Source organism: Nocardioides pelophilus (genome assembly GCF_014180685.1).
In the GTDB taxonomy this organism is placed as follows: domain Bacteria; phylum Actinomycetota; class Actinomycetes; order Propionibacteriales; family Nocardioidaceae; genus Nocardioides; species Nocardioides pelophilus.
In genome coordinates this window covers 56,803-113,562 of record NZ_JACEHF010000001.1, presented here as the reverse complement: position 1 = coordinate 113,562, position 56,760 = coordinate 56,803, and the positions used below count along the sequence as shown (strand labels likewise).

At 66.0% G+C, this 56,760-nt stretch carries 52 protein-coding genes and 2 pseudogenes (1 of these 54 only partly in view); 28 read left to right on the top strand and 26 right to left on the bottom strand.

All coding sequences use genetic code 11. From position 1 onward, the window contains the following. On the top strand, positions 1-672 hold the 3' portion of the coding sequence (locus tag H0488_RS00540) for a fumarylacetoacetate hydrolase family protein (RefSeq protein ID WP_183097359.1). Its footprint begins 267 nt before the window's first position; only the last 672 of its 939 coding nucleotides appear in the window; the start codon falls outside the window, past its left edge; its stop codon occupies positions 670-672. 71 nt (positions 673-743) lie between these two features. Here the strand turns inward: H0488_RS00540 and H0488_RS00535 are convergent, their stop codons facing one another. Genes H0488_RS00535 through H0488_RS00490 form a run of 10 tightly spaced genes read right to left on the bottom strand, consistent with a single transcriptional unit; the run spans position 744 to position 8,738 of the window. Beyond that, the gene (locus tag H0488_RS00535) at positions 744-1,316 is read right to left on the bottom strand and encodes a putative antibiotic biosynthesis monooxygenase (protein WP_183097358.1); all 573 of its coding nucleotides are present in this window, start codon (positions 1,314-1,316) and stop codon (positions 744-746) included. A 35-nt stretch (positions 1,317-1,351) separates the two neighbouring features. Next, a complete protein-coding gene (locus H0488_RS00530) occupies positions 1,352-1,852 on the bottom strand; it encodes an EthD domain-containing protein (RefSeq protein ID WP_183097357.1) in 501 nt (166 codons plus the stop codon). A gap of 20 nt (positions 1,853-1,872) precedes the next feature. Then, on the bottom strand, positions 1,873-3,144 hold the full coding sequence (locus H0488_RS00525; RefSeq protein ID WP_183097356.1) for an NADH:flavin oxidoreductase: 1,272 nt from the start codon (positions 3,142-3,144) through the stop codon (positions 1,873-1,875). Further along, a complete protein-coding gene (locus H0488_RS00520) occupies positions 3,141-3,986 on the bottom strand; it encodes a lysophospholipid acyltransferase family protein (protein ID WP_183097355.1) in 846 nt (281 codons plus the stop codon). Before H0488_RS00520 ends, H0488_RS00525 begins: the two co-directional genes overlap by 4 nt. Then, entirely contained in the window at positions 3,983-4,213 is a 231-nt protein-coding gene (locus H0488_RS23795) for a 4-hydroxy-2-oxovalerate aldolase family protein (protein WP_246371239.1), read from the bottom strand. The genes H0488_RS00520 and H0488_RS23795 overlap by 4 nt, the downstream gene beginning before the upstream one ends. Next, positions 4,210-4,980 carry a hypothetical protein gene (locus H0488_RS23790; RefSeq protein WP_183097354.1) on the bottom strand — a complete coding sequence of 257 codons (771 nt, stop codon included), beginning with the start codon at positions 4,978-4,980 and terminating at the stop codon, positions 4,210-4,212. Before H0488_RS23790 ends, H0488_RS23795 begins: the two co-directional genes overlap by 4 nt. Beyond that, positions 4,977-5,144, bottom strand: coding sequence for a hypothetical protein (locus H0488_RS00505; protein WP_183097353.1), 168 nt, complete (start codon positions 5,142-5,144; stop codon positions 4,977-4,979). Before H0488_RS00505 ends, H0488_RS23790 begins: the two co-directional genes overlap by 4 nt. Then, positions 5,141-6,829 (bottom strand): bifunctional 3-(3-hydroxy-phenyl)propionate/3-hydroxycinnamic acid hydroxylase MhpA, encoded by a 1,689-nt coding sequence (gene mhpA / locus H0488_RS00500; RefSeq protein ID WP_183097352.1) that lies wholly within the window; start codon positions 6,827-6,829, stop codon positions 5,141-5,143. The genes H0488_RS00505 and mhpA (H0488_RS00500) overlap by 4 nt, the downstream gene beginning before the upstream one ends. Further along, complete coding sequence (locus H0488_RS24845; RefSeq protein ID WP_183097351.1) at positions 6,826-7,863, bottom strand: VOC family protein; 1,038 nt, start codon at positions 7,861-7,863, stop codon at positions 6,826-6,828. Before H0488_RS24845 ends, mhpA (H0488_RS00500) begins: the two co-directional genes overlap by 4 nt. Further along, positions 7,860-8,738 carry an alpha/beta fold hydrolase gene (locus tag H0488_RS00490; RefSeq protein WP_183097350.1) on the bottom strand — a complete coding sequence of 293 codons (879 nt, stop codon included), beginning with the start codon at positions 8,736-8,738 and terminating at the stop codon, positions 7,860-7,862. The genes H0488_RS24845 and H0488_RS00490 overlap by 4 nt, the downstream gene beginning before the upstream one ends. Positions 8,739-8,740: 2 nt before the next feature. On the opposite strand from H0488_RS00490, the gene H0488_RS00485 reads away from it, so the two are divergent. Then, positions 8,741-9,475 (top strand): TetR/AcrR family transcriptional regulator, encoded by a 735-nt coding sequence (locus tag H0488_RS00485; RefSeq protein WP_312856156.1) that lies wholly within the window; start codon positions 8,741-8,743, stop codon positions 9,473-9,475. A 383-nt stretch (positions 9,476-9,858) separates the two neighbouring features. Here the strand turns inward: H0488_RS00485 and H0488_RS00480 are convergent, their stop codons facing one another. From H0488_RS00480 to H0488_RS00460, 5 genes are all read right to left on the bottom strand, one after another. Further along, positions 9,859-10,611, bottom strand: a complete 753-nt coding sequence (locus H0488_RS00480) for an SDR family NAD(P)-dependent oxidoreductase (protein ID WP_183097349.1) — start codon at positions 10,609-10,611, stop codon at positions 9,859-9,861. A gap of 26 nt (positions 10,612-10,637) precedes the next feature. Next, positions 10,638-11,534 (bottom strand): zinc-binding dehydrogenase, encoded by an 897-nt coding sequence (locus tag H0488_RS24840; protein WP_220794062.1) that lies wholly within the window; start codon positions 11,532-11,534, stop codon positions 10,638-10,640. 103 nt (positions 11,535-11,637) lie between these two features. Then, positions 11,638-12,060: a nuclear transport factor 2 family protein gene (locus tag H0488_RS00470; RefSeq protein WP_183097347.1), complete on the bottom strand. Its 423-nt coding sequence runs from the start codon at positions 12,058-12,060 to the stop codon at positions 11,638-11,640. A 75-nt stretch (positions 12,061-12,135) separates the two neighbouring features. Then, positions 12,136-13,770 carry an FAD-dependent oxidoreductase gene (locus H0488_RS00465; protein ID WP_183097346.1) on the bottom strand — a complete coding sequence of 545 codons (1,635 nt, stop codon included), beginning with the start codon at positions 13,768-13,770 and terminating at the stop codon, positions 12,136-12,138. Positions 13,771-14,149: 379 nt separating this feature from the next. Next, positions 14,150-14,881 carry an IclR family transcriptional regulator gene (locus tag H0488_RS00460; RefSeq protein WP_183097345.1) on the bottom strand — a complete coding sequence of 244 codons (732 nt, stop codon included), beginning with the start codon at positions 14,879-14,881 and terminating at the stop codon, positions 14,150-14,152. Positions 14,882-15,308: 427 nt separating this feature from the next. Here H0488_RS00460 and H0488_RS00455 point away from each other — a divergent pair, with 427 nt between their 5' ends. From H0488_RS00455 to H0488_RS00440, 4 genes are all read left to right on the top strand, one after another. Continuing rightward, positions 15,309-16,427, top strand: a complete 1,119-nt coding sequence (locus tag H0488_RS00455) for an ABC transporter substrate-binding protein (RefSeq protein ID WP_183097344.1) — start codon at positions 15,309-15,311, stop codon at positions 16,425-16,427. 92 nt (positions 16,428-16,519) lie between these two features. Further along, the gene (locus tag H0488_RS00450) at positions 16,520-17,449 is read left to right on the top strand and encodes a branched-chain amino acid ABC transporter permease (protein ID WP_183097343.1); all 930 of its coding nucleotides are present in this window, start codon (positions 16,520-16,522) and stop codon (positions 17,447-17,449) included. Between the two features lie 2 nt (positions 17,450-17,451). Then, entirely contained in the window at positions 17,452-19,185 is a 1,734-nt protein-coding gene (locus tag H0488_RS00445) for a branched-chain amino acid ABC transporter ATP-binding protein/permease (RefSeq protein WP_183097342.1), read from the top strand. Further along, entirely contained in the window at positions 19,130-19,927 is a 798-nt protein-coding gene (locus H0488_RS00440; RefSeq protein WP_183097341.1) for an ABC transporter ATP-binding protein, read from the top strand. Before H0488_RS00445 ends, H0488_RS00440 begins: the two co-directional genes overlap by 56 nt. 111 nt (positions 19,928-20,038) lie before the next feature. Here the strand turns inward: H0488_RS00440 and H0488_RS00435 are convergent, their stop codons facing one another. Next, complete coding sequence (locus tag H0488_RS00435) at positions 20,039-20,794, bottom strand: IclR family transcriptional regulator (protein WP_312856155.1); 756 nt, start codon at positions 20,792-20,794, stop codon at positions 20,039-20,041. A gap of 291 nt (positions 20,795-21,085) precedes the next feature. Here H0488_RS00435 and H0488_RS00430 point away from each other — a divergent pair, with 291 nt between their 5' ends. The 3 genes from H0488_RS00430 to dmpG are packed head-to-tail and all read left to right on the top strand — an operon-like array spanning position 21,086 to position 23,705. After that, complete coding sequence (locus H0488_RS00430; RefSeq protein ID WP_312856154.1) at positions 21,086-21,739, top strand: 2-keto-4-pentenoate hydratase; 654 nt, start codon at positions 21,086-21,088, stop codon at positions 21,737-21,739. Further along, complete coding sequence (locus tag H0488_RS00425; protein WP_183097339.1) at positions 21,736-22,698, top strand: acetaldehyde dehydrogenase (acetylating); 963 nt, start codon at positions 21,736-21,738, stop codon at positions 22,696-22,698. The genes H0488_RS00430 and H0488_RS00425 overlap by 4 nt, the downstream gene beginning before the upstream one ends. Continuing rightward, positions 22,695-23,705, top strand: a complete 1,011-nt coding sequence (gene dmpG / locus H0488_RS00420; protein WP_183097338.1) for a 4-hydroxy-2-oxovalerate aldolase — start codon at positions 22,695-22,697, stop codon at positions 23,703-23,705. Before H0488_RS00425 ends, dmpG begins: the two co-directional genes overlap by 4 nt. A 66-nt stretch (positions 23,706-23,771) precedes the next feature. Here the strand turns inward: dmpG and H0488_RS00415 are convergent, their stop codons facing one another. From H0488_RS00415 to H0488_RS00400, 4 genes are all read right to left on the bottom strand, one after another. Then, positions 23,772-24,719, bottom strand: coding sequence for a 3-carboxyethylcatechol 2,3-dioxygenase (locus H0488_RS00415; RefSeq protein WP_183097337.1), 948 nt, complete (start codon positions 24,717-24,719; stop codon positions 23,772-23,774). Next, positions 24,716-26,428 (bottom strand): bifunctional 3-(3-hydroxy-phenyl)propionate/3-hydroxycinnamic acid hydroxylase MhpA, encoded by a 1,713-nt coding sequence (mhpA, locus tag H0488_RS00410; RefSeq protein WP_183097336.1) that lies wholly within the window; start codon positions 26,426-26,428, stop codon positions 24,716-24,718. The genes H0488_RS00415 and mhpA (H0488_RS00410) overlap by 4 nt, the downstream gene beginning before the upstream one ends. A gap of 29 nt (positions 26,429-26,457) precedes the next feature. After that, positions 26,458-27,315: an alpha/beta fold hydrolase gene (locus H0488_RS00405; RefSeq protein WP_183097335.1), complete on the bottom strand. Its 858-nt coding sequence runs from the start codon at positions 27,313-27,315 to the stop codon at positions 26,458-26,460. 1,142 nt (positions 27,316-28,457) lie between these two features. Beyond that, the gene (locus H0488_RS00400) at positions 28,458-29,441 is read right to left on the bottom strand and encodes an MMPL family transporter (protein WP_246371238.1); all 984 of its coding nucleotides are present in this window, start codon (positions 29,439-29,441) and stop codon (positions 28,458-28,460) included. Between the two features lie 50 nt (positions 29,442-29,491). Here H0488_RS00400 and H0488_RS00395 point away from each other — a divergent pair. Then, positions 29,492-29,791, top strand: a pseudogene (locus H0488_RS00395) (DUF305 domain-containing protein); the annotation flags it as partial. Positions 29,792-29,929: 138 nt separating this feature from the next. Here the strand turns inward: H0488_RS00395 and H0488_RS00390 are convergent. The 3 genes from H0488_RS00390 to H0488_RS00380 form a co-directional block, all read right to left on the bottom strand. After that, positions 29,930-30,235, bottom strand: a complete 306-nt coding sequence (locus H0488_RS00390) for a transposase (protein WP_183097334.1) — start codon at positions 30,233-30,235, stop codon at positions 29,930-29,932. A 113-nt stretch (positions 30,236-30,348) separates the two neighbouring features. Further along, positions 30,349-31,563, bottom strand: a complete 1,215-nt coding sequence (locus H0488_RS00385; protein ID WP_220794060.1) for an IS110 family RNA-guided transposase — start codon at positions 31,561-31,563, stop codon at positions 30,349-30,351. A 319-nt stretch (positions 31,564-31,882) separates the two neighbouring features. After that, positions 31,883-33,016 carry an acyl-CoA dehydrogenase family protein gene (locus tag H0488_RS00380; RefSeq protein WP_246371235.1) on the bottom strand — a complete coding sequence of 378 codons (1,134 nt, stop codon included), beginning with the start codon at positions 33,014-33,016 and terminating at the stop codon, positions 31,883-31,885. Positions 33,017-33,135: 119 nt separating this feature from the next. Between H0488_RS00380 and H0488_RS00375 the strand changes: the two genes are divergently transcribed. Continuing rightward, on the top strand, positions 33,136-33,807 hold the full coding sequence (locus H0488_RS00375) for a TetR/AcrR family transcriptional regulator (protein WP_312856153.1): 672 nt from the start codon (positions 33,136-33,138) through the stop codon (positions 33,805-33,807). A 355-nt stretch (positions 33,808-34,162) separates the two neighbouring features. Here the strand turns inward: H0488_RS00375 and H0488_RS00370 are convergent, their stop codons facing one another. After that, a complete protein-coding gene (locus tag H0488_RS00370; RefSeq protein ID WP_183097332.1) occupies positions 34,163-35,188 on the bottom strand; it encodes an AraC family transcriptional regulator in 1,026 nt (341 codons plus the stop codon). Between the two features lie 112 nt (positions 35,189-35,300). On the opposite strand from H0488_RS00370, the gene H0488_RS00365 reads away from it, so the two are divergent. From H0488_RS00365 to H0488_RS00340, 6 genes and pseudogenes are all read left to right on the top strand, one after another. Continuing rightward, complete coding sequence (locus H0488_RS00365) at positions 35,301-35,621, top strand: 2Fe-2S iron-sulfur cluster-binding protein (RefSeq protein WP_183092419.1); 321 nt, start codon at positions 35,301-35,303, stop codon at positions 35,619-35,621. A 26-nt stretch (positions 35,622-35,647) separates the two neighbouring features. Then, positions 35,648-37,018 (top strand): annotated as a pseudogene (locus tag H0488_RS00360) (cytochrome P450); the annotation flags it as partial. 14 nt (positions 37,019-37,032) lie between these two features. Beyond that, positions 37,033-38,235, top strand: a complete 1,203-nt coding sequence (locus tag H0488_RS00355) for an NAD(P)/FAD-dependent oxidoreductase (protein WP_183097331.1) — start codon at positions 37,033-37,035, stop codon at positions 38,233-38,235. A 65-nt stretch (positions 38,236-38,300) separates the two neighbouring features. Further along, positions 38,301-39,929, top strand: coding sequence for a long-chain fatty acid--CoA ligase (locus tag H0488_RS00350; protein WP_183092417.1), 1,629 nt, complete (start codon positions 38,301-38,303; stop codon positions 39,927-39,929). A 63-nt stretch (positions 39,930-39,992) separates the two neighbouring features. Further along, positions 39,993-41,501 carry an aldehyde dehydrogenase family protein gene (locus tag H0488_RS00345; RefSeq protein ID WP_183097330.1) on the top strand — a complete coding sequence of 503 codons (1,509 nt, stop codon included), beginning with the start codon at positions 39,993-39,995 and terminating at the stop codon, positions 41,499-41,501. Between the two features lie 14 nt (positions 41,502-41,515). Next, positions 41,516-42,343: an SDR family oxidoreductase gene (locus tag H0488_RS00340; protein ID WP_183097329.1), complete on the top strand. Its 828-nt coding sequence runs from the start codon at positions 41,516-41,518 to the stop codon at positions 42,341-42,343. Between the two features lie 66 nt (positions 42,344-42,409). On the opposite strand, the gene H0488_RS00335 is transcribed toward H0488_RS00340, so the two are convergent. Together H0488_RS00335 and H0488_RS00330 are read right to left on the bottom strand one after the other, a co-directional pair. Then, complete coding sequence (locus H0488_RS00335; RefSeq protein WP_183097328.1) at positions 42,410-43,783, bottom strand: WS/DGAT/MGAT family O-acyltransferase; 1,374 nt, start codon at positions 43,781-43,783, stop codon at positions 42,410-42,412. A 226-nt stretch (positions 43,784-44,009) separates the two neighbouring features. Further along, a complete protein-coding gene (locus H0488_RS00330; RefSeq protein WP_183097327.1) occupies positions 44,010-45,233 on the bottom strand; it encodes a PucR family transcriptional regulator in 1,224 nt (407 codons plus the stop codon). A 169-nt stretch (positions 45,234-45,402) separates the two neighbouring features. Here H0488_RS00330 and H0488_RS00325 point away from each other — a divergent pair, with 169 nt between their 5' ends. The 11 genes from H0488_RS00325 (at position 45,403) to H0488_RS00275 (ending at position 56,747) form a co-directional block, all read left to right on the top strand. Next, positions 45,403-47,184 carry a GMC oxidoreductase gene (locus H0488_RS00325; protein ID WP_183097326.1) on the top strand — a complete coding sequence of 594 codons (1,782 nt, stop codon included), beginning with the start codon at positions 45,403-45,405 and terminating at the stop codon, positions 47,182-47,184. Positions 47,185-47,255: 71 nt separating this feature from the next. After that, the gene (locus H0488_RS00320; protein ID WP_220792973.1) at positions 47,256-48,041 is read left to right on the top strand and encodes an MlaE family ABC transporter permease; all 786 of its coding nucleotides are present in this window, start codon (positions 47,256-47,258) and stop codon (positions 48,039-48,041) included. Position 48,042: 1 nt separating this feature from the next. Continuing rightward, on the top strand, positions 48,043-48,867 hold the full coding sequence (locus H0488_RS00315) for an MlaE family ABC transporter permease (RefSeq protein WP_183092411.1): 825 nt from the start codon (positions 48,043-48,045) through the stop codon (positions 48,865-48,867). A 58-nt stretch (positions 48,868-48,925) separates the two neighbouring features. Next, a complete protein-coding gene (locus H0488_RS00310; protein WP_183097325.1) occupies positions 48,926-50,065 on the top strand; it encodes an MCE family protein in 1,140 nt (379 codons plus the stop codon). Continuing rightward, a complete protein-coding gene (locus H0488_RS00305; RefSeq protein WP_183097324.1) occupies positions 50,062-51,108 on the top strand; it encodes an MCE family protein in 1,047 nt (348 codons plus the stop codon). Before H0488_RS00310 ends, H0488_RS00305 begins: the two co-directional genes overlap by 4 nt. Then, positions 51,105-52,097 carry an MCE family protein gene (locus H0488_RS00300; RefSeq protein ID WP_183092408.1) on the top strand — a complete coding sequence of 331 codons (993 nt, stop codon included), beginning with the start codon at positions 51,105-51,107 and terminating at the stop codon, positions 52,095-52,097. The genes H0488_RS00305 and H0488_RS00300 overlap by 4 nt, the downstream gene beginning before the upstream one ends. Further along, the gene (locus H0488_RS00295) at positions 52,094-53,179 is read left to right on the top strand and encodes an MCE family protein (protein WP_183097323.1); all 1,086 of its coding nucleotides are present in this window, start codon (positions 52,094-52,096) and stop codon (positions 53,177-53,179) included. Before H0488_RS00300 ends, H0488_RS00295 begins: the two co-directional genes overlap by 4 nt. Further along, positions 53,179-54,369 (top strand): MCE family protein, encoded by a 1,191-nt coding sequence (locus H0488_RS00290; RefSeq protein WP_183097322.1) that lies wholly within the window; start codon positions 53,179-53,181, stop codon positions 54,367-54,369. The genes H0488_RS00295 and H0488_RS00290 overlap by 1 nt, the downstream gene beginning before the upstream one ends. A 10-nt stretch (positions 54,370-54,379) precedes the next feature. Then, positions 54,380-55,732, top strand: coding sequence for an MCE family protein (locus H0488_RS00285; RefSeq protein WP_183097321.1), 1,353 nt, complete (start codon positions 54,380-54,382; stop codon positions 55,730-55,732). Further along, complete coding sequence (locus H0488_RS00280) at positions 55,729-56,220, top strand: Rv1363c family protein (RefSeq protein WP_183097320.1); 492 nt, start codon at positions 55,729-55,731, stop codon at positions 56,218-56,220. Before H0488_RS00285 ends, H0488_RS00280 begins: the two co-directional genes overlap by 4 nt. After that, on the top strand, positions 56,217-56,747 hold the full coding sequence (locus tag H0488_RS00275; RefSeq protein WP_183097319.1) for a hypothetical protein: 531 nt from the start codon (positions 56,217-56,219) through the stop codon (positions 56,745-56,747). The genes H0488_RS00280 and H0488_RS00275 overlap by 4 nt, the downstream gene beginning before the upstream one ends. The last annotated feature ends 13 nt before the right edge of the window (positions 56,748-56,760 follow it).

Here is a 56,760-nt window from a genome sequence, read left to right as displayed (position 1 = left end):
TTGACGTTCTTCCGGAAGACGTCCGGCTCCATCTCCGGCCCGTACGACGAGATCGTCCGCCCTGCCCACGTGCGGTTCCTCGACTACGAGGTCGAGGTAGGCCTCGTGATCGGCCAGCCACTGACCGTGGGCACCGAGATCACCGCGGCCAACCTGGAGGAGTACGTCGTCGGGCTGGTGGTCACCAACGACGTCAGCGCGCGGGACCTGCAACTGCCCAAGACCCAGTTCTTCGAAGCGAAGTCCTACCCGACGTTCACGCCGGTCGGCCCGGTGCTGCTGCTGCTGGAACCCGGTGAGCTGGACCGCTTCGGCGACCTGCGCCTGCACCTGTCGGTCAACGGAGAAACCCGCCAGAACATGATCATCGCCGGCGACATGGTCTTCCCGCCGATCGAGGCGCTGCAGGCGCTGTCGCGCTTCCAGAGGCTCGACCCCGGCGACCTCGTCCTGACCGGCACACCGGTCGGCACCGCGCTGTCTGCTCCTCCGAAGGTCGTGCAGCTCATCGCCAACCTCCTACCGGCGCACGTGAAGTGGAAGGCGTTCTTTGACAAGCAGGCGAAGAATCCGAAGTACCTCCAGCACGGCGACCTGGTCACGGTCAGCGTTGCCACCGATGACGGCGCCCTGGACCTGGGGAGCCAGCGCACCCCGGTGACGCACGCATAACATCCGGTGGAGCCGCCCTGGTGGACCACAGTCGAAGGGTTGGGCCGCACGTGCGGCAGGAGCGCTGTTGGCTACAGGCCGCGAGCTCTGGGCGACTTCTCGAGCAGCCATCGCGCCAGGAGCCGGTGCAGCCCGGGCATCACGATCCACGTCAGGATGCAGACATTGGCGATGGCGTTGACGACGATGACAGCAGGCAGAGGCAGCTCGGGCGCCGTCAGCGTGCGGAGCTCCGTCACGACGTACGAAACCGGGATCAGCCCCGCGATCACCACCAGCGCCTGCTTCCAACGGACCGGGACGCGCCCACCCGCATCCGCGAACCAGCCGGGGAAGCCGTTGAGGACGTTGATGCTGCGCTCGGAAACTGCCAGGTCGTCCATGCCGCGGAGGACCTCGGCGCGCTCGGGTGAGGCAAGCCATTGGTCGAGATGTGCACGATCGATGAAGGTCAGCAATGCCACGGTCTCGACCTGAACGCCGGGCACCGAGGCTACAAGTTCGTCGCGCACGAGGCCTCCTTGCGCCCGCGCAGCGGCGACCCCGGTGTCGTGAAGGATCCGCTGTGCGTCCTCTGCGCCCGCCCGAAGCCGGACAGCGCTGACGAGTGTTACCTGCTCGCTCACGTCCTGGGCGGTGCTCATCGTTGTTCCTGTAGCTCGTGGGGCTGGGTCGCAGCTCAGCCGAGCATGACGTGTTCGGTGGTGAAGAAGTACGACGAGCGGCTGAGGTCGATGAAGTTCTTCTCGTCCTCGGCGAGCTTGTTGTTCGCCTGTGCTCCGGCAGGCGTAGCCAAGGCGGTGGCCAGCGCAAGTGCCGAGCGGAACCAGACCTCGGTCACTCCGTCGAATGGCGGCATGGTTCCGCGGCTCTCACGCAGCGTCAGGTTCAGGGCCGCCTCGGTGGTGTGGCTCTGGACGTACCTGTATGCGCCGAGCTGCTTCACCTGTTCGGTCGCGAACGGGCCGTGCTTGTAGAGCCAGTAGTCGTAGAACTCGCGCGGGGTGAGATCCGGTCGACGCTGGATCGCGCACACCAGCTTGATCGGTGTCGTGATGGCTGCTTCGGCGGGCTGGGGCACAAGCGTCGCGGCCAGGGCGCCGAGTCCGGCGGCAGTCGCTCCGGTGATCAGGGTGCGCCGCGTCGGGCTGGTGCCGTTGCGGCTGTCTTCGATCGACATGGATTCTTCCTGTGTTGTGGTCACTGGGCTGGGTGCTCGTGGAAGCGTTGGATCATGGCTTTTCGTTCGTCGCGGATGTCGTCGCTGTAGCAGTCGATGGGCATGCCTCCGAAGCGGGCGATGCACCCGTTGCAGTAGCCGCAGACGGGCCGGACAGAGATGTCGCCGACGGTGTTGCGGTAGAGGTGGGGGTCGGCGATCATCGCCCGAGCCGCTGAGACCGCGTCGACCTTCCCGCTTGTGATGGCGGCTTCGATGCCTGCCTTGGTGTGGAAGCCACCGACGCAGATGACGGGTACGTCGAGAGCGGCGGCGAACTGCTCGGCCTGCGAGAGGTTGAAGCCCTCCTGGGGCGGGCGTAGCAGCTGGGCGACGCGTTCAGCGATGGGCGCCAAGGCGAACTGGACGACCTTGCGGCGCCGTGTGTTGTAGCGGCCGGCGCCGACCGTGAGGCTGGTTTTCAGGAAGCCCCGGTAGTTGCCCTGGACCATCCCCGGCCACGACTCGTAGTGGCCGCGGGAGACCTCGACCGCGTCGATTCCCTCGTCCTGGAGCAACTGAGCGACCTGGACCAGCTCGCCGGTGGTCGCGCCCTTGCGGAAGGGAAGGTCGTCGGTGCCGTTCAGCTTGACCAGGATGGGGTAGTCCTCGCCGAGTCGTGATCGGAGCCCGCGCAGCACCTCGATCAACAGCCTGGCGCGGTTCTCGAGGCTTCCGCCGTAGGCGTCGTTGCGGCGGTTGGTGTGCGGGGTGAGGAACTGGCTGAGCAGGTAGCCGTGGGCGGCGTGGATCTGGACGCCGTCGAATCCGGCCTCGCGTGCCCGTTCACCTGCGGCGGCGAACGACTCGACCACGCCGGACATCTCGTCGAGCCGGAGAGGCGACGGCTTCGTGCCGTAGAGGGGCTCGCGGACCGAGGAGGCTGAGACGAGCCGATCGACGCCCGGTGCTGGGTGGCCGATCTGGCGGCCGCCGTGGTTGAGCTGGGCGACGAGCTTGACGTCGTGGCGGTGGGCGAGGTCGACCCAGCGGCGAAGGCCGGGGATCTTGTCGTCGGTGTCGATGCCGGCTTGGCGGTCGGCCGACTTTCCCTGGAGAGAGACGTAGAGGTTGCCGGTGATGATCATCGGCGTTCCGGCCTCGATCATCGGTTCGTAGAAGGCCAGCAGTTCGTCGGTCACGAATCCCTCGTCGGTGGCCCGAGTCTCGCTGGTGGCCGACTTGAACAGGCGGCCGCGAACGGTCATGGACCCGATGGCCAGTGGGGTCGCGAGCGTCGGGGCGCTTGTCATCGCCGTTCCTCCGCGAGTGCGGTCAAGGCTTGTTGCATCTCGGATTCGACGCGCGTCGCGAAGTCGGCAGCCGATTCCTCGGGCCCCGCGGTCATCGCCGGGAGCACGCGGGTGGCCAGCTTGGTGGGAAGTGGCAGATAGGGGAGCAGCCCGACACCACCGACGTTGAGGCCCCAGGGAAGCGAGACCGACACCGGCAGCGCCTTCACCCGCAGGGTCTTGTCGAGCCGGAGCGCTCGAGCCAGGCGCTGGCCGTCCGAGAGCACCATCAGGGACTCGCCAGCGCCTGCCGTGACGATGGGGACGATCGGGACGCCAGCGTCTATCGCGAGCCGGGCGAAACCGGAACGGCCGCCGAAGACGATCTTGTTGCGATCCTTGAAGCCCTTGAACGCGTCGAGGTCTCCGCCGGGCATGACGAACACGTGCCCGCCCTCCGCGAAGCCAGCCTCCGCCGCCTCCCGCGACGCGGGCCTGGCACCGAACGGCTCGAACAGCTTTCCGACCCGCATTGTCCAGGCGATCTGGTGGGTGAGGAAGGTGATCGGTCGGTCGATGCCGAGACTGTCGAAGGTCGCGAGCGCGGCGAAGACGTTGAGGTCGACGATGCCGCCGAAGCCGTGGTTGGCCACGAACAGCACCTGCTGATCGGGCTTGAGCAGTTCACCGGAGAGTTCCAGCCGGTGGTATCGGCGGACCCAGTCGATGCCCAGCTTCTTCAGGATGCTCAGCGTGGTCAGCACGGCATCGGGGACTCCGGAGTCCTCATGCGGCTGCAGATCCTCTTCGACCGCGTCTAGTACGGCGTCGGCCAGGGACTCCGCGTCTTCGCGCTCGCTCATCGAGCGCTCGCCAGATCGAGCGCGATGTCGACGATCATGTCTTCCTGGCCGCCGATCAGCTTGCGTTTGCCGGCTTCGGCCAGCAGCGTTCGGACATCGACGCCGTAGGTCGCCGATGCGGCCTGGGCATGCCGCAGGAAGCTGGAGTAGACGCCGGCGTAGCCGAGGGTCAGGGTCCCTCGGTCGACTTGGATCGGTTGTTCCATGAGCGGCCTTGGGGTGGTCATGCGATCTCTCCGATCACGGGGCCGATGACTGGGACGGTCCGGTCTACGCCGTACGCATGGACCGCGGTCAGATGGGTGGCCTGCTCGGTGATCACGGCCCGGATGGTCGGAGACTCGAGCAGTCCGTCGATGGCGGTGCGGTCGGGCAGGCCGAAGATGATCGCTCCGTGGTGCCGGTGGCTGGGCGGGTGGATGTGCGAGGTGCCTGGCGTGCGGTGGGCGACACCTGTGAAGGGCAGGAACGTGTAGGTCCGTACGTCGCGGGCGCCGGCCGCGTCGAGTGCCGGCCCGAACGTCGTATGGACGAAGGACCGGAACGCCCGGTAGCTGTGCCCTCGGCGACGTCGCAGCATCAGCACAGTGCGATGGCCGACCGTCGGGTCGTGGGTGGGGGTCCACCAGCGCGCACCGCCCGGTCCGCATACGTGGCCGAGGACGTTGTCGAAGACGTTCTGCTCGTCCCGGAAGATCGTGTCGAGCATGCCGTAGGCGGCTCGTGCCATCTCGGTGAAGCTCGCCAGTCGTACCTCGGTGACGCCGTCCCAGCGGAACGCCGGGTCCGGGGTCACCCCGACGGTTGGGGTCGCCGGCCAGTAGCCGACGTCGGTGCGGGAGAGGTGGTACTGGTTGTACTCCATGATGTGTCCACCGCGCTTGACCAGCTCGGCGTGAGGGCCGGCCCAGTAGGCGTCGGCCTCATCGTGGGGCAGGTCGGAGCGGAGCAGCACCGGATAGATGGCCGACAAGGTGTTGATGGGCCGACTCATGGCTGGTCACCCCGGTTGTGCGCGTCATCAAAGGTGGCCTCGACGGTGCCGAGCGGCCGCCCGTCGGTGGTGGTGAGGGACGCGGTGACCTGGCATCGGGCGAGGACTGTGTAGTCCTGTCGCACCAGATGGTGGTGGACATCGACCCGGGTGGCGGTCGTCATGAGGCCGTGACTGACACGCGCGTGGCCAGGCCCAGTTGGTCGGTGAGGGCAGTGGTGAGGGAAGCGCCGTCGCCGACGCCGAAGACGAACTTGTCCGGGCGCAGCACGACGAGACTGCCGTGCCGGATCCCGGCCTTCTTCAGCCACGCCGTCCAGGCTCCGGTGGTGTCCTCGAGGTCCACCAAGCCGGCCTTGCGCCGGCCGTCGCCGATCTCCCCCTGGGGCCGGGTGCCCGCGGCGAAGACGGTGGCGAAGGTGGCTTCCACCTGCTCCCAGTGGTGCAGGTGCTCACCAAGCGCCTCACGAGGGTCGATGCCCACACCGACCACCGTCCAGCCGAAGCCGACCGCGTCATCGAAGCGAGTTGGGCGGCCGTCGTACCGGCGCACCATCGGCTGCGGGGACAACGTGCCCTCGACCCCGCGCACGCCGCGCGGAAGCCCGAGATAGCAGCCCTTCTTGAGCCGCGGCTTCGGCTTCATGCCGGCCCGCTTGACCCACTTGCCCAGGCCGGGGGTGCGCAGTGAGGCGGCCATCGCGAGGTCCCTGCTCCGGGCGCGCATCGGGTTCTTGATCGAGACCAGGGACTTGTTGAACACCGACAGCTTGATCATCGCGGTCGCGTGCGGTCGGCGCTCGGTCTCGTAGGTGTCGAGGATGCTGTCGGCGGCGCCGTGCTTGAGGATCGCGGCGAGCTTCCATGAGAGGTTGTCGGCGTCACGGATCCCGGCGTTCATGCCCTGGCCGATGAACTGCGGCGTCATGTGCGCGGCGTCTCCGGCAAGCAGGACCCGGCCCTCGCGCCACTTGTCCGCAACGACGGCGTTGAATGTGTAGACCAGCTGCCGCTTGACCTCGACCTCGTCGGGGTTGACGTAGCGCGAGATCAGCTCGCGGACGGTCTCGTCGGACTCGAATCGCTCCTTGCTGTCCTGGTCCTTCAGTGCGAACTCGAACCGATGGTGCCCACCGGGCTGCGGGCAGGAGACGGTCGGCATCTCCGGGCTGCAGACGAAGTCGAAGTACGGCAGGTGCCGGAACGCGTCGACGCCTTCCTTCGCTTTGAGGTCGACGACAAGCCAGCGCTCCGGGTAGGACTTGCCGGTCATGTCGATGCCCAGGTTGAGGCGAACGACGCTGCGACCGCCGTCGGCGCCGACGAGGTACTTGGCCCGCACCGATTCGCGGCTCTTCTCGTCGACGACGTTCTCGTGCCGGCCGTAGCCGCTGCCGGTGCTGGCGGCGTGGAGGACGTCGACGCCGCCGGGGTCCTGGGCGAAGTCCACGACCTCGCGGCCACGCCGGATCTCAACGCCCGGGTAGCGGTCGAGTGCCTTCTCCAAGGTGGTCTCGAGGTAGGGCTGGTAGAGGAAGTTGGTGACCGGCCACCACAGGGGGCGCTGAGACTCCTGGAACTGGATGAGAACGTCGCCGTTGGCCTTGACCCACTGGACGATGGAGTCGACGTTCATGTCGGCGTGCAGTTCGTCGGCAACGCCGGCGGTCTGGAAGATCCGCAGTGCTTCGTCGTCGGTGTAGACGGCGCGGGCGTTGCCGTAGAACTGGGGCTCCCGCTCGAGCACCAGCACGCTCACGCCACGGCGACCGAGCAGCGTGGCCAAGGTGAGGCCGGTCGGCCCGAGGCCAGAGATGACGACGTCGTACTGCGTGCTCGTGCTGGTCATGCCGGGGCTCCTGTGAACGGGGTGCTGAGTTCGGGAACGTTGATCTCTGGACGACGGGCGTTGCGGGCGGCTTGCCGCAGCTGGCCGAGCTTGTCGAGGACCCCGTCGTGGACGGGGGTGTGGCCCCAGATGCTGATGCCCTGATGGGTGGCGACCTGCCAGGCGGCCTCGAGCTCGGGGGTGATAACGATCGGGTTCCAGCCGACCTCGAGCTCGAACCCGCTCGGCGTCACGCAGTAGAAGGAGAGCTCGCGGTCGTTGGTGTGCTGGCCGACCGACCAGGCCATCCGGAACCCAAGACGCCGGACCCGCTCATAGGAGCTGATCATGTCCTCGAGCGATGCTGCCTGGATGTTGACGTGCTGGGCTCGCGTGCGGATGGGGTCGATGTTGAGGCCCTGCACGTTGGCGACCGCAATCGAGTGGTGGCGCTCGTTGACCCGCAGGAACCGGATCTTCAACGTCAGGCCGCTGATGTTCTCGTCGATGAAGTCAGAGAGCCGGGAGTCGAAGACGGTGTTGTAGTAGCCGTGGATGCCACGCGGGTCGCGTGAGGTGATCGCGACGTGGCCCATGCCGCCCTCGCCGGTGACCCAGCCGCTGTTGATCATCCGCAGCGGCCTGCTGGTGGTGGTCGGGGTCGTGAAGATCTCCTGGACGATGCCCTTGGGGCCGGCGAACCGCCACAGCCGCTCGACACCGCGCAGGGCAGCCTCCTCGGGGGTGCCTTCGGCGAGGGGTACGCCGCGCTCGGTGACGCGCTTGACGATCCGGTCGAACGTCTCGTGGTCGTCGACGTGCCAGCCGACCGCCATCAGGTCCTCGGCTGGTCCGCGCTGGATCAGGAACCGGCACTCGCGGTCGTCGAGCCGGAAGCGCAGGACGTCCTCGGTGACCTCGTCGACGTGGAGGCCGATCGCGTCGGCGCCGAAGCGGCGCCAGTCGGTAAGCCTTTGCGACTCGACCACCAGGTAGCCGAGGTGGACGGCGCCGAAGACCGACCCGTCGGTGTTGGGCCGGAAGAAGTCGCTCACGGCTGCGCCTTGTCGCTGCCGAAGAAGTCGATCGCCATCGCGTTGAACAGCTCCGCCCGTTCCCACTGCACCCAGTGGCCGGTGTTGGCCACCTGGAAGAGGTCGCAGTTGGGCATGGTGTTGGCCAGGGTCACGCCGCCGGCGGGCCGGTTGACCTTGTCGTCTCGGCCCCAGATCACCAGGGTCGGTGCCTGCACGCTGGCCAGCCGCTTGTCGCGGGTGAAGTCCATCCTGATCAGCGTCTTGAGTGCGGTCGGCCCTGACGGGCGCCGAAGCGGGGGGTTCGCGACGACCTCGGGCTGGATGCTGGCCTGGTAGCGAAGTTCGATGAGGTCCTGCGGCACGCTCGCGCCGTCAAAGACGAGGTACTCCCGGATGAAGGTCTCCAGCTTCTCGCGGGTCGGCCCCTCGCCGCCGTAGTAGCTCAGCAGGCTGTTGAGGCCCTTGGTGGGCAGCCCGCGAGTGGTGCCGATGCCGCCCGGGCCCATCAGGATCAACTTGTCGACCTTGTCGGGCCGGTCCATCGCCAAGCGAAGGGCCGCGGCGCCGCCGTACGAGTTGCCCACGAAGTGGGCCTTGTCGATGCCGAGCTCGTCGAGCAGGCCGCGCATCGCGCTGGCCAGGTCGCCGAAGGGATCGCTGTGGTCGAGAGTCTTCGAGGACTGCCCGTAGCCCGGCATGTCGGGGACGATCACGCGGAAGTGGGCGGCCAGCGCCTCGATGTTGCGCGAGTAGTTCGAGCCCCCGGTTGCGCCTGCGCCGCCCCCGTGAAGCAGGACGACCGGGTCGCCCGTGCCGGCTTCGATCACGAAGATGTCGCGGTGGCCGACGCGGATGGAGTGCTCGGTGCGGGGGAGCTCGTTCGTGGTGGTCATCAGTGGCCCTCTCTTGGCTAACTGATGAAAGCATCACTAACGATGAGACCCTCTGTCAAGTGTTTCTGATGAAGTCATCAGGTATGATATGGGTCATGACAGAGACCGCTGCCGCCCCGACACGGGTCGATCGCCGCCGCGAGCGGACCCGGAACGCACTCATCACGGCGGCCCAGGAACTGCTGGCCGAAGGACGGTCGAACGCGAGCATCCAGGAGATCACCGACGCCGCAGACGTCGGGTTCGGCACCTTCTACAACCACTTCGAGTCGAAGGAAGCGCTCTTCACCGAGGCCGTCGAATCCGCCCTGGACGTCTGGGGCGCCTTCCGCGACGAGATCGTCGCCGGCCTCGAGGACCCAGCCGAGATCTTCGCGACCAGCTTCCGAATGTCGGGTCGCCTGCAACGCCAGCTACCCGAGCTCGTGCGCGTCATCCTCAACGCTGGCGCCTCGATCCTGCTGACCGACCGAGGGCTACGGCCGCGAGCGATGGCCGACCTCCGGCGCGGGATCGAGACGGGCCGGTTCACCATGCCCGATCCAGAGTCAGCGCTCATGGCCGTCGGCGGCGCGCTGCTCGGGCTGCTGCAGATGCTCGACGCGAATCCCTCGCTTGACGATGCTCAGATCTCCGACACCTTCACCAAGCATGTCCTTCTCCTGCTCGGCTTGGACGCGGGAGAAGCATCCAGGATCGCTGCGCTTCCACTGCCCGAGGTGCCGCAGGTCCTCTGAACGGACGGTGAGCAGCCAGTCACGCACCTTGGCATGGTGGATGATTTGCACGGCCGGTAATGACGGTCAGGTCAAGGGCTTCGACAACGACAGGTAGCCGCCGCAATCAGGGGCGGAGTGCCGCGCCGCGGTGGCGTCATCCCTCCGCCGTCGTACCCACGTTGTCGGCTTCTCCGCGCTCGAGTCGCTCGTCCTGGTCACGTTCATCACCAATGACGTGTCCGGGCGCGACCTCCAGATCCTCAAGAGCCAGTTCTCGAGACGAACCTTTCCGACCGACCTTCGCCTCAACTGGGAAACGCCTTGGCTCACGCCGGCGCCCACCGGGTCTCGTTCGGCACGGTGCCGGAACGCTCAGGTCCCCGCCCGCCACGGACCGGTCGTCACCACATCGCCAGGCCGCCGGTCACCGGGAGCGAAGCGCCGGTGATGTTGGAACCCGCTGCGGAGAGGAGGAATGCCACAGCCTCCCCGATGTCCTCGGGCCGCTGTCCGCGACGCAGCGGAACCTGCTGCTCCTGCCGGGTCCACTGCTCGGGGTCCAGCGTGTCCCAGATCGGGGTCCGGACGATGCCCGGGCAAACGGAGTTTACGTTGACGTTGTGCGGGCCTAGTTCGAGCGCGAGCGTCTCAGTCATCATCACGATGCCGGCCTTGCTGACGTTGTAGATGATGTACTCCTCCACCGCCTTGCGGGAGACAAAGGACCCGATGTTGACGATGCGGCCACCCTCGCCGCGCTGCTTGAAGTACACCCCGGCGGCTTGGGCGGCGAAGAAGGCGCCACGAAGGTTGATCCCGGTGATCCGGTCCCAGTCCTCCTCGGAGACGTTCTCGAAACCGCACTGAGTCGCCACGCCTGCATTGTTGACCAAAGCGTCGTAGCGTCCGAAAGACTCGAGGATCGAGGTCAGGACCGCACGAGTGTTGCCGGGGTCACTGACGTCGTGGGCGAAGGCCTGTGCCTGCGCACCTTCAGCGCGCAGCTTCGCGGCCGACTCCTCGACACGCTTCAGGTCGATGTCGGTCATCGCGACGGTGGCTCCGTGCCCGGCCAGGACCTGGGCGATGCCCAGGCCCACTCCCTGCCCGGCGCCAGTGACGACGACCACGCGGCCGTCGAGAATGTCAGTCATCCGTTCGCTCATCTCCTTGTGTTCGTCTACTTGTAGCTGGCGATCAGGCGACCGCGGACCTCGCCGCGGTGGAGTCGCTCAAGACCGGCGGGGATACCGCCGAAGTCGGTGTGCTCGGTGCGCGGCTTGATGTCGCCGCTGCTCATCCAGGCCAGGACGGCGGCGATGTCGTCCGCAGTTCCACCCACGTTGCCCAGCACCTTCACGTTCTTCATGATCAGCGGGTAGGTATTGATGGTCGCCTCGAGCTTCGCCATTCCGACCACGACGACTCGGCCGTCGTCGCCGATGACCTCGATGGCGCCAGCCGTGGTGGTGCCGAAGCCGGCGAAATCCACGATGACGTCGAGGTCGAGGCCGGCGAACTCCGTGACGTCCTTGACGACCTGCTTGGCGCCGGACTCCATCACGCTGTCCCAGGCGGCCTCGTTGATCTCGGCGACGTGCACCTCGGCGCCGGTCAAGATCGCGACCCGTGCGCCAATCTGACCGAGTCCGCCGAAGCCGATGATGCCGACGCGTTCGCCGGCCTTGACCTGGCCGGTGGTGATGACCGCGGCGTGAGAGGTCATACCGGCGTCAGTGGAGGTTGCCGCGATCTCGAAGGAGACATTGTCGGGGATGGGAACAAGGGCCTCGGCCTGGGCGAGCACCTTGGTGCCGAAGCCTCCGTTGCGCATGTACCCGTGCCAGCTCAGCATCGGGAACACCACGACGCGGTCGCCGGCCTTGCGGCTGCTGACGCCGGGGCCGACTGACTCGACGAGACCGGCGATCTCGTGGCCGGGGATGACGGGAAGGTCCATCATCTGGAGCCACTTCTCGTCCTCGAACAGGGAGGCGTCAGAGTGGCACAGGCCGGCGGCCTTGACAGCGACGACAACCTCGCCCGGCCCCGGCTCGGGGTCGGGAAGAGTGACCACCTCAAGTGGGTTATTGGTATGGGTGAACTGCCAACCCTTCACGGGTTCTCCTTTGTTAGGCGGCCGTGCGTCAGCCGGGTAGGGGCGGGGTGTTCGGGGTGACTCAGTAGCCGGCGAACCAGTAGGGGTCGAGACGGACGCTGGCGAACTTCCAGCCGTCCGGCTTGCGGGTGTAGGTGTCGAAGTAGCGGCCGACGAACCGGACCGGGTGGACGTCGCCTTCGCGGGGCTGGTGGTAGACGGTCACGTACCAGGTGCCCTCGGCAGAGTCGCCGTCGACCTCGATGCGCGGGGTGGTGGCGTGGTGCAGGCAGGCGGGGGCCGGGTCGGGGGCGACGAGCTGTCCGGCGATGCCCGCGGTGATCGCGGCCGGGCCGGCGAACACACCCCAGTCGCCCAGGTTGCACTCGCCGTCTTCGGCGAACAGGGCACCGAACGTAGCGGCGTCGCCGTTGTCGTACGCCCAGGAGTACTCGGACCTGAGACGGATGATGGCGGCGACGTCGTCGCCGTAGGAGCTGGTCATCTGCTTCCTTCTTCTTGTGAGGCGGGTGCGCTTTGCGCGAAGGGGGCCATGTAGTGAGGTCGTTGTCTTCGGGGTCTAGGGGTGCACGGAGACCTGATCGGAGCCGAGGTACCGGCCGGCGAGGTATCCGTAGGTGACGATTGGTCCGAGGGTTCCGCCGGCTCCCGCGTAGCCCTGACCTGATGGGGAGGCGGCGGCGTTGCCGATGGCGTAGAGGCCTTCGATGCGCTCACCGCGCGTGTTGAGGACCCGACCCTGCAGGTCGGTGCGCGGTCCGCCCTTGGTATCGAGCAGTCCCGGAGCCAGGATCGTGGCGTGGAGCCGGCCGTCGGTGTCGAGCGCCCTGAGCAGCGGGTTCTTGCCGTCGCCGTCGCCGAACCGAGAGCTGACGTAGCGCTCGAAACGAGTTTCGCCCCGGTGGAAGTCGGCGTCGACGCCATCCGCGGCGAAGCCGGCGAACCGGTTCAGTGTCTCCTTCAATTGCGCGGCGAAGTCCGGCTCGAGGCGTCGGTGCCCAACGTGGCTGCCGAGCTCGGCCAGTCGCTCGTCGATGGCGTGGACGAGCTCCTCAAGGGTGTCGCCTGAGATGACCCAGTAGGCGTTATCGGGGTCGACCGGGACCGGGTTTCCGAGCCGGTCGATGGCCCACCGGTCGGCAACCTGCTGGTCCCAGATAGTGATGAGCGGGAAGTTCTCGTAGCGCAGGGTGCGCGGGTCGTAGGCGGCCATGACTCGGGCGAGCTCGTTGTACGGGGCCTTTTCGTTGGCTACTCGCTTGCCTCCGCAGTTCACCGATACGAGTCCGTCGCCGAGGGTGTAGAAGGAGCAGAAGACCTCGGTGGGTTCCTTGAGGAGGCGTTCGACCACGATCGGCCCGGCCCATCCCTGGTTCATGTTCGAGAGTTGGGCGCCGAGCTCGGAGGCGATCGCGACCGAGTCGCCGGTGTTGGTGGGCACGGCGCACCCGCCGATGTAGGGACCGTCGAGGAAGTTCAATCGCATCTCGGCGTTGTGGGTGAATCCGCCTGTGGCCAGGACTACCCCGACGCGGGCGTGGATCTCGAGGCGCTCGCCGGCGGCGGTCTCGACGACGACGCCGACCACCCTGCCCCGGTCGATGATGGTGTCGACGACCCGGTGTTCGGTGCGTAGGTCGACCTGGAGGTTGCGCGCCGCGTTGACGAAGTCGTCGATCAGCAGCTGGCCGCCGTCTGCGCCGCCCATTGAGGCTGCCTGGTACATGCCTCGACCCTCGGGCATCTTGTTCTCAGGGAGGTGGGCGAGATAGTCGATGAGGCCGTTGGTGGCTTGGGCGAGATGCAGCGCGTCGAGTTCTTCGAGTGCGGCATGAGCTCTCGCACCGTGGTCATAGAAGGCCTCGAGGCCGTCGTACTCCCACTGGTCGAGGCCGAGGGTGGGGGAATCTGGGTCGTACATTGCTGGGCGGCCAATGCGGGCTAGGTACTTCAGGACGTCGAGCTTGTTGTCCTCGATGCCCTTCTCTTGCAGGAACCGGTTGTTCGGGATCCAGACACCTGCTGCGGACTTGCGGGTTGTCCCGCCGAACCGGGAAGCACGTTCGAGCACGAGGACCTTCCGGCCGAGCGAAGCGGCGATGACCGCTGTCGACATTCCTGCTGCGCCGCTGCCGGCGACGACGACGTCGACGTCGACGTCGTATGGGCCGGGGCGCTCTGATGCCTCAATCATGAGCCCTCATTTCTATATTTACACGCTCTGTGTAAATAGAAGATTGGGACATCATGTGGCAGACGTCACGACTTTGGCAAGGGTCTGGTGAGGACTCGATGCGTCCAGGGGAGCCGCCCAAGGGCAGGGGAGGAATGGTGAGCTCGGGAGAGATGCCTGCGTTGAGTTGAACGGAGGTCGCAACAGGCCTACCGCATTTGTTCGATGACAGCGCGTCCTTGCGGCGGCCTGCGGAAGGGCGAGAGCGCGGTCGCACAGCTGACCTACGGCGGCCAGGCGACTGGCGTCTCGCGGCGAGCTGGTCGCTGCCAGGCGTCTGCTTGGGTTAGGTGGATCCTGCGCCGACTCGCGGGCGCCCTCGCTGTGGCGGGCCGTCTTGTCAGTGGAGCTCGGCGTTGATCACGGCGACCTCGGCGGCCATGATCGGGAGAGCTCGCTCGATCAGGTCCTCGCGGTAGGTGATGAGGTTGATGCATGCGGCTGGGAGACCGGGCACGTACTTGAGCGGGAATGCCAGTCCGTAGGCCCCGGGTTCAACCTCGCCGTGAGTGCGGGCATAGCCCCGTTCGCGGGTCTGTTTGACCTCGTCGGGGTCATCGGGGGAGGCAGGCATCGCGGCGGTGAGCGCACGTCCGGCCGAGCCGCGGTCCAGCGGGTGACGGCTGCCGGCGCGAAAGGAAAGGTGGTAGCTGGAGTCCGGCGGCTCGATCACGGACACGGCAACGGCCTCGCGGCCTTCGACCACAATGAGAGCAACGGTGGCTTGGAGTTCACGCGCCAGGGACCGCAGATGAGGCTCCACCTTGTCTCGCAGACCGTGCTGAACATGGTGAGCCAGGGCAGAGAGCCCGCTGCCGGCGCGATAGCGGCCTTCGGCATCCTTGGCGACCAGGCGGAAGTCCTCCAGCGTCGCTAGCACTCGGTACGCGATCGTCCGGTGGATGTGGAGTGTCATGGCGAGCTCTTGGACCGTCAGTCCGTCGACCGTGGTCGCTACCAGCTCGAGGGCGCGCAGGCCGCGTGCGAGGGTCTTCGACCCGATGTTGCGCGAGGAGACGGCTGACTCGTCGGCTACATCGTCGGTCTTGCGGGGTTCGGGGGCCTGTGCCATGACGCTCACCTTAGGACTGAGGGATCGAGCCGGCTGAACAGATCGTCCGTCCGGGACCGATCATCGGATGTGCAACAAGTACACGGTCCGCCATTGTGTCACCAATATGTGAACGAAATCACGGCAAGGTACTTGACAGGGGTGACGCGAGTCACTCATGCTCTCCCGCCAGGTGCATATTGCACACACGCATGTCCGATAGTTACACAAGGAGAGAATTGTGCGGTCCCCATTCAGCCGTTTCCGTCGGCGCGCCGTCGTCGCGGCATGCGTGAGTACGTTGGCCATTGCCGCCCTCGCGGCCTGCGGTTCGTCCCCAAGCGGAGGCGACGACAATGACGTCACGGTCGACAAGAGCTCGGTCAGGGACCTGGTCAGGCTCAGCGGAGCCGACCCGGACCACCTCGCTGGTGGTCAGAAGATCAAGGTGGGCCTCGTTCTTGCGCTCTCGGGCCCCGGTTCCTACTACGGCAAGGTGCAGGCCAACGGCGCCAAGCTCGCTGCCGCCCAGATTAAGGCCGCTGGCGGCCCGGATTTCCAGATCGTGCTCAAGGACCACAAGTCCGGTGACACCCAGGCCGGCGTCCAGGTCACCCGCGAGCTCGGCCAGGAAGGTGTCCACTTCGCCTTGTACTCCTACTTCGGAGTCGTCGGTTCCGCTCTGCCGGGCATCGAGCAGTACAAGATCCTCTCCCTCGACGGCGGAGGCGGCACCGGCGTCGCAGGCAAGGGCAAGCCGTACTTCTACGGTTCCCGGGCCAACACGCCGCACGACTCCTACGACGGCGTCGCCCAGTTCATCAAGCAGGCGCACCCAGACGCGAAGACCGTAGCGCTCGCCGTCTCCGACTACGGTCCAGCCTTCACCGACGAGGCCACCCAGCTGCTCGAGGCGGCGCTGGAGAAGCAGGGCCTGAGTCTGGTCACCACCGAGGTGCTGCCGGTGGGAAGCCAGGACTACTCCAGCTCGATCGCCAAGCTGCAGTCCTCCGGCGCCGACGTCATCTCGCTGGGCACCTTCGGCAACGACACCGGCTACTTCTTGAAGTCGCTCAAGGCTGCAGGCGATGACACCCCGGTCATCGGCGCCGAGTACACCAGCGACCTCAAGGATGTCGCCGGTGCTGCGGCGGACAACTACACCTTCGCCTCCGACTACTTCAACGCCGCATCCCCGGACAACGACTGGGGCAAGTACTTCGTCGAGAGCTACACCAAGGCCTACCCCGGCGCCGACGCTCCGGACTTCTACGCCGCGGACTACTACGAGGACATGTTCACGTTCTGGCAGGTCCTCCAGAGGCTCGACGCCGAGGGCAAGAAGGCGGACAACCCCGACGACGTCCTCGCTGCGTTCACGTCCGACCTGGCCTTCCCGTCGGTCTACGGAGTCAGCGCGGACGGCAAGCCGTACGGCATCTACGCCTTCGACGCGAGCACCCACGCGCCGAAGATCCGGCAGATGGGCGTCTACCAGTTCGACGGCACGGCCGTGAAGCCGCTCGCCACGTTCGGCATCGGTGGCGCCGACTTCCAGATGAAGTAGCGGACGCGGCGTGCGCGTCGGGAGAACCCTGGCGCGCACGCCGTTCACCTTCATCTCTCTCCCCGTCCCAGGTCACCGATCAGGAGCGCTCCGTGGACCTCAACCTCACAGCCCAGCTGGTCATCTCCGGCATCACGCAGGGCGCGACGTTCGCCGTTCTCGGCCTGGGAACGTCCCTCATCCTCAACGTCGCGAACCGGTTCCACTTCGCCTATGCCGCCACGATCACCGGCAGCGCTTTCGCCGCAGCCGTGCTGCAGCGCGACACAGGACTCCCCGCCGTCGTCTGCCTGGTCATAGCCATCGCCGCAGCCGCAGTCTTCGGCGCACTGACCGAGGTCGTCGTGTACCGGCCGCTGGCAACAAGGTCAGGTGCCAACGCGACGCTGCCCATCTTCGTCAGCTCGCTGGGGGTGACTCTGGCCGTCGAGGCTGCCCTGCAGTACTACTTCACCCGCGAATCACCGACCGTCCCGTTCAACCTTGTCGGGGACTCCGTCATCGCCCTTCCGTTCGGGCTGCACACCACTCGCCTCGACGTGATCACCCTGACCGTGTGCGGCGCCATTGCGGCGGGAGCAGTGGTGCTCCTGCGCTACTCACGGGTCGGGCGCATCGTGCGCGCCGTCCGGGAAAACCCGATGATGGCCAGCGCGGTCGGGGTTCGCCCGCAGCGGGTCAACGTCTCGATCCTCTTTTGGGCTTCCGCGTGCGCCGGCCTCATCGGCTGCCTGACCGCAGCGAAGTACTCCGCCGCGGCCGGCATGGGCTACGGGTCGCTGTTCTCGGCATTCGTTGTCGCCTTCGTCTCCGGACAACGCGCTCCAGGACTTCGCGTCGTCCTCGTCGGGGTCGCGGTCGGACTGGTCCAGTCCCTCAGCGTGCTGTTCATCCCCGCCAACCTCACCGACCTCGTGGTGTTCGGAATCCTGTTCGTCTATCTCAGCGTCAAGGGTCTGTCGGCCTACGGGATCCGATTGCCAGCTCGGCATCCTGTCCGCCTCACCGCCGGAAGGGCATGACCATGGACTTCTGGTACGCCTACATCTGCATGGGGCTGATCTACGCCGTCATGGCAATCGCGCTTAACCTCATCGTCGGCTACGCCGGCATCAACTCGGTCGGGTCGGCCGCGTTCGCCGCTATCGGCGGCTACACCACCGCCCTTGTCGGCATCCACCAGCAATGGCCGCTCCTGCCCACCGTCATCGCCTCTGTAGTGGTCGGCACCGTCGTGGCTGTCGCGCTCAGCGCACCCATCCTCGGGCTGGCGCAGGAGTACGTGATGCTGATCACGATGGCGATGTCGATCCTTGTCTCCGACATCGCCAGCTCGACGACTTCCCTGGGCGGGCAGACTGGACTCATCGGGCTTCCGGCCCCTCAACTGCTCGGCAAGGTGCTCCTCGTCCCGGCGGACTTCCTGCCGCTGCTCATCGGCGTGCTCGTCCTTGCCTCCTTCATCGCCTGGAGGCTCGGGGAGTCGCCGTTCGGCCGCCTCATGCGCGCGACCCGCGACGACGACCTCGGCGTCCGCTCCCTGGGTAAGTCGACGTTGGGACGAAAGGTGCTGGTCTTCGGTATTTCGTGCGCACTGACGAGTGCCGCCGGCGCACTCCTCGTCCTCTACAACGGCCTCGCCACACCCACGCTGTTCTCCCTCGACCAGACCCTGCTGGTCTTCGCCATGGTCGTCATCGGCGGTATCTCCTCGGTGCCCGGCTCCATCGTCGGCGCGTTCATCGTCGTCTTCCTCGAGCCCGTCCTCCAGCAGACCCTGGCGATGTCGCCCGAGGACTCTGCCGGAATCCGGCCCATCGTGTTCGGGGTCGCCCTGGTCCTCATCGTCAGGTTCCGCCCCGCCGGCATCATCCCCGAACGACACCACGTACCGCGTGTCCGGAAGGCAGTGACCGAGGCGCCGGTGGCTCAGCCAGGTGCCTTGACGGTCCTCGAGGCGAAGCCGGCCATCAACCCCGCCGAGCCTGAGACCGCACCTGTTGTGGTCGAGATCCGTGGCCTCGCCAAGCGGTTCGGCGGAGTGGTCGCCGTGAACGGTCTCGACCTGAAGCTACGAGAGGGCCTGGTCACCGCGCTCGTGGGAGCGAACGGCGCGGGGAAGAGCACTGTGTTCAACCTGATCACCGGTGCAATCGCGCCGGATGAGGGCACCGTTCTGCTCAACGGCGACGACATCACCCGCCTTTCCCCTCAACAGGTCGCTCGCCGCGGCATGGTTCGTTCGTTCCAGGACCTGCGGGTGTTCAACGAGCTCACGCCCATGGAGAACGTCATGCTCGCGGGCCGTCACCATCCCGGCGAGAGCGCGGCGGGAGTCTTCCTGCGGCCGTTGGCCTCCCGGCGCCACGACCGTGAGCTGGCGGAGAAGAGCGCTGAGTGGTTGGAGTTCGTCGGCCTCGACCCTGCGCACAAGGCCAGAGCCCGCGACATGTCGTTCGCGCAGCAGAAGCAGGTGGCCTTCGCCCGGGTCCTGGCCACCGAGGCCAGCGTCTTCCTCCTCGACGAGCCGCTCTCCGGCATCGAGGGCCGAGCCGCCGACGACATGCTGACCCTCGTCGAGAGGGTCCGCGAGACCGGCCGCACCATCTGCGTGGTCGAGCACAGCATCCAGGCCATCAGTCGACTTTCGGACTGGGCGTACTTCATGGAAGGCGGCAGCGTGAGCGCCGAGGGGAGCATTCATGACCTACTTGCAGACCCACGACTCGGGGAGGCCTACTTTGGTGCCGTCAGCTGACGTCGTCACGGCAATCAACCGCAATACAGGAACGTCGACACCTCGACTGGTGGTCGACCAGCTCAACGCCGGCTACCGAAACAAGCAGGTCGTTTTCGACGTCGCCCTTCGAGTCGAGCCGAGTCAGGTCGTCGTGCTGCTCGGTCACAACGGCGCGGGCAAGTCGACCACGATGTCGACGATTCTCGGCCTGCTGCGCGCGTCCAGTGGCTCCGTCACACTCGATGGGCGTGAGATGTCGGCGCTCGACACGCGAGCGCGTGTCAAGGCAGGGATGGCATACGTGCCTGCCGACGACTTCGTCTTCAGTGACCTCACCGTCACGGAGAACCTCTCGCTCGGTGGACTGACCGAAAGCGACGCAGCGGTGTGTCACGAGCGGATGGAGTGGATCCTCGACCGATGGCCCATCCTGGCTCAACGAGCCAAGCAGCGCGCCGGCACCATGTCCGGCGGCCAGCGACGGATGCTCAGCCTCGGAATCGCCCTGATGTCCTCGCCCTCGCTGCTCCTTCTCGATGAACCGTCACTGGGCCTTGCGCCGAACGTCGTCGACAAACTGTTCGCCGACCTTCGCGAGCTCGCCGACGCCACGGGCCTCTCGGTGCTTCTCATCGAGCAGGCGGTCGCCAAAGCACTGTCAGTCGCCGACCATGCCTACGCCATGCGTTCGGGACGGATCATCGCCGATGCACCGGCCGACCGCATGTCGAGCGAGATGTCGCTGTGGGAGCTGTTCTGAGTCCGTAGCGGTCGAGTCGAATCCATGGGCCACGTCCAGAGGAGCGACTCCGCTATGTCGCGACTGCGAGCACCTTCTGCGAGCCTGCGGCAATCTGCCGTGCTCCTAGGGTCACGATGGATCGGGACGCAACGAGGTGCGACGCGCGACCAGGGCGCCGAGTCCGTGTGCCGCTGCTCGAACGGCATCGGCGTGCTGCTCAGGACGAAATCGGCCCACTGGGCCGGTCACGCTGATGGCGGCCACCAACTTGTTGTCGAGGTCGAGCACCGGAGCAGCGACACACTGAATGCCCAGCGCCGACTCCTCCCTCTCGAATGCCACACCGGCGGACAGTGCGGTGTCGAGCTGGCGAGCCACCCGGCCCGGCGCGGTGATCGTGTGCGCGGTTAGCGGCGGCATCGGACGGGTGAGTACCGCGCGCCGCACCTCCTCGTCCGACCACGCGAGGAGCACCTTGCCGATAGCGGTGCAGTACAACGGCATCCGGCCGCCGGCCCGCGAAGGGCTCCGAGCTTGACGACGCCCGGTGATCTTCGCGACGTACACGACTTCGTGCCCCTCCCGGAGACCGAGATGAACGATCTCGTGGGTCCGCTCGTACAGGTCCTGCAAGAACGGCATGGAGAGCTCGGCTAGACCACGCTCGAGCGAGGCACGCATGCCGAGTTCGAAGAGACCGCCGCTGAGGCGGTACCCGTGGCTGGTGCGGTCCAGAAGCCGATGATGGACCAGGTCTCCGGCGATGCGGTGGACGCTGGTCTTCGGTAGCCCCGTTCGCTCGACCAGTGCGGACAGCGACAACTCGTGGTCATCGGCCGAGAACGCCCGAAGGACCGCGATCGCCTTCCCGAGCACTGTGTCCACGTCCGAGGACACGGGTCCGGGCTCCGCCTCGCTCACTGGCACCACAAGAGCGTACCGCTGAGTGGAACGACCTCCTCGGTCTTTCCAGGTCTTGCTCCGCACAGTTGATACATGACCGAGCCCTCGACCACCGCTGCTGTTCAAGCAGCCGCTCACAGACTCGCGGTTGCCGCCGCGAGCGGGCAGCCGTGCGCACCCGTCCGCGGCTTCATCGGACGTCACGACCTCGAAGCCGCCTACGCCGTCCAGCAGCAGCGCGTCGAGGACCGCCTCGCAGCTGGTGCGACGATCGTGGGCCGCAAGATCGGGCTGACCTCCGCCGCCGTGCAGGCACAGCTCGGCGTCGACCAGCCGGACTTCGGCGTGCTCTTCGACGACATGAGCTACGACGACGGCGCGGCGGTACCGTTCGACGCCGTGCTCCAGCCCCGCGTCGAGGCCGAGGTCGCCTTCATTCTGGGCGCCGACCTTGCAGAGGGGGAGCTGGACCTCGACCAGGTACGAGCCGCGGTGGACTTCGCCCTACCTGCCCTGGAGATCTGCGGAAGCCGCATCGTCGACTGGGACATCAGCTTCGGCGACACGGTCGCAGACAATGCCTCGGCCGGCGCCTACGTCCTCGGGGCGGACCGGGTCCGGCTAGAGACGGTCGAACCTCGCGAGGTCGAGATGGTCATGCGCATCGACGACGAGATCGTCTCCACCGGAACCGGCGCAGCCTGCCTGGGCGACCCGCTCCTGGCGCTGCAGTGGCTTGCTCGTCAGGCACGCGAACTGGGCAGCCCATTGCGAGCCGGCCAGGTCGTCCTGTCCGGCGCACTAGGGCCGATGCGCCCCGTCGCGCCCGGAGCGACAGTCACGGCAGAGATCTCCGGACTGGGCAGCGTCTCGGTCCGCTTCACCGCCGAACCCACCAGCTCCAAGCCAGTTAAGGAGGACGCATGAGCAGCCAGAAGGCCAAAGTAGCCATCATCGGCTCCGGCAATATCGGCACCGACCTGATGATCAAGGTGCTTCGCAACTCCGAACACCTCGAGATGGGGGCGATGGTCGGCATCGACCCGGCATCGGACGGACTCGCACGCGCAGCCCGGCTCGGCGTGCCGACCACCGCGGAAGGCGTCGACGGCCTCATCGCCATGGACGGGTTCGAGGACATCGAGTTCGTCTTCGACGCCACCTCCGCCAAGGCCCACGAGCACAACGCAGGGCGCCTGCAACCGCTCGGGAAGACCATGATCGACCTGACGCCCGCAGCGATCGGCCCCTACATCGTGCCGGCGGTCAACCTCACCGAGCACCTCGATGCTCAGAACGTCAACATGGTCACCTGCGGCGGCCAGGCCACCATCCCGATCGTGGCGGCCGTCTCGCGAGTGGTGCCCGTTGGCTACGCCGAGATCGTCGCCTCCATTGCGTCGAAGTCCGCCGGCCCCGGCACGCGCGCGAACATCGATGAGTTCACCGAGACGACCTCCGCAGCGATCGTCTCGGTCGGAGGTGCCGCAGCCGGCAAGGCCATCATCATCCTCAACCCGGCTGAGCCGCCCCTGATCATGCGCGACACGGTCTTCTGCCTGGTCGATGCCTCAGCGCCAGGCATCGGCGATGAGATCCGCAGCAGCGTCGAGAAGATGGTCTCCGACGTCGCTGCATACGTGCCGGGCTACCGGCTCAAGCAGCAGGTTCAGATCACCGACATCCCTGCCGACCGGCCCGTTCGGAGCCTCGTCCCTGCCGGCACGCACCGCCCGACCCACCAGGTCTCGGTGTTCCTGGAAGTCGAAGGCGCCGCGCACTACCTCCCTGCCTACGCGGGGAACCTCGACATCATGACCTCGGCCGGGCTCCAGGTCGCCGAGCGTATGGCTCAGCAGAAGGCAGCACGAAAGGTGGAACTGTGAGCACACCGATCTTCGTCCAGGACGTCACACTGCGTGACGGCATGCACGCCGTACGCCACCGCATCGACCCCGACGATGTCAGGCGCATCGTCCGCGCACTCGACGACGCCGGTGTCGACGCTATCGAGGTGGCGCACGGCGACGGCCTCGCGGGTTCCTCGGTCAACTACGGCCCCGGCTCGCACACCGACTGGGAGTGGATCGAGGCCGCGGCCGAGGCTGTGCAGAATGCTCGGCTCACCACGCTCCTGCTCCCCGGTGTCGGCACGATTCACGAGCTTAAGAGGGCCTGGGACCTTGGAGTCCGCTCCGTTCGCGTGGCCACCCACTGCACCGAAGCTGACATCTCCGCGCAGCACATCACCGCTGCCCGTGAGATCGGAATGGACGTCTCCGGATTCCTGATGCTCTCGCACATGGCCCCTGCCGTGGACCTGGCTGCGCAGGCAAAGCTGATGGAGTCCTACGGTGCGCATTGTGTCTACGTCACCGACTCAGGCGGTCGCCTGACCATGAATGATGTCCGCGACCGTGTCCGCGCCTACCGCGACGTTCTCGATGCTGCGACCGAGATCGGCATCCACGCACACGAGAACCTCTCGCTGTCGGTCGCAAACTCGATCGTCGCCGTCGAGGAAGGCGTCTACCGCGTCGATGCCTCGCTCGCGGGGCATGGCGCCGGAGCGGGAAACTGCCCCCTCGAGGCATTCATCGCCGTCGCCGACCTGTCGGACTTCGAGCACCGCTGCGACCTGTTCAAGCTTCAGGACGCCGCGGATGACATGGTCCGGCCCCTTCAGGACCGACCGGTTCGCGTAGACCGGGAGACCCTCACCCTGGGTTACGCCGGCGTCTACTCCTCGTTCCTCCGGCACGCCGAGAACGCAGCAACGCAGTACAAGGTCGACGTGCGCGACATCTTGATGGAGTGCGGCAAGCGACGCCTGGTCGGTGGTCAGGAAGACATGATCATCGACATCGCCCTGGACCTCGCCGAGGCTGTCTGAACGATCGATACCTCATCCCGGGCCGCACCTTTAGGCGTGGTTCGTGAAAGCGTGCCTAATGCGATCTCAAACAGGTTGGGACCGCGCGGTCATGACACCGAAGCCGGCGATGTACTCCTTGATCGGGTGGTAGAACGAGGTCTCCAGCTCGTACGGGCCCGATGCGCCGAGCGCGGCGAATGCTGCGACCCAGGTGCGGACCTCGTGGGCTGAGTTGCCCGCATCGGCGGCCATCTGGGCGGGGTTCATCTCGTCGATCGGTGAAAGGTCCCCTGAGGCGAGGACCTTCATCAGGGCCTGGTCCCATTCAGGGTTGAGGTCGCGGATCGTAGCGGTGCCGGCGGTGAATGCCTGTGCGGTGTCGATGACGCGTTGCTGGCGTGCGTCCCGCGCTTCGGGTGAGGGGTTCCGACCGTTGAGCAGCAGGGCTCGTTGCGCGTCAGTCGCAGTGGCCCACTGCGGCACCGGCGGATCGTGTGAGAGGCCACCGGACCCGATGATGAGTGCACGCTCGGAGGTCAGAGTGCTCAAGAAAGAGCCGATGGCTTCGCCCAGCGCCCTGACCCGGGACATTCTTACGAACGGTTTCGCGACACCGTTGACGAAGACAGGGATTGTGGGAACGGTATCGATGCCGCCGAAGAGGATCTCCAATGGCTGGATCGCGCCGTGGTCGACCTCCATGCGCCGGGAGATGGCAACGTCGAGGTCGCGGTCGGCGACCCACTGGGCAAGACGCTCGGCAACCTCCGTCGGGACGTCGAGAGGTCCCGGAGTAGTGCCGTAGTCGCCGACCCCGAGCGCCTCGTATCCGATACAGAACGGAGGCATCAGGTCGTAGAAGAAGCCGTTGTAGTGGTCAGGCGCGAACGAAACCACCAGGGTCGGGTCGTAATCGCGAACGAACGACCGTGCCTGATCGAACGCAGCGTCCACGGCTGCGGTCACCTCTGCTGGCGGCGAGGCGTAGTCCAGCAGTGGGCTGTGCGACATGCACACCAGGGCCAGGCTCATGCGGAAGCTCCTTGCTCAACGGGGGCCAGAGAGCCCGCGGCGACGACCGCGGCGAGTGCTTGCGAGGTCTGCTGCGTCAACGCAGCGGCGGCGACGAAGTGGTCGGGGCGCAAGATGATCAGTCCGCACGCCCGGATGTCGAACCACCGCTTGAGTGCGCCTGTGGTGTCACCGACGACGGTCACGGCAGCCGGGGAATCAGCGAACCGCTTCTCTGCCCACGGCCGTTGGGTCTCGGGCATGAACGAGACCAGCTTGACCCGGTGCCTGGCAAGGAGCTGAAGGTCAGCTGGGGACAAGTACGCCGCTGGGTTGGTTCCCCAGGTCGCAAGCGTCCACCAGTCACCCGTGACCTCATCGAGCAGGACGTTGGTGCTCTCAGCGGTGTTCACGCGCGGCTGGACGAACTGCAGCCCCACCGGTGAGGCGGAACCGGCGGAGTCGATGAACGGGGCGAGCCGGGAGACCTTGAGGTCGACCCCGGCCCGGCCCGGGCTCATGGTTGCCTGGTCAACGACGACTCCCGTCGAGTAGCGCGGCATCGGCTTGAACCGCAGCTCGGTGAAGTAGGCCTTCCAGGGCGGCACGACGTTGAGCGCGTTGGCGGCGACGTCGCGGATCCTCGCGCCGAAACGTCCCATCTTCATCACCGACCCTACCGCCATGTTGATGTCGATCATGTCGGTGACGTGCTTGTGCCGCTCAGAGGTGTACGTGTCGAGCAGGTCATCGGAAGCATCCCCGGCGAGGACTGCGCTCAGTTTCCAGGAGAGGTTCGTCGCGTCCCTGATGCCGGAGTTCCAGCCCTGGCCGAGCCAGACCGGCATGAGGTGCGCTGCGTCCCCTGCCAGGAACACATTGCCCTTGCGGAAGGTACTGGCGACCCGGCCGTGGTGGGTGAAGGTCCGCTGGTTGATGATGTGCAGGGCGGAGGGGTTGGGCACGAAGCGTTCCAGAAGTGAGCGCTTGAACTCCGGATCGTCGACCAGCTCGCTGGGTTCGTCGTCGTGAAGCATGAACTCCCACCGGCGGATGCCGTGGGGGAGTCCGATGGAGACGTAGGGGCGCCGTGGGTCCGCGCCGAGATAGACGTTGGGAACTCCGATGGGGTCGTCTGCGACGTCGATTACCAGCCAGCGTGTCGCAGGGGACTTGCCCTCGAACGGCACCCCCATCCACTTGCGGGTGAAGGATCCGCCGCCTTCGCAGCCGACTGCATAACGGCCGGTAACAGTAACGGGCCCGAGGGGCTCGCCCTCGGGCCCGGTCCGTTCGGCGGTCACCGCCACGTGGTCGCCGCGGTCGGCGATCGCGATGACCCGGTGGTTGAAGCGGAGCTCGGTGCCGGTGAACCGCTCGAGGCCTGAGGCCAGCTCGGTGTCTACGAGGGGTTGGATGAAGCCGTGTTTGCGGGGGAACCCGAACTCCTGGGTCTGGGGGTCGTTGGTCGCCAGGACCTGGCCGGTGCCGTTGACGAACCGGACCACGTGGTGGGGGACGGTGTACTGCTCGATCTGCTCCCACAGACCGGCGGTGCGCAGCGTGCGGATGGACTCGTCGTCCAAGCCGACGCCGCGCGGGTAGTCGATCAGCTTGTCGCGAGCCTCGAGCACGATGGCACGCTGGCCGCGGACGCCGAGGAGGTTGGCGGTCGTCAGCCCGACTGGTCCGGCTCCGATGATGACGACATCGGTGTCAAGAGAAGTCACAGTGGTCACGGTTGCTTCGCCTGTCGATGTCAGTTGTTGCCGAGGAAGTCGATGACCAGGCGGTTGAACTCTTCGGCGTGCTCGATCATCGCCCAGTGGCCGCACCTGTTGAGAAGCACTGCTCGCGAGTTCGGGATATTGGCAAGCAGCCACAACGTGATCTCGTAGTGGAGAACCCGGTCGTCCTTTCCGTGGATGAGCAGAGTCGGCGCGGTGATGGCCGCGATGGCGTCTCGGTCGACCCGAATCGGGATCGGCGCGCCGTGAGCCAGGCCGTCCAGGTAATTGCTCAGGTGCTCGGGCCGAGCGAGCGCAGCCTGCGAACGAGCAGCAGTGAGCTCGGGGGTGGCGAACCGCGTCTTGTCGAACGTCATGATCTCGACCAGTGCCTGCATGTTCTCGGGGCTCGGGTCGCGGTAGGCCTTCACGATCGCCTTGAGGCCCTCGCTTGGCCCGTCCGCGGGCCCGAACAGGGTGGTGCCCCGGCCCAATGAGGCACCCATCGTCACGAGGTGGGTGACTCGCTTGGGGTGCAGGGTCGCGAACCGGATCGCAGTGTGGGCGCCCATCGAGTTGCCGACAAGAGCCACACTCTCCAGCGCGAGGTAGTCGAGGAGTTCGACTAGATCCTTGTCGTGGTCCATCGTGTCGGTCGCGACAGCATCGGAGTCACCCCAGCCGGGCATGTCGGGCGCGATCGCGTAGTAGCCGGCCGCGGCGATGTGGCCGATGTTGCCAGAGAAGTTCGACCAGCCGGTGGCGCCCGGGCCGGATCCGTGGAGCAGGACTACCGGGTCCGCTTCAGGTGCGCCAGCCTCGTAGAACCGCATCCGTGTCCCCGACGCAAGAGTCACGTCGCGAGCAGTCGACTCCTGGGTGAAATTCATGGTCTCTCATCCCGTCGTTGCAATAACTACACGTGTTAAGTCGTTATCTACACCGAGAATGTGACCACTGTCTCCCCTTCCTGTCAAGGCGGTGGGCTTACGGACGGCAGTCGACGGCCCGCCGGCGGACGAACGGATCGCCGGCCGGTCGTATCGGACTAGATTTCCGATACATGAGGGCGAGTCCGCGCTGTTCTCCCATTAGTGACGTGGGTCGTGCGCTGACCTGCGAAAACGCGTGACTTCAGGTCCTCTTGGCCGTGCTGGGGCCGCACGCTGCAGAGTCGCACCCTGTTGAGACGCGAGTTCGCACGCTCGTTCTGGGTGCGGTTGGAAGGGCACGGCAAGGGCGTTGGTGAACTTGTGGATGGTCGACCAGGTTGGCTTGCCCTCGGCGGAGAGTCCTTGTATAGGTCTCCGCGGCTCGTTCCGACGCGGCCGAGTACGTGGGGGGACGACGTCGAACTGGACGGATCCCGTAACGACTCGCCTGGCACGGTCGTGTGGAATACAGCCAACTGCTCAGATGTATCGGACTGGTTCTCCGATACGTGGGGAGCGGGGCCGAGTCACGTTAGTTGAGTCTCGCTCGCGGAAAGACATACGTCCGCACATCGCCAGATCCGAGCGTGCTGGACGTGCTGAGCATCCGCCCTGCGCAATACGGATCGGCTCGAGACGCCCAAGGGATTCGATCGTGGGCCATCAACGGGCCAGATAGCTCTGCGCAACGGTGGGCGCCAACGGGCTACGATAGGCAGCGTCAGAGCGCGTCATCTCAAGCGCAACCAGCACGGATGCACTGCATCGGGCACTGACGAGCAACGGCGGGTAGGTGGCTGACTTCATCCAGAGGTCGCAGGTTCAAATCCTGCCCCCGCTACAAGAAAGTGGCCCCTGGCCTGCGGAAACGCAGATCAGGGCCACTTGGCATTTGAACCACGTCGGCATATGTCGCGCTTTGTGACCCAGAAACCTGTCCGGGCGATGGCTGCTGAGTTGATTTTGAGCGGCCTTTGCCACGGGGAATGACACGGAGAACTGGTCGCCCACGACCTTGTGGCGCTGGTTCGAATCCGTCGGTTCGGCCTCGAATCTGACATCCCTGCTCCCGCACACTCGACGTACAGGCCAGGAATCAGTTACACCGTTGATCGGACAGACGCCGGATTTTCCGAGGGTGACTTTGGGAGCCGGGGTTGGCGTGCGGGCCACCAGTTGTGGTTCTCGAGGAGGGCAGCGCAGGCGGGGACGATGAGGCTGCGGACCACGAATGTGTCGAGCAGCAGTCCGGACGCCACGGCGAATCCGGTTTGGGCCAGCGTGATCACTGGCGAGGTGAGCAGGGCGATGCAGGTGCTGGCGAAGATGATGCCTGCCGAGGTGATCACGAGACCGGTGAGGGTGAGGGCTTCGGCGACTTTGGCGCGGGTCAGGGTGGTGCCGTTCTCGCGCATGCGGCTCATCAGCAAGATGTTGTAGTCGGCGCCGACGGCTACGAGCAGCATGAAGGTGATCACGGGTACGGCGAATTGGATGTCGTTGCCGAGGAGGTTTTGGAAGACCAGGGTGGTCAGGCCGAGTGCTGCCGCGCACGAGAGGGCGACTGAGACCAGCACGTAGAGAGGTGCGGCGAGTGATCTCAGGGTGGTGATGAGGACGAGGAGGACGACCAGGAGCACTTCCGCCAGGACGAGCTTGGCGTCGTCGAGCAGGTAGCGGTTCAGGTCGGCGCCGAGTCCGGCGGCGCCGGTGCCGCTGACGGTGGCATCGGCAAGCCGCGTTTGTTCGAGGGCGGTTTCGGCCGTCTCCTGCACTTCCTCGAAGCGGCGTAGGCCGTCCGGGCTCAGAGGGTCGGTGTCGCCTGTGACCTGGATGCGTGCCACGCGTCCGTCGGGGCTGAGGAAGACTTCGCGGGCGTAGGCGAACCGTTGGTCTTGCAGGGCTTTCGCCGGCAGGTAGAAGCCTCCGGCCTCGGCGGTGTTGGCTTGTCGGTCCACTCTGTTCAGGTAGGACTCCGAGCGCTGTAGGTTCTCAGCGAGTCGGCTGGTCTGGTCGATGAGCTCTTCGATGCCGGGCGCGAAGGCGTCGGCGTTGTCGGCGATCTGCGCCGTGCCGTCGGCCATCTGTCCCAGTCTGGTGCCCAGAGATCGACACCCTTTAAGGCTGGCTCGAGACGTGGGGTGAGGAAGTGCCTGCCAGTGGCATGGAGCATGGCGACATGGGTCACGACTCCGGCGGCACCATGTCCGGCATGATGGACGAGGAACAGATGAGCGACCTGATGGCGGCCTCGGGTGGCGACTGGGACCAGATGTTCCTGGAGATGATGACCGAGCACCACGAGGGCGCGATCGAGATGGCCGAGGTCGAAGTTGACCAGGGCGAGAACCCGGACGCGGTGGCCCTGGCCGAGAAGATCATCAGCGACCAGCAGGCGGAGATCACCCAGATGCAACAGCTCCTTAAGCCCTAGAGACGTCGTCGCAGCGGCGATGTCGTTGGCCCGACTCAGCCGATCGGCCCGTTGTCGCGTCCCCGGACAGGAAACCCATGCCAGAACGCCATCAATCGTCGAACCTGACGGCCCGGCGACGAACGTTGTCCGCGGCGATCACTTCGACCGCCGGGTACCGCCTTTTGGGCTGGCCTCCTCCTTCAGCACGTCGACGGCTCGTTGCGCGATCTTCAGCTCGGTCTCGAGCTCGGCGATGCGCTTCTTCGACGCCGAGAGTTCGCCCTTCTCTGCTGTTGTCAGGCCGGGCTGTTCGCCGCGGTCGATTCGGTCCTGGCGGCGCCAGTTGTAGATCGTCTGGTCGCTGACATCGAGATCGCGCGCGACGCTCGCCACGCTGCGACCTTCGGCGAGCAGGTCAAGAACCTTGCGTCGAAACTCCGCCGGATAGCCCGGTCTTCCCATCTGAACCTCCTGATGTCAGACACCAGAATCCAGAAACTCAGACGCCGTGGAACCCGGGACACACCAGAGCCTCCACGAAACCCGGGGCGATTCATTTCGGCACCCCTCTGTTGTCAACCGGTGCGGAGGAGGACGTCGTGGGCTTCCTTCTTCCGACCCGGGTTCTGAGCGGCGTAGCGTTGCGGTTGCGGGTCCGGGAGTGGCTGATCCGAAGTGTCGATGTGCGGGGGCAGGTCGACCGCGCTGGATTCTTGAGTCGCCCCGCAGTGCCCTCCCGGGCTCGCCTCTGACTCCTGGATGACGTTTGCGGCGGCGGCCTCGCTGGCGTCGGCTATGAGCTGGCGATAGACGGCGTCTGAGATCCGTCGCTTCAAGCAGCGCATGGCTTCGAGGTGCGTTTTCCCGGCGGCGCGCTTGCGTCGGTAGTAGGCGCGGCCCTCGGTGTCGAGTCGGATCTGGCTCGTCGCTGCCATGTGCAGCATGTGGTTGATCTTGCGGTTGCCTGCTCGCGACAACCGGTGTCGGACCTGCTCACCAGAGGACGCATCCAACGGCGCGGTACCGGTCCATGACGCGAACCGGTTGCGATTGGCGAATCGGGTCACGTCCCCGACGTCGGCCAGGATTCGCGCGGCGCCGATGGGTCCGATGCCCGGAAGGTCCATCAGGTGCGACCCGGTCGCGAGGACCATCGCCTTCAGCTCCTTGTTGATGGCCTTGATCCGGGCGTCGACCACTACCAGGTCTTCCACCTGCTCGAGCGCCATCCTCTTGCGGGTCTTGTTGGCAAGGTCGCGAGGTCGACGCGATGAGAGAATCGCCTTGGCCTGCGGGGCTGTGAGGTTCGGCTTGGCCTGACCAGGCAGCAGTTCCGACAACAGCCGCTGCAACCGATTCACGGTCTGCACCCGGTGGCTGATGAGCTCGGCGCGACGCTCGGACAGCATGCGCAGCGCCTCGAGCTCCTGGTCGTAGGCCAGCGTCCGGAGGTTCTTGGTGCGCACTGCCACCGCGGCGACAGCGTGGGCGTCGTGGGCGTCGGTCTTGCGGTTGTGACCGGTGTCGAAGAGTCGCACCCGAGCTGACAGCTTCGGCGGGACATCGACGACGTGCTCGCCGTCAGCGAGCAGCCGCTGTGCCAGCGGACGGCCCGCGCCGCCGCTGCCCTCGACAGCCCAGACTCGGTCCGGCCACCTCGCGACGTGCTTGCGCATCGCGGCATAGCCGGCCTTGTCGGTGTCGAACCGGCCCGTGGCCAGCACCTTCTCCTGTGCGTCGACGACTTCGATCGTCGCTGACAACTTGTGGGGATCGACCCCGATGAACACTCTCGTCATCTGCATTCCGCCTCATCTCGCGACATCAACTGGGACGCGAGGCGCGCACTGCTACTGAGAGCCGGGCAGTCCCCTCTTGAGCCACACCTCGACACGGTGGACGACGGGGACGCAGACCGAAAACGAGCCACACCCAACGAGGGTGGGCAGCCGCAAAGAGAGCACCCCGCCGACCACCTGGACCGAGTCTGGCCGGACGCCGGTCCTGCCGGAATCGTCTAGTAGCCGCGAGGATCTCGGCTTACTGATGTGCTGGCGCCACCGAAGAGCTGCGGGAATCCGGGACTGCCTCGGACAGCCGAGGCCCGGATCAGGTGGGCGTCGGCAGAGACCGGGCGATGATCTCCTTCATGATCTCGGTGGTGCCGGCGTAGATCTGACTGATGCGCAGGTCCGTCCACGCGCGGGCAATCGGATACTCCTCCATGTAGCCGTAGCCGCCGTGGAGTTGCAGGCAAATGTCGGCTACTTGCTGAGCCCGCTCCGACGACCAGTACTTGGCCATGGCGGCGGTCGGGATATCCAGTTCGCCCTTGACGTGCAGGTCAAGACACTCGTCGATGAAGGCGCGGGTAACGCGGGCCTCGGTAGCGACCTCGGCGAGCTTGAACTTGGTGTTCTGAAACCCGAAAATTGGCTTGCCGAACGCCTCGCGCGACAATGTGTACTCATGTGTCAGGTCGAGCATCAGATCCATCGACGCGGCACAGCTGATTGCGACGAGGAGCCGCTCCTGCGGCAGCTGCATCATGAGCTGGATGAAGCCTTGGCCCTCTTCAGTACCGAGCAAGTTGCTGGCAGGCACCCGTACGTCATCGAAGAAGAGTTCGCAGGTGTCTTGGCCCTTCAGGCCGATCTTGTCGAGGACCCGGCCACGGCGAAATCCCTCGGAGTTCGTCGGCACGATGACCAGGGACACGCCTGCAGCGGACTCATCGGGGGTGGTCTTGCAGGCGAGCAGCACCATGTCGGCGTGGTAGCCGTTGGTGATGAAGGTCTTAGCGCCGTTGATGACGTACTCGTCGCCTTCTCGAATTGCCCTGGTCTTGATTCCTTGTAGGTCCGAACCTGTGCCGGGCTCGGTCATCGCGATGGCGGTGACGACCTCGCCGGACGCCATCTTGGGGAGCCACTCCTGCTTTTGCTCCTCGGTGCCGTAGTGCAGCAGGTAGTGCGCGACGATGCCGCTGTGTAGCGAAGCGCCCCAGCTGCTGTCGCCAATGCGTGCCTGCTCCTCGATGAGGATCGCCTCGTGAAAGAAGTTGCCGCCGCCCCCGCCGTACTCCTCTGGAATGGACGCGCACAACAGGCCGAGCTCGCCAGCTCGGGTCCAAAGTTCGCGGTCGACGCGCTTTTGCGCGATGAACCGCTCCATGTGGGGCTTGATCTCCTTCTCGCAGAACATGCGGGCGAGCTGGCGGAAGTCGTCGAGGTCCTGGGTCATCCAGGGCGAACGGCGGCCGGGCATAGGTCCTCCAAGGGGTAGTGAGTGCCGGGTACAACCTGTACCAGACTACGGGTACGACGTGTACCCGCGCCAGTGTCGTGGGTTAGATTGCGGTCGTGGATATCGCGAAGTGGGTGGACACGGCCGTGGTGCGCCGGTCGACCGCGCACGAATCCCACCGAGCCCCGCAACGTGACCGGATCGTTGTCGCCGCTGCCGGCGCGATCGAGGAGCACGGGGTCGGGGTCGGCACCGCCCAGATTGCGGACCGGGCTGGGGTGGCGCGGCCCCACGTCTACCGCCACTTCGACAGTAAGGAGGATCTCGAGAGCGAAGTGCTGCGGTTCGCTTCCGACCAGCTCATTGATGCTGTTCGGCCCGCCATGCGAGTGAGTGGCACAGCTCCAACAATCATCGGGGGTGTGATAGGTGCTGCCGTCGGGTGGGCTGCCGAACATCCGAATCTCTATCGCTTCATGGCCGCACGCCAGCAGAGCAAGGACACTCACCGCGCCAGGCTGGGGCGGACGCGATTCCTGGGTGAGGTGGTGGCCGCAGCGTCGGCCTACTTGCGCACTCCTGACGTCCAAGTTGATCCCCCGGACGGCGTCATGGCCGGGCTCATGGGCATGGTCGACGCCGGGATAATCTGGTGGCTGGACCACCGCGACGAGTCCCAGGAAGAGGTCGTCGCGCGGATCGCGCACCAGGTCTGGTTGGTCATGCGTGATCTCGCCCAGAGCGTGGGGCTCCCAATCGACGACGACAGTTTCCTCAGCGTCCAATGATTCCGACGCCCACTGCGGATGGGCCACTTGATCGCAGACGTGCAACGCATAGCCACTCGCAGACCGAGCGCATCAGGCCCACCTTGCCCCACTTCGCTCGTGCCTGCATACGGGGCTCGGCCAACCGCGGGCTCATCGATTACGAGCCTGATCAGGCACTCGGCACCGGGGGCGGGTGCGCTTCTGGGAAGCGCAGTTTGCTCTCGTGAAACGTCCAGATGCAACGAGGGCCTCGACAATGCGGGGCTCTCGCTGGCAACCCCGTGTTCTGGGGGCGTTCTGAGCCGGGGCAGCGTGAATAGATCGGCCCAGTTCCGACCTGGATCGCGCTACACCCCTATCGGGGACTCAATGATCAACCGTGGTCGTGGAAGCGCGCGCTGAGTTGGCGAAACTCGCTCGGGGACTGTCCAGTCCACCGCTTGAAGGCATGCGAGAAGTTGGTGAGATCGCTATAGCCGAGCTCGCCAGCCACCTGACTTATCGACGCGGACGAGTCGAGCAGGCGAACGATAGCCCGTTCCCGCAGCCAGGACTCGCGGATGTCTCGGAAGGTGGTTCCCTCCTCGGCGAGCTTCCTCTTCAGGGTGCTCGTGGAGATGCAGAGCTGGTGAGCGACGCGCTGGCTGTGAAACTGACTGGGGTCGTCCTCCAGGATGACCCGCACTCGCTCCGAGAAGGAGACTGCACCGTCGCGTCGCTCCAGCGCTCGGCGCAGTTCCGATATCGCGACGCGGTATGCGACGGGGTCGGCGAAGCGGCATGCCTCGTCGAGGGCATCTCGAGGGACCTGCACGTAGGAGGTGGGGGCGTCGAAGATCACACGCGTGCCGCGCGGTCCCCCTTCCTCGGTCCAGGACGACGGTGTCGGCCAGCCGAGGTGGAGTCTGATCGAGGGCAAGGTCCCGGCGAGCATGTCCAAGAGGCGCAGCACCGTGGCCCCGCAGTAGGCGATGACCAGGCAGTCCAGGTCCGGATCGCCCGTGTGGCCGGTAAGCCCGACCGTGAGACCACGCTCGTTGGTGTGGAACTGGGGGCGCACGGCGGTGGAGATCAACGGCAGGTAGGCGAGGAGCTCGACGATCTCGGCGACTGATCCCGCGCTCACCAGCGGCATGCTCAATGGTCCGAAGGAGGTCAGGTGAGCGTGCTCGGCGAAATCCAACCCCAGTCGGGTTGCCTCGTCCGTATCGAGATCTGGGAAGACCTCCCGAAACCAGCGCACCGGTGCCGGGACGCCGGACGCCACCAGGGCAGCCTCATGGGTTCCCTCGCGGGCCATGACCTCGCGAAATCGGGCCCTAGCCTCGGGTTCGATCGCGGCGCTGAGCAGCATCTGCGCGAAGGCGAGGGGAGGGACGCCGGGTTCGGGCGCGCGCATGCAGTGCGTCCTCTGAGCCGAAATCACAACATTCTGACTGAGGTGACCATAGCCACACGGGATCGGACTCACAAGACTTTCGAACACGTTTCGATCCGTGAGGAGTTGGACCATGGGAGTAGTCACCTTCGTATCCCACGACGGCGAGAAGCACGAGGCGCCGCTGGACGAGGGCCAGTCGCTCATGCAGATCGCTGTAGACAACATGGTGCCAGGCATCGACGGCGACTGCGGGGGAGAAGCCGCGTGCGGCACCTGTCATGTGATCGTCGACGCGCACTGGTCGGACACGGTGGGTCTCTCCGAGCCCGTCGAGGAGGAGATGCTGTCGATGAATCCTGAACGGCAGCCCACGTCCCGACTGTCCTGTCAGATGAGGGTGTCGCAGGAGTGGGACGGCCTGATCGTCCAGCTGCCTGAGTTCCAGATGTGATCGACAAGAGAAGTGGATCGATAATCATGAACGTTGCAGACACGCTGAGCGAGAAGGTCCAGTCGACCCTCCCGATCGAGTTGCAGATCCGGGGCGCCCATCTCTACGACAAGACTCGTCGCTGGGTGACCGGGACGAATGGACAGAAGATCTTCGTCGAGAGTCCCATCCCGCCCGTGGAGGAGGTCGAGCTCGCCGACATCGACCTGAGCAACCCGTTCCTCTACCGCCAGGGCAAGTGGCGGTCGTACTTCGAGCGTGTGCGGAACGAGGCTCCCGTGCACTACCAGCCCAACAGCCCGTTCGGGCCGTTCTGGTCGGTCACCCGGCACGCCGACATCATCGCTGTCGACAAGAACCACGACGTCTTCTCGGCAGAGCCGTTCATCATCATCGGTGCGCCTCCGAAGTTCATGGACATCGCCATGTTCATAGCGATGGACCCGCCTCGTCACGACCGGCAGCGAGCGGCGGTCCAGGGGGTGGTCGCACCAAAGAACCTGCGTGAGATGGAGAGTCTGATTCGCTCGCGCGTTCGCGAGGTGTTGGACGACCTCCCGGTGGACCAGCCGTTCGACTGGGTGCAGAACGTCTCGATCGAGCTCACGGCGCGGATGCTGGCGACCCTGCTCGACTTCCCTTACGAGCAGCGTCGCAAGCTGGTCGAGTGGTCTGACCTGGCCAGCTCGATGGAGCAGGCCAACGGTGGTCCCTCCGACAACGACGAGGTGTTCAATGGCATGGTCGATATGGCGCGGGGTCTCAGCGCGTTGTGGCACGACAAGGCGGCCCGGCTCGCTGCTGGGGAGGAGCCCGGCTTCGACCTGATCACGATGCTGCAGACCAACGAGGACACCAAGGACCTCATCGATCGTCCGATGGAGTTCCTGGGCAACCTGGTGCTGCTCATCGTCGGCGGCAACGACACCACGCGCAACTCGATGAGTGGCGGCGTGCTCGCGCTGAACCAGTTCCCCGAGCAGTTCGAGAAGCTCAAGGCGAATCCGGACCTGATCCCGAACATGGTTTCGGAGATCATCCGTTGGCAGACCCCGCTCGCGTACATGCGCCGCGTCGCCAAGAAGGACACAGTGCTGAATGGGCAGTTCATTCGCAAGGGCGACAAGGTGGTCATGTGGTACGCCTCGGGGAACCGGGACGAGCGCGTCTTCGAGCGACCTGACGAACTGATTATCGACCGCAAGAATGCGCGCAACCACATTGCATTCGGATTCGGGGTGCACCGGTGCATGGGTAACCGGCTGGCCGAGCTCCAGTTGAGGATCTTGTGGGAGGAACTGCTTCCTCGCTTCGAGAACATCGAGGTCGTCGGCGAGCCGGAGTACGTCCAGTCCAACTTCGTGCGGGGCATCAGCAAGCTCATGGTGCGCCTGACCGCGAAGAACGGCGCATGACGAACGGGACCGCGATCGTCGTCGGAGCCAGCCATGCTGGGGCTCAACTGGCCGCTAGCCTGCGCCAGGAAGGCTGGGACGGCGAGGTAGTCCTGTTGGGGGATGAGGCAACGTTGCCCTATCAGCGACCGCCGTTGTCCAAGGCCTATCTCGCCGGCAAGAGCACTTTGCAAGAGCTGACTATTCGGAAGGCGGAGTTCTACGCCAAGCAGCAGATCCAGCTGGTCGATGCGCGTGTGGAGTCGATCGACCGTGCAAGGGGCCGCGTCGTGCTGGAGGGCGGTCGGACCCTGCCCTACGACAAGCTGGCCTTGTGCACGGGGGGCCGGGCTCGGCGGCTCACCATTCCGGGAGCCGACCTTTCCGGAGTCCACTATCTGCGCACGTTCGCGGACGTGGAGCAGATCAGGGAGTCCTCACAGCTGGGTCGGCGAGCGGTCATCATCGGTGGTGGCTACATCGGTCTGGAAACCGCTGCTTCCCTCCACGCTCTAGGACTGGACGTGACGGTGGTCGAGGCGGCCGAGCGCGTGCTTGAGCGGGTCACCGCACCGGAAGTGTCCGCGTTCTACGAGCGGATCCACCGCGACGCGGGAGTGACCATTCATACCGGTGCTGTCGTTGAGGCGCTGAGTGGCGAGGACCGCGTCCGAGGGGTCCGGTTGGCCGATGGCGACGAGCTCGCGGCTGACCTCGTCATCGTCGGGATTGGCATCGAGCCCAACACCGAGCTGGCTGCCGCCGCGGGTCTCCTCGTCGATGACGGGGTCGTGATCGACGACCATGCCCGCACCAGCGACCACGACATCGTGGCCGCGGGCGACTGCGCTAGCCACCTGATGGGACGGTACGGGCGGCGCATTCGGCTTGAGTCCGTGCCAAGCGCCGGGGAACAAGCGAAGGTCGCTGCCGCCACCTTGTGCGGTAACGACAGGACGATCAGAGCGCTGCCCTGGTTCTGGTCGGACCAGTACGAGGTCAAGCTTCAGATCGCAGGACTGAACACGGGGTACGACGAGGTCGTACTTAGTGGTGACCCGATCAGCGACCGCGACTTCAGCTGCTTCTACCTGCGCGCTGGGGAGCTCATCGCAGCTGACTGTGTCAACCGGCCGCGCGACTTCGTGTTCAGCAAGCGGACTATCGCCCAAGGACTTCCCGTCGACCGGGCCGAGCTCCTGACCGCCGGAGCAACCTGAGCGTCGCCCCGCCGGCTCGGTCTCTACGAGCCGCCGCCACCTGCTCCCCACAACAAAGGAACCCTATGAAGAGCACGATGATGGACGTCCCACTCACGACGGCAGCGATTGTGCGCCACGGTGCACGCGTTCACGGCGGGGCGCGCGTGCGGACCTTGCAACCGGATGGCAGCGTCACGAGCGGGACATTCGCGGAGGTGGGACGCCGGTCGGCCCAGCTCGCCCACGCGCTGCGCGCCTGTGGCGTCAATGGCGACGAGCGAGTCGCCACCTTCATGTGGAACAACCAGGAGCACGTCGAGGCCTATTGCGCCGTCCCGTCCATGGGCGGCGTGCTGCACACCTTGAATCCTCGTCTCACCGCCGAGCAGCTCGCCTACATCGGAAACCACGCCGAGGACCGGGTCGTCATCGTGGACGGCAGCCTGGCGCCGCTACTGGCACCCGTGCTGCCGCAGATCCAGAGCGTCCACACTGTCGTCGTGACCGGGCAGGCCGACCCGACGCAGTTGCGCCGCGACGGCGTCACCGTCGTCGGGTATGAGGACTTCATCGCCGGCCATCCAGGAACGTTCGACTGGCCCGACGTGGACGAGCGGTCCGCCGCAGCCATGTGCTATACCTCGGGCACCACCGGCAACCCCAAGGGGGTGGCCTACAGCCACCGTTCGACCTACCTGCACTCGATGGCCGCGTGCGCGGCCGACGGACTCAGCGTCACCGGTGACGATTGCATCCTGGCGATCGTGCCCATGTTCCACGCGAACGCCTGGGGCCTGGTCTACGCGGCCATGATGGCGGGTGCGGACCTGCTCATGCCCGACCGATTTCTGCAGGCTGAGCCGCTGGTGCGGCTCATCGCCACCGAGAAGCCGACCATCGCCGGCGCGGTCCCCACGATCTGGAGCGAGGTTCTCAACTATCTCGAGGCCAACCCGGGCCAGGACGTCTCCTCCCTCGGGCTGGTCGCCTGTGGGGGATCCGCCGTACCGCTTCACCTGATGCAAGCATTCGAGGAGAAGTACGGCGTGCACATCGTGCAGGCGTGGGGGATGACCGAGACCTCCCCGCTCGCCACGATCGCCAGGCCACCGGCCGCTCTCGGCCCTGACGAGCAGTGGGCGCTGCGCGCTACCCAGGGCCGCCCGGTGGCCGGCGTGGAACTGAGGCTGGTCGACGACGAGGGCAACGAGCTGCCGCACAACGGCGCATCGGTCGGCGAGCTGCAGGTGCGGGGTCCCTGGGTTACCGGCGCCTACGTTGCCGACGAGGACGGCGAGAAGTTCCAGGACGGGTGGCTACGCACCGGCGACGTGGGTCGCATCGACGAGCGCAGCTTCGTCACGCTGACAGACCGTGCTAAGGACGTGATCAAGTCCGGTGGCGAGTGGATCTCCTCGGTCGAGCTCGAGCTCGAGCTCGCCGGTCATCCCGACGTTCTGGAAGCCTCGGTGATCGGAGTACCGGACGAGAAGTGGCAGGAGCGACCTCTGGCCGTGATCGTGCTCCGCGACGGCAGCGAGGTCGCGCCTGGTCAGTTGCGCGACTTCCTGGAGGGCAAGGTCGCGAAGTGGTGGCTGCCCGAAAGGTGGTGCTTCGTCCCCGAGGTGCCCAAGACCTCGGTCGGGAAGTTCGACAAGAAGCGCCTTCGCGCTCTGCACGCCGACGGCGTTCTGAATGTCATCGACATCTGAGGCTGCTCATCAGCTCGCGGCCTCGGTCATCCAGTCCGGCCGCGTCCCTCGACAGGAGCTCCCATGAACGCCCCGTCCGCCTCCATCCTCGACATCCGTCGACCCATTGACGGAAAGGTGGTCCGCTCCGTGCCGGTCGTCGACGCCTCTGGTGTAGAAGCTGTCGCGGCCGATCTCCGTGCCGCTCAAGTCGAGTGGAGGGACATGGGGCCGGCGGCCCGTGCGATGTGGCTGCGCCGCTGGCGGACCTGGATCCTCGAGCACACCGACGAGCTGACGGACATGCTCGTGGCGGAGACTGGCAAGGTGCGGCCGGACGCCCTGGTGGAGACGACGGCCTCGTGCGAGTTCATCTCCTTCTACGCCGATCAGGCGAAGGCATTCCTTGCTCCCGAACGCGTCGGTGCCGGAGGATTGCTGAGCCTCCCGAAGCGGCTGACTCGCACCTATCGGCCCTACCCGGTCGTGGGCCTCATCATCCCTTGGAACTTCCCCATCACGCTCTTCCTGATGGACGCGGCACCGGCATTGGCGGCCGGTTGCGCCGTCCTGACGAAGTCCTCGGAGATGACGCCACTGACCTGCGCGCGCGTCGTTGAGGGATGGCACGAGATCGGCGCGCCACCCGTGCTCGCCCACGTGGCTGGTGCCGGTGAGACGGGAGCGGCGGTGGTCGACATCGTCGACTTCGTCCAGTTCACCGGGTCGACGGCCACCGGGCGCCGCGTCGCCACTCGCTGCGCCGAGCTCCTGAAGCCGGTCAGCCTGGAGCTGGGGGGGAAAGACGCGGCGATCGTGCTGGAGGATGCCGACCTGGACCGCGCCGCGCACGGCATCGTGTGGGGGGCGATGTTCAACTCCGGTCAGGTGTGCATCTCCGTGGAGCGCGTCTACGTCGTGGACCAGGTCTACGACCGGTTCGTGGAGAAGTTGGTGCAGGCACTGGACTCGCTCAGGCAGGGGTCCGGCCCACGCGATGACGTGGGTGCGATGGTGACGCGGGCGCAGGTGGACACCGTGGAGCGCCACGTGGAGGATGCTCGAAAATCGGGTGCACGGGTGCTGGTCGGGGGAGCCCGTGGTGCTGAGGGGAACTTCTACGCCCCCACGCTGCTCGTCGACGTCGACCACCGCATGGTCTGCATGACCGAAGAGACGTTCGGCCCGACCCTGCCGGTCATGAGAGTGGCTGACGAGGACGAGGCGGTGCGCCTGACCAACGACTCGGAGTACGGGCTGTCCGCTACCGTGTGGACGCGCGACGTCGCGCGCGGTCGCCGGATGGCCGATCGGCTCGACGTCGGGGCGGTCAACGTCAACGACGTCTTCAGCAACCTGTTCGCGGCTGGGCTGCCGCACAGCGGCTGGAAGTCGTCGGGCTTGGGCGCGCGGCTGGGTGGAGCGCAGGGTCTGCGGAAGTACTGCCGCGTGCAGGCCATCACCGAACCGCGCATCCCGTTGGCCGCCAAAGAGCTCACCTGGTACCCGTACTCCGCCCGGCGTACGGCCATCGCCGGCCGTGTGCTGCGGCTGGCCGCCGGACGCGGCCTGCGACAGCGGCTCGGCTTCTGAGAGGAACAGGCAATATGACGACGATGACGAGACCACGTGTGGTCGCCATCACTGGCGGCGCTCGCGGCATCGGCTTCCACACCGCCGAGGAACTGATCAGGCGCGGCCATCGCGTGGCGATCGGCGACATCGACGAGATCCAACTCAAGTCCGCTGCCAAAGACCTCGGAGTCGAGGTGGCGGTCCGGCTCGACGTGACTGACCCGAAGTCGATCAGCGCCTTCCTCGACGCCACCGAGGACGCGCTCGGCCCGATCGACGTGCTCATCAACAATGCGGGCGTGATGCCCACCGGTCATGCCCACGAAGAGGAGGACGAGGTCACGCGTCGACAGGTCGAGATCAACGTCCTGGGTGTCATCTTCGGCACGAAGCTCGCGCTTCAGCGGATGCTGCCGCGTCGGCAGGGCCACATCATCAACACGGCCTCCCTGGCCGGGGAGCTGCCCGTGCCGGGGCTGGCGACCTATTGCGGCACCAAGTTCGCCGTCATCGGATTCACCGAGGCGGCCCGGCTGGAGTACCGCAAATCGGGCGTCACCCTGTCCACGGTGCGGCCCACCTTCACCAACACCGAGCTGGTGTCCGGGACAACCGGGGCGAAGGGCATGCGCAACGCCGAGCCGCAGGAGATCGCGCAGGCCACTGCGGCGCTAATTGAGCGGCCGCAGCCGTTCGTTCGGGTGACGCGCGTGGCGGGTTCTCTGGTCGCAGCGATGAAGTTCGTGCCGGAGCGGATCGCAACCCGGCTCGGTGCGGTGCTCGGAACCGACACTGTTTTCCTCGACCGCGTGGACACCGCAGCTCGGCAAGCGTACGTGGAGCGAGTCAGCCGGAGCTGACACGAGCGGGCCTGAGCCTCCAAGCTGAACAGCAAGGACTTGCGGCGCTGAGGTCACCGCGCAGCGTCACCGCGACATGGACGCCCACTCCTCGCCCAGCAGCACAGCCAGCCGTTGCAGGTGGGGCACGGCCTCACGATCACCGGAGAAGCCGAAGTTCAGGGTGCCTGCATAAGACAACAACGTGATATTGAGAGCGGCCGCATCCAGCTGCAACGACGCGGGGTACATCGCCTCGAGACGACTCCCACGGAAGTACCTGTCCTCTTGTGGGCCGGGAACGTTGCTGACGATGAGGTTGAAGCTGAACGGGCCAGGCAGTGGCGCGCCCACCGCGGCGAGCCCCGCCTGCGCCAGCATCGGCGCGACGAGGAGGGCGGCGTAGGCGACGGCCGAGAGTGGCCCCATGCCCGCCAGCTGCGCCTTCGCCGCCCTGGTCGAGGCCACCACGGCAGCCAGTCGCTCGTGGGGATCGGCTAGGTCGGTGCCCAGTGAAGCCAGTACCGCGCCGAACACGTTGCCTCCGCCGGCGTCGCCGTCCCGCCGCGTACTTACTGGCACCAGCGCGACCAACGGCTTGTCGGGGAGCGCTCCCAGCTCGGTGAGGTAGGTGCGCAGCGCCCCGCCGACCAAGCAGAGGCTCACGTCGTTGAGAGAGGCACCGTGGCGCTTGCCGAGCATCCGCAGTCCGTCCAGGTCCAGCTGTTGGGTGGCGAAGCGCCGGCTTCGACCGATGCGGGTGTTGAAGATGGTCCGGGGCGCCTCGTGCGGCCGGATGAGGTCTGCCGATCCCACGGGCATCACCGCCCTGGCCGCCGCACTTGTGAGCGACCTGGTCGAGCGCAGGGCGTCGACCATCGCGGTTCCCGCGCTCACGAACGGGGCCTTCGATCCCTGATCCCTTGACGGCCGCGCCGGAGCGTTGGCAGCGAAGAGAATGGGGGACTCGAGGTCGTCGGGGCTAGTGGACAGACTGCGCTGGAGTAGTTTCATGCCGGTGTAGCCGTCGACGAGGGCGTGGTGCATCTTGACAAACATGGCGAACCCTCCGTTGTCTAGCCCTTCGATGAGATGCATCTCCCAGGGCGGGCGGGAGAGGTCGATCTGACGACTGTGCAGCCTGGAGACGAGGGCACCGAGCTCCCTCTCGTCGCCGGGACTTGGCAGAGCCGAGCGACGAACGTGGTACTCGAGGTCGATGTCGTCCTCCACGACCCAGCGCTGCAGCGGCCCGGGACCGAGCCGCGGATGGGCTAGCTTCAGGTTCCAGGGACGGGCGACCGCGACTTCTGCCCGCACCTCGTCCGCCAACTCTGACAGATAGCGCTGACCAGGATTGGGGGGAGGGGAGAATCGCAACAGTGCTGCCACGTGCAGCATGGTGCGGGGGGTCTCCGCGGCGAGGAAGACCCGGTCGATGAGACCGATGCTCTGGCTCATGTGACTCCTGTCCTATAGAGCGCCATCAGGCTCCCACGTTCCAGCAGACGTCGTCTTGTGCACGAGTTCAGTCAAGTAGCGAGCAGCAGGGCCAACGCACAAGCGCCGGGCCGGTCGCCGTCGAAGGCTGGTCGACTCACGGAATCTGCGGAGAGGGGAAGCCCCGCCGGCGTCTATTGCGACCCGTTGCGCACACCACCCATGTCGCGGTTGGTGGAGGGAGCGCCTATACGCGGTGGTAAAGGGCGTGGTGGTCGAGGGCGACCGAGAGAGCGGGGCTGATCTTGGCGATCGGGCGGTTAAGCAGTTCCTCGGCCTGTGCGATGCGGTAGCGGACCGTGTTCCGGTGCACGACGAGCAACCGAGAGGCTTCCTCGGCACTGCCTCCACTCGCGAGGAAGGCAATGAGGGTCTCGCGAATCCGGCACATGGATTCATCCTCGCGCGCCAGCGGGCCCAGTTGGCGCATGACGAAACGATCGACAGCGGGGCTGCAGCCGAGGAGGACGGGAAGCTCGACAGCGTCGTACCGGCTGAGCCAGGCCGCTGCGCCGGGGACGGCGACCTCGAGCGCCCCCTGTGCCTCGCGGTGGCTTGCGACAAAGCCACCGATTCCCGGGATGGAGGTGCCGATGCCAACCGACGCCTCGCCGGGACCGCTGGGGAGGCCCTCGAGCCTGGACAGGTCCAGCAGACCCTGCGTGGCGACCCACAGCCACAGCTGACGGCCGCCCGGCTTGACGACGAGCGGGTGAGCAGACCCGGCCGCGCGTAGCAGGTCGGCGGCGAGCGGCTCGAGAGCCCCGGCCTGCTCCGCGTCGCCCACAGAGACCACGAAAGCAGTGTGGTGGGCGGAGAACGGATAGCCGCCGAGTGCCCGAGATGCCTCGCGAGCATCGGTCAGCTGGCCGTCGAGTACTGCCTTGACGGATTCGAAGCGCTGAGCGGCGGCACCGGCGAGCACTCGGCCACGAGCCTCCTGATAGAGGTCGATCGACGTGCTGACTGACTTGTCCAGCCAGACACCGGCGCGGTCCCAGAAGTAGACCAGCAGATCAGCGCGGTCGAACTCGGCCGAGGTCAGGCTTCCGATCAGATCACTGACGTAGTTCCACACTTCCATCTGGGCGATCCGGTACAAGCGGACCAGTGTCTCGAGCGGGATCTGAAGCTCGGCCAGAAGTCCCGCCAGACGCCCGGCCTCCTCGACCAGATGAAAGTGCTGACGAGGCTGAACGAGGTCGCTGAGGAAAGCTAGCCAGTGTTCCCGTACGGCATCCTGCACCCTGTCCTCGAGGCCGTCGATGATCCTGATGTCGGACACCTCGTCGAAGAGGGCCGCCGTCACCCGGTTCACCCAGGCCTCGAGCTGGTCCGGCTGCGCCTGCTCAGCGACGTACTTCAGCAGCCAGGGCGCGATATCGGCGGGGACAGCGTCCTTGCTTGCCATGTCGCCACCCTAGTTGCCCCCCGGCTCCCTTTGTGCAAATGGACAAGGCCGTTCGTTGAGGTTGGCGGCACGCACGAGACGGTGACGGTCGTCACCTGATGAAGTTAAAGCCTCGTCTTGTCGCGGCCGTCGCGGCGGGGGCCGCTCGATTGCTCAGAAGAGGTTCGCCATGTCCGTCGACTCGCTCGACGACACCGCGTACGACGTGGTGGTCATCGGCTCCGGCTTCGGTGGCTCGGTGGCGGCACTCCGATTGACCGAGAAGGGTTATCGCGTCCTCGTTCTCGAGGCGGGCCGACGGTTCGAGGACCACCAGTTCGCCAAGACCTCTTGGGACGTGCGGAAGTTCCTGTTCGCGCCTCGGCTCGGGTGCTTCGGCATTCAGCGGATCCGGCTGCTGCGCGACGTGGTCGTACTGGCCGGGGCGGGGGTCGGGGGCGGCTCGCTCGTCTACGCCAACACCCTCTACGAGCCCGCCTCCGATGCGTTCTACAACGACCCGCAGTGGGCGCAGATCACGGACTGGAAGGCAGAGCTCGCTCGGTATTACGACCAGGCGAAGCGGATGCTGGGAGTTGTCGACAACCCCACCATCACCGCGTCGGACGAGGTGCTAAAGGAGGTCGCCGACGAGTTGGGGTGCGGCGATACCTACCGGCCAACGCCGATCGGTGTCTGCTTCGGTGCCGAGGGCCGCAAGGAGCCGGGTCGACCGGTGCCTGACCCGTACTTCGGAGGCGTCGGACCCGAGCGGAAGGGCTGCCTGGAGTGTGGCGAGTGCATGACGGGTTGCCGTCACAACGCGAAGAACACTCTTTTGAAGAACTATCTCTACCTCGCCGAGCGAGCTGGCGCCGAGGTGCGCTCGCTGACGACGGTCACCGGTGTGGTGCCCCGTCCGGGGGGTGGTTACGAGGTGGAGCACCACATAACGGGCCGCAGTCGTCGTCGACGGACGTCGGTGTCGGCCGCGCAGGTCGTTCTGGCGGCTGGCACGTGGGGTACGCAGGAGCTGCTGCACGGCATGAAGCGCTCCGGTGCCCTGCCTGGTCTGTCCGAGCGGCTGGGCTACTTGACGCGGACCAACTCCGAGGCGCTGTGCGCGTCGAGCGCCACGCTGCGCAACAGGCCCGCCTATGACTTCCACCACGGCGTTGCGATCACGTCCTCGATCCACCCCGACGAGGTCACGCACGTCGAACCCGTCCGCTACGGCGAAGGGTCGGGCCTGATGGGCCTTCTGCTGACGCTGATGACCGACGGGGGCGGAAGAGTGCCGAGGTGGCTGCGCTGGCTGGGGCAAGCAGCGCGCCACCCCGGCCTCCTACTGTCGACCTGGTTCGGGCTCGGCAGTTGGCCGCAGCGCACGATCATCGCGCTGGTCATGCAGACCCGCGACAACTCGATCACCGTCTTTCCAAAGCGAGGCTGGCTGTGGCGTCGCAAGCGCGTCCGCCTCACATCTCGGCAGGGGCATGGAGAGCCGAACCCGACGTGGATCCCCATGGGCAACGAGGTGGTCCGCTCGATCAGTCGGCGGATCGGCGGGGGCAGTTACGGCACGGTCGGCGAGATCTTCAACATCCCCATGACCGCGCACTTTCTGGGGGGATGTGCGATCAGCGAGTCGCCACAAACTGGCGTCATCGACCCCTACCACCGAGTCCACGGTCACCGTGGGCTCCACGTCGTCGACGGCTCCGCCGTCTCCGCCAACCTCGGCGTAAACCCGAGTCTCACCATCACAGCGCAGGCCGAACGAGCGATGGCAGCCTGGCCCAACAAGGGGGAACGGGACCACCGCCCGGAGCCCGGAGGGGCCTACGTCCGGCTCCGAGCTGTCCCTCCAGCCCACCCCGTGGTCCCCCCGACCGCACCCGCCGCGCTGCGGCTTCCCCTCCATGTAGTGCGGAGCCGCGGCCCAAAGGATCCCGAGGAGGTCTTTCGATGACGCTGGCTCCCGAGCGATCAGCAGCACCGCGACGGCCCGGGCCGGCTGGAATGTCAGAGGGCTCTCGGCAAATGGCCGCGGAAGCTCTGCGCGGCACACTGCCCTTCAAGGCGTTGTCCACCTTCGGCGACTTCTACTCGTTCGTCGGCAAGGTCTTCCGCACCATGTTCACCACCCGCTTCAGGTTCAGCGAGTTCATCTCCCAGGCCTGGTTCGTCACCACTGTCTCGCTGGGTCCGGCCCTCCTGGTGGCGATCCCGTTTTGCGTCGTGATCATCTTCCAGGTGAACCAGCTACTGATCCAGATCGGCGCGGTGGATCTCGCCGGAGCAGGGGCGGCGGTTGCCGTCGTGCGCGAGATCGGACCGATCGTGAGCGTGCTGGTCGTCGCAGGTGCGGGTGCTACAGCGATTTGCGCTGACCTCGGCTCCCGCAAGATCCGTGAGGAGATCGACGCAATGGTGACGCTCGGCATCGATCCGATCGAGCGTCTCGTGGTTCCCCGCGTCGTGGCCTCCACCCTCGTTGGCGTTGCCCTGAACGGAATCGTGACCGTGGTCGGACTCGTCGGCGGCTACTTCTTCTCCGTCGTGCTGCAGGGAGCGACTCCTGGGCTGTTCCTGTCCGACCTCACACTGCTCGTCGGCCTCGCCGACTTTCTCGCCTCTGAGGCAAAGGCCGCCGTTTTCGGCCTACTCGCAGGCCTAACGGCGTGCTACCTCGGACTCAACGCCAAAGGCGGACCCAAGGGGGTCGGCGAGGCCGTGAACCAGACCGTTGTCTTCGCCTTCATGCTCCTGTTCGCAGCCAACAGCGTGATCAGCGCCCTGTTCCTCCAGATCAAGCTGGGAGCTTGAGATGTCCCAGATCACCCAGTACCTGGCCAAGCCGACGACCTCGCTTCGCAATCTCGGCGACCAGCTCAGCTTCCACGGCGCCGCGTATGCACACATCCCCCGGGTGCTCAAGCACTACCCCAAGGAAGTCGTCCGGCTGCTGGCTGAAGTCTCGCTCGGTTCGGGTGCCTTGGCCCTCATCGGCGGAACCGTTCTCGTGATCGGCTTTCTGACGGCGGCGTCGGGCATCGAGGTGGGCCTGCAGGCCTACACGTCCTTCGACAATATCGGCGTCTCCACGCTTTCCGGCTTCTTCTCGGCCTACTTCAACACCCGCGAGGTAGCGCCCATCATCGCTGGCATTGCGCTCACGGCAACCGTCGGAGCTGGATTCACCGCGCAGATCGGCGCAATGCGCGTCAGCGAGGAGATCGATGCCCTCGAGGTAATGGCGGTGCACCCGGTTCCCTACCTCGTCACCACGCGCATCATCGCCGGGCTGATCGCCGTCGTCCCCCTCTTCGCGATCGCACTGATGATGTGCTGGCTCGCAACATACCTAGTGGTCACCGTCGGCTACGACCAGGCTCCCGGAACCTACATGCACTACTTCGACACCTTCCTCATCCCCGGGGACCTCTTTCTGGCGATGGTCAAGGTGGTCCTGATGGCTTTGGCCATCGTGTCGATCTGCTGCTACCACGGATTTCGCGCCTCGGGTGGGCCAGCAGGAGTTGGCCAGGCCGTCGGCAAGGCGGTGCGCTCTGCCCTGATCTGCACCATGTTTATCGACCTGATCTTCGCCATCGCCGTCTGGGGTGGCCCGTCGGTCCACATCGCGGGGTGAAGACAGCATGAGGACGACATCGACACCGCTCGGGATCGATCGCAAGGTCAGCTACGGAATGGTCTTCCTGGCGCTCATCGCACTTCTCATCGTCGGGACGATCGCGAAGTACCGGGGTGACTTCAAGGACTCAGTGGAGCTGACGGTCGAGTCAGACCGGGCAGGTCTCACGCTCGCTTCGGGGTCACCGGTCAAGTTGCACGGCGTCGAGATCGGTTCGGTCGGGGCGGTCGACATCGACGGCGACCGAGTGATGGTCACCCTAGAGATCGATCCAGACGAGCTCGAGCTGGTGCCGGCCGACGTGACCGCGCAGATCGTGCCACCGACCGCCTTCGGTGCGAAGTACGTCCAGCTGACGCCGTCGGAGACCGCCGACGGGGCAGAGAGCATCGAACCCGGCGCCGTCATCACAGCGGACCGGGTGACGGTGGAAGTGGATGAAGCCTTCACGAACCTGACGAAGGTTCTCGACGTGGCCAGGCCAGCAGAGGTGAACGCTGCACTCACCGCCGTCGCGGTCGCGATCGATGAGCGTGGTCAGCTCATCGGCGACCTGATCTCTCAGACCGACGCATACCTGCGGTCCTTCAACCCCTCCCTCCGGACGCTGAGCGCCGACCTCCAGGTCGCCGACGACGTCGCTGACGTCTACGCATTGGCGCGGCCGGACCTGGTTGCCACGCTGAGCCAGGCAGGCACCGTGTCCCTCACGCTCGTGCGACAACAGGCCTCCCTCCGGGCGCTCGAGCGGAGCCTGGTCGGCTTCAGCGACGAGGCCGACACCCTGCTACGCAACTCGGAGAAGGGACTGGTCACCAGCCTGCGGTTGCTCGAACCGGTCACGCGCGTCCTTGACCGCTACTCGCCGGAGCTGCCGTGCATCGTCCTCGGCCTGGCCTCGGCGAACAAGCTCGCCGAAGATGCGGTGGGCGGCACACATCCTGGCATCACCACCATTACCCGCGTCGTCCCGGGACGCGATCCCTACACGTACCCCGAGAACCTGCCCGAGGTGGGCGACGACCGCGGGCCCGCGTGCTACGGGCTTCCCTACGTCACCGAGACTGAAGCGCAACAGCCACCGCCAGCCTTCCACGCGGGCGCGAACCCGTACGTCGGTCCTCAGCCCACGCCGGACCAGGCAGTCCTGGACACCCTGCTCGGCCTGATCAGAGGAGGAACTCAGCTGCAATGAGCAGGCAAAAGCATCAAGAGCGTCGAGACCTCATCAAGTTCGGGGCGTTCCTCACGGTCGCCGCACTGTTCACCGTGTGGGTCGCGCTAGTGACAGGGGAAATACGACCCGGCGAACGCGACACCTATCGGGCGGTGTTCAACGATGTCTCCGGGCTGACCGTGGGAGACGAAGTCCGCATCGCAGGAGTCGACGTCGGCAAGGTCACCGAAATCGATGTCCGGTCGGATAACACCGTCATGGTGACCTTTGAAGTCGGCAGCAGCCACCAGCTCACGACCGACACCAATGCGACAATCCAGTACCGGAACCTTATCGGCGACCGCATTCTCCAGCTTTCCCGCAGCAGCGACGACCCATCGTCCAGGAGTGAGTCGTTACCGGTTGGCGGCACCATTCCGGCCGAGCACACGGAGTCGGCGCTCGACCTCGACACCCTGCTCAACGGCTTCAAGCCACTCTTCGCCGGGCTCAACCCCAGCCAGGTCAACGAGCTGTCCGGTCAGCTCGTCCAGGTGCTCCAGGGCCAGGAGTCTTCGGTCGCAAACCTCGTGGACCACGTCGCTTCCTTCACCACCGCCATCGGTGACCGGGAGGTGTTGATCGGGCAGGTGATCGGCAACCTCAACAGTGTCCTTGGCACGCTCGACGCACGAAAGGACACAGTGGGACTGTTGATCGACAGGCTCGCTGCGCTTCTCGCAGGTCTCGACAAGCAGGACACTCAGATCCTCGACGCCGCAGCCCGGCTCACCGGCTTCGCCGATCGGACCTCGACCCTCGTCGCTCGCGTGCGGGGCGACCTACGGTCCGATCTCCAAGCCTTGCGGACGACCGCGCGAGGCATCAACCTCAACTCCTCAACCCTCGAGACCGTGCTGAAGAAGCTCCCCCTTCACTACCGCAAACTCCAGAACACCGCCTCTTATGGCAACTTCTTCAACTTCTTCCTCTGCGGCGTCCGCGTCGAGACCGGGATCACGGACAACCAGGCACTACTTACCCCGTGGATCTACTCCGACGCGCCGAGGTGCAAGCGATGAGCCGGAATCTGAGTCCTGATCGCCTTGCGCTGCGCGGCCTCGTCGGCACCTTGGCGCTGGTGCTGGTCGTCCTTGCGGCGATGAACTTCAACTCCCTGCCGCTCGTCGGAAATCGAGGTGTCATCAGCGTGGAGTTCGCCGAGGCCGGGGGCTTGAAGGAAGGCGACTCGGTGCTGATCTCCGGCGCCGAGGTAGGCAAGGTGCGCAACGTCGCCATCGAAGTCGATCACGTTGTCGCCGACCTGGTCATCACCGACGACTCCATCAAGCTCGGCGAGCGCACCGAAGCGCAGATCATCACCGTCACCCTGCTCGGCCGAGCTGCGGTGGAACTCGAGTCGCGCGGTTCAGGCGTCCTGGAAGCCGGCGACACCATCCCCGTGGATCGCACGTCCGCGCCGTACAACCTCACCAGCGCCCTCAACCAGCTCACAGAGACCACCGCCGAGATCGACAAGCAACAACTTGCGGCCGCGCTCGAGCAGGCGTCGAACAGCCTCAGAGCTGCCAGCCCGGACCTTGGCCCTGCGCTGGACGGCATCAGCTCGTTGTCGCAGGCGGTCTCGTCGAATGACGAAGAGCTGCGTTCACTGGTTGCTCGCGCGAGCGATGTCACAGCAGTCCTCGCCAGTCGTGACCGACAGATTGCAGCGCTGCTCGGCGCCGGTCGCTCGCTGCTCGCCGAGCTCGACCGGCGCCAACAGGTCGTGATCAGTCTTCTTGCTGGCGCTCGCGAGCTGTCGCAGCAGCTTCGCGTTCTGCTCGAGGACACCGACGACGTGCTGGGTCCGGCGCTCGACGAGCTGGATGGAGTGGTCGCGACTCTCAATCGCAACCGGGTGAACCTCAAAGCGACCATCACCGGCCTGCTGGGCTACGCCACCGGATTCAACGAGGCCGTCGCAACCGGACCATGGTTCGATGCCTATATCCAGAACCTCACGTCGCCGACCACATTGGCACCCATCCTGTCCGGGGTCATGCGATGAACTTCTTCCGAGGTCAGTTCCTGAGCGTGCGCCGCGTCATCACCCTGGTGGTCGTTGCCGCGGTGATCCTCGGCGCCCTCGCGTGGAATCGCGATGCGAGTGCAACGACGGTTCACGCCTACTTCTCCAGTGCCGAAGGCCTGAACGTCGGTGACGAGGTGAAGGTGCTGGGGGTCAGCGTCGGTGAGATCACCGCTATCGAGAACAAGTCCGAGGGCGTCTACGTGACGATGACGGTCGACTCCGACCAACCACTCCCGGCAGACGCGCGCGCCGCCATCGTCTCGCCGAGCCTGGTGAGTGGTCGGTTCGTGCAGTTCGAGCCTGTCTACACCGGTGGGCCGAAGCTGAAGGACGGCGCCACCATTGAGCTCGGCAGGACCGCAGTGCCGGTGACCTTCGATGACGTCAAACAACAGCTGACCGATCTCGCAACGACACTCGGGCCGCAGCGGGGCGCGAGGCGGGGCCCGCTCGCCGACGCCATCGTCGCGATCCAGCGAGGGCTGGACAACGGCAGGTCCATCGACCTGCGCCGAGCCATCACCGAGCTCCAAGACGCCGCAACTGCCCTTTCAGACGGTCGATCCGACCTGTTCAGCACGATCGAGAATCTGAACAGCTTCACGAAGAACCTCGCGCTGAACGATGCGGCCTTGCGTGGCTTCACGTCCGAGCTCGACGACGTCAGCGGTGTCCTGGCCGCCAACCGCTCCGATCTCGGCGGCGCTCTACGAGACCTCGCGTCGGTCCTGAATGTCGTCGAAGACTACTTCGATCGGCATCGCGGGCGGATCCGGAACGCGGTCACCGACCTCAACGTTCTCGCCGCAACCTTGGCCGATCGGTCCAACGAACTCGCGGGGATCCTTCACGTCGCGCCCTTCCCCATCATCGGGCTGAGCAACACCGTCCAGGACCAGGCCATCACCGGCCGTGCGACGTTGTCCGGCCTCGACAACGTCGCAGAGGTGGTCTGCGGCGCGATCCTCGGGGCGGGCGGAACCAGTGAGCAGTGCACCACCGCGCTGCAGCCGCTGCTCGGCCTGCTCGGTGTCACCGGAGTCGGGGGAACCTCGTGATGAGGACGGATCTGGTGATGAAGGGATGCCGCTGGATCGCCGTGTGGTCCATGGTGACCGTCCTCGGATCTGCATGCGCGATCCAGCCGAACGACAACACGCTCCCGGGCCAGGTGGCTGTAGGGGACGACGGCTACACGATCGAGGTGCACTTCGACCAGATCGAGAACCTGGTCCCCAACTCCACGGTGCAGAAGGACAACGTGGTGATCGGCACTGTCGGCGCGATCGAGGTCGACGGATGGGAGGCGGTCGTCCACCTCCACCTGCTCGACAGTGTTCGCCTGCCCGTCGACGCCGTGTTCTCCATCGGACAGAAGACCCTGCTCGGCGCCCAGTACGTCGAAGTATCGTCGGCGGCGGAATCGCGCGCCTTCGCCAACCGGGAAGCGCTGTCCGATGGCGACGTGATCGGAGTGGAGCAGACGGGGACGTATCCCGCCACGGAGCAGGTACTGGGCGCGGTCGCCCTCCTGCTGAACAATGGTGGGCTCTCCCAGATCAGCACCATCACCGGAGAGCTGTCCACCGCGCTGCGCGACAAGGTTCCCGACACCAGAGGCCTCATCCGGAGGGCGAACGACCTTCTCGCGGTGCTCGACGCCAATCGCGGCGAGATCGTGTCGGCGCTGGAGTCCCTCAACGACCTGAGCGCGGGCCTGCGCGACGATCGGCATTCGATCGCCACCGCCATCGATCGGATCGCCCCAGGTCTGAAGGTCCTGGAGGACGAGAGAGCGCGGTTGGTGGAAGCGCTGACGCGCGCCGGCCTCGCTGGGGATCGCGCCGTCCGGGTGATCCAGAAGAGCGAGCCTGCATTGCTTGCCAACCTCGACTCGCTCGGGCCGATCCTGACCAACATCGGAAAGGTGAGCGAATCTCTGCCGGAGGCCCTGAAGATCGCGATCACCATTCCATTCCCGGCCATGACGACCACGGAAATCCTCCGCGGTGACTACGCGAACCTCTTCGCCACCCTGGACCTCGGCGCCACGGGTCTCGCAGACGTCTGGCTAGGAGGTATCCCACCCGCCTTGCAGGCAGGGGATCCGCTCGAGGATCCGTTGGTGGTCGATCCGGAGGACCAGCCGACTGGGCGGGGTGACGACACCGGTGGCGAAGACCCCACTGCTCCCGCGCCCGACGAGCCGGACGACGCGTGCATGCTCCAGCTCCTCGGACTCTGTTAGGACTACCCGGATGTTGCTCACTCCTCTGATCAAGCGCCAGCTGAGAATCTTCGCTGTTGTTTCCGTGGCGGCACTCGGGCTTGCCTTCATCCACTACGCACGTGTGCCAGCGATGGTCGGCATCGGTGTCTACGACGTGACCGTCGACTTCAAGGACGCCAGCGGTCTCTATCCTCGAGCTGCTGTCACGTACCGCGGGGTCGAGGTAGGTGTCGTGTCCAACCTCGACGTCACCGCCGAGGGTGCTGTCGCCACTCTCCGGATCGACAACGGGACAGACATTCCGGCAGACGTGTCGGCCGAGCTGCACAGCACCTCGGCCATCGGTGAGCAATACGTCGACCTCGTCGATTCCGAGGGCGTCCCTGTCGGCGACGGCGGCGCCGCCGACGGTGGCGGCCTACTTTCGGACGGAGCGACCATCCCGCAGGAGCGGGCGAGCGAGATGCCGCAGATCACACCGGTCCTCGACTCGGTCAACCGGCTGCTTGAGTCGGTTCCTCGCAAGGAGACGAAGGCCGTCCTCGACCAGGTCAACGAGGGGCTTGGAGGGAGCGGCCCCGATCTCCGGGAGTTGATCGACTCGTCGGGGAAGCTGTTAACGGAGGCACAGATCCAGATCGATGCGACGACGTCGCTAATCGCCTCCCTCCAACCCGTCCTCAACACCCAGGTGGCGATCGGCCCGCGGACCAGGTCCTATGCCGACGCCCTCAACGACGTCACCGCCACGCTCTCCGCGAGCGACACCGCGGACTTGAGGGAGCTCCTGCGAAACGCTCCGGGCGGACTCGACGCGGCGACGGCAACGGTCGCTGACCTGCAGCCGGTGCTGCCGATGATGCTGGCTAACCTCACGACCAACGCACAGGTCTTGAACGCCTATCTACCAAACGTTCGGCAGATCCTGGTGCTCTATCCCTCGCTCGTCGCACGACTGCAGTCAGCGGTCAACCCGCGAGCCGGCTTAGGTGACGTTCAGCTCGACCTTCGCGCGGCTCTGAACGATCCGCCGACCTGCCAGAGCGGATACTTGCCTCCCGAGCAGCGCCGCAGCCCGTCCGTCGCCACGACCCGAGACGTCAATAGGTTGGCGCACTGCGAGATCGCGCCGGCGGACTCGACGGCGGTGCGCGGGGCGCGCAACCTGCCGTGCCCGCAGTCGCCGGCTCGCGGCCCGCTGCCGAGCTCGTGCGGTCTCAGCTTCCGCGGGGGAGTGTGGCCCGATTCCAGTGGGACGGTGGCCTACGACCTAGCCGTGGGCAACGAGGACGGATCCGTGGACCCTTCTGCTGACGCCAGCGACTATGACGAGGGCGATCTGTGGAAAATCCTGGTCCTAGCACCACTGGCGGCGCGATGAAGCGGCCGGTTCGCCCGTCATGGACAACGATCGCCGTCGGCTTGGTCGTCTTGGGGCTGCTGGCCTTCTCGGTGGAGCGGGGGATGTCATGGCGAGAGGTGCGCAGCAATGAGGCAGACGAGCGCGCGGCCTCGGCAGCGGCCGTTACCCAGGTAGAGCAACTCGTCGGAATCAGCGGCTCGACCGCCGACGAGGACATCGAACGACTTCTCGACGGCGCCACCGGTGACTTCCATGCCGAACTGGAGAGTCAGATCAAGCGATTGCAGCAGGTCCTCGCCGACAGCAAGGTCAAGGCAACCGGGGAGGCAGTCTCGACCGGTGTTGTCACCCTGACCGACGACAAGGCGTCGGTCATCGTCGCTGCTTCTGGCACGGTGCAGAACAAAGACACCGACAAGGCCGAACCTCGGAACTACCGGCTCAAGGTGGACCTCGTGAAGATGGACGGTCGATGGCTGATTTCCGGATTGGAGTTCGTGGCATGAGCGACGCTACGGACGAGGAGAACATGCCCGGAGGCGCCGCCTCCGCGGTGCCGCGATGGGTTGGCAAAGGACGGTTCGTGGCCGCTGGCTTGCTCGTCGCATCGATGGGCGGTGCCGCATTCCTGGGGATGCAAGCGCATCGGGCCGAGGCAGACGCCGACGCTCGAAGCGAAGCCCTCAGTTCGGCCGAAGAGCGGGTTCCTGAGCTGCTGAGCTACGAGAGCTCGACGCTCGACGACGACCTTGAGCACGCGTTGGCCCAGACCACCGGGGACTTCGCCGAAGATTACGGCACCATTCTCGAGGACGTGGTGAGACCAGAGGCCCGAGCTCGGAAGATCAGCACCGTGGCCGAAGTCACCGCTGCCGGAGTCGTGCGCGGTGACCGCGACCGGGTCGTCGTACTGGTGTTCTTGACCCAGACCACCACGACCCGCGGCAGGCAGTCTGTTTCAGGCAGTCGGGTCGAAGTCACCATGGCTCCAGCGGACGACGGCTGGAAGATCGCTGGCCTCAAGCCTGTGTGAGGCCACTGCCAGG

Bases quoted from the DNA above. Each gene is read 5' to 3' on its own strand.
- H0488_RS00340 (WP_183097329.1), top strand. From the start codon at position 41,516: ATGACGACGATGACGAGACCACGTGTGGTCGCCATCACTGGCGGCGCT.
- H0488_RS00350 (WP_183092417.1), top strand. From the start codon at position 38,301: ATGAAGAGCACGATGATGGACGTCCCACTCACGACGGCAGCGATTGTG.
- H0488_RS23790 (WP_183097354.1), bottom strand. From the start codon at position 4,980: ATGAGTCGGCCCATCAACACCTTGTCGGCCATCTATCCGGTGCTGCTC.
- H0488_RS00330 (WP_183097327.1), bottom strand. From the start codon at position 45,233: ATGGCAAGCAAGGACGCTGTCCCCGCCGATATCGCGCCCTGGCTGCTG.
- H0488_RS23795 (WP_246371239.1), bottom strand. From the start codon at position 4,213: ATGACCACCCCAAGGCCGCTCATGGAACAACCGATCCAAGTCGACCGA.
- H0488_RS00465 (WP_183097346.1), bottom strand. From the start codon at position 13,770: ATGATTGAGGCATCAGAGCGCCCCGGCCCATACGACGTCGACGTCGAC.
- H0488_RS00530 (WP_183097357.1), bottom strand. From the start codon at position 1,852: ATGTCGATCGAAGACAGCCGCAACGGCACCAGCCCGACGCGGCGCACC.
- mhpA (WP_183097352.1), bottom strand. From the start codon at position 6,829: ATGACCAGCACGAGCACGCAGTACGACGTCGTCATCTCTGGCCTCGGG.
- H0488_RS00370 (WP_183097332.1), bottom strand. From the start codon at position 35,188: ATGCGCGCGCCCGAACCCGGCGTCCCTCCCCTCGCCTTCGCGCAGATG.
- H0488_RS00400 (WP_246371238.1), bottom strand. From the start codon at position 29,441: ATGGCCGACGGCACGGCGCAGATCGCCGACAACGCCGACGCCTTCGCG.
- H0488_RS00445 (WP_183097342.1), top strand. From the start codon at position 17,452: ATGGACTTCTGGTACGCCTACATCTGCATGGGGCTGATCTACGCCGTC.
- H0488_RS00280 (WP_183097320.1), top strand. From the start codon at position 55,729: ATGAAGCGGCCGGTTCGCCCGTCATGGACAACGATCGCCGTCGGCTTG.
- H0488_RS00505 (WP_183097353.1), bottom strand. From the start codon at position 5,144: ATGACGACCGCCACCCGGGTCGATGTCCACCACCATCTGGTGCGACAG.
- H0488_RS00405 (WP_183097335.1), bottom strand. From the start codon at position 27,315: ATGAATTTCACCCAGGAGTCGACTGCTCGCGACGTGACTCTTGCGTCG.
- H0488_RS00470 (WP_183097347.1), bottom strand. From the start codon at position 12,060: ATGACCAGCTCCTACGGCGACGACGTCGCCGCCATCATCCGTCTCAGG.
- H0488_RS00490 (WP_183097350.1), bottom strand. From the start codon at position 8,738: ATGACCACCACGAACGAGCTCCCCCGCACCGAGCACTCCATCCGCGTC.
- H0488_RS00480 (WP_183097349.1), bottom strand. From the start codon at position 10,611: ATGACTGACATTCTCGACGGCCGCGTGGTCGTCGTCACTGGCGCCGGG.
- H0488_RS00315 (WP_183092411.1), top strand. From the start codon at position 48,043: ATGTCCCAGATCACCCAGTACCTGGCCAAGCCGACGACCTCGCTTCGC.
- H0488_RS00365 (WP_183092419.1), top strand. From the start codon at position 35,301: ATGGGAGTAGTCACCTTCGTATCCCACGACGGCGAGAAGCACGAGGCG.
- H0488_RS00310 (WP_183097325.1), top strand. From the start codon at position 48,926: ATGGTCTTCCTGGCGCTCATCGCACTTCTCATCGTCGGGACGATCGCG.
- H0488_RS00355 (WP_183097331.1), top strand. From the start codon at position 37,033: ATGACGAACGGGACCGCGATCGTCGTCGGAGCCAGCCATGCTGGGGCT.
- H0488_RS00305 (WP_183097324.1), top strand. From the start codon at position 50,062: ATGAGCAGGCAAAAGCATCAAGAGCGTCGAGACCTCATCAAGTTCGGG.
- H0488_RS00335 (WP_183097328.1), bottom strand. From the start codon at position 43,783: ATGAGCCAGAGCATCGGTCTCATCGACCGGGTCTTCCTCGCCGCGGAG.
- H0488_RS00440 (WP_183097341.1), top strand. From the start codon at position 19,130: ATGACCTACTTGCAGACCCACGACTCGGGGAGGCCTACTTTGGTGCCG.
- H0488_RS00325 (WP_183097326.1), top strand. From the start codon at position 45,403: ATGTCCGTCGACTCGCTCGACGACACCGCGTACGACGTGGTGGTCATC.
- H0488_RS00345 (WP_183097330.1), top strand. From the start codon at position 39,993: ATGAACGCCCCGTCCGCCTCCATCCTCGACATCCGTCGACCCATTGAC.
- H0488_RS00390 (WP_183097334.1), bottom strand. From the start codon at position 30,235: ATGGGAAGACCGGGCTATCCGGCGGAGTTTCGACGCAAGGTTCTTGAC.
- H0488_RS00415 (WP_183097337.1), bottom strand. From the start codon at position 24,719: ATGAGCCTGGCCCTGGTGTGCATGTCGCACAGCCCACTGCTGGACTAC.
- H0488_RS00425 (WP_183097339.1), top strand. From the start codon at position 21,736: ATGAGCAGCCAGAAGGCCAAAGTAGCCATCATCGGCTCCGGCAATATC.
- H0488_RS00380 (WP_246371235.1), bottom strand. From the start codon at position 33,016: ATGACCCAGGACCTCGACGACTTCCGCCAGCTCGCCCGCATGTTCTGC.
- H0488_RS00300 (WP_183092408.1), top strand. From the start codon at position 51,105: ATGAGCCGGAATCTGAGTCCTGATCGCCTTGCGCTGCGCGGCCTCGTC.
- H0488_RS00320 (WP_220792973.1), top strand. From the start codon at position 47,256: ATGGCCGCGGAAGCTCTGCGCGGCACACTGCCCTTCAAGGCGTTGTCC.
- H0488_RS00275 (WP_183097319.1), top strand. From the start codon at position 56,217: ATGAGCGACGCTACGGACGAGGAGAACATGCCCGGAGGCGCCGCCTCC.
- H0488_RS00460 (WP_183097345.1), bottom strand. From the start codon at position 14,881: ATGGCACAGGCCCCCGAACCCCGCAAGACCGACGATGTAGCCGACGAG.
- H0488_RS00520 (WP_183097355.1), bottom strand. From the start codon at position 3,986: ATGAGCGAGCGCGAAGACGCGGAGTCCCTGGCCGACGCCGTACTAGAC.
- H0488_RS00295 (WP_183097323.1), top strand. From the start codon at position 52,094: ATGAACTTCTTCCGAGGTCAGTTCCTGAGCGTGCGCCGCGTCATCACC.
- H0488_RS00285 (WP_183097321.1), top strand. From the start codon at position 54,380: ATGTTGCTCACTCCTCTGATCAAGCGCCAGCTGAGAATCTTCGCTGTT.
- H0488_RS00290 (WP_183097322.1), top strand. From the start codon at position 53,179: ATGAGGACGGATCTGGTGATGAAGGGATGCCGCTGGATCGCCGTGTGG.
- H0488_RS00535 (WP_183097358.1), bottom strand. From the start codon at position 1,316: ATGAGCACCGCCCAGGACGTGAGCGAGCAGGTAACACTCGTCAGCGCT.
- H0488_RS00525 (WP_183097356.1), bottom strand. From the start codon at position 3,144: ATGACAAGCGCCCCGACGCTCGCGACCCCACTGGCCATCGGGTCCATG.